Source organism: Candidatus Omnitrophota bacterium (assembly GCA_014728045.1).
Classification (GTDB): Bacteria; Omnitrophota; Gorgyraeia; order Tantalellales; family Tantalellaceae; genus WJMH01.
Map to the genome: position 1 here is coordinate 1 of WJMH01000012.1, position 57,671 is coordinate 57,671.

Annotated in this window: 4 protein-coding genes (1 of these 4 running past the window's edge); all 4 read left to right on the forward strand. The window is 52.3% G+C overall.

Annotated features, from left to right (window positions below; translation table 11 throughout):
* Positions 1–16: 16 nt before the first annotated feature.
* Complete coding sequence (locus GF409_04055; protein ID MBD3426389.1) at positions 17–34,420, forward strand: hypothetical protein; 34,404 nt, start codon at positions 17–19, stop codon at positions 34,418–34,420.
* Positions 34,421–34,432: 12 nt separating this feature from the next.
* Positions 34,433–34,576 carry a hypothetical protein gene (locus GF409_04060; protein MBD3426390.1) on the forward strand — a complete coding sequence of 48 codons (144 nt, stop codon included), beginning with the start codon at positions 34,433–34,435 and terminating at the stop codon, positions 34,574–34,576.
* 179 nt (positions 34,577–34,755) lie between these two features.
* A complete protein-coding gene (locus tag GF409_04065; protein MBD3426391.1) occupies positions 34,756–54,225 on the forward strand; it encodes a hypothetical protein in 19,470 nt (6,489 codons plus the stop codon).
* Positions 54,226–54,420: 195 nt separating this feature from the next.
* Positions 54,421–57,671, forward strand: the beginning of a protein-coding gene (locus tag GF409_04070; GenBank protein MBD3426392.1) for a hypothetical protein. The gene runs 5,359 nt beyond the window's last position; 3,251 of the gene's 8,610 nt are visible here — the first part of the coding sequence; the start codon lies at positions 54,421–54,423; its stop codon lies off the right edge, out of view.

The following is a 57,671-nucleotide window of genomic DNA, read 5'->3' on the forward strand; positions in this document are numbered from 1 at the left end:
GCATTACAGAAGAAGGATGAGCACGAAGGTGAGAATGGACAGGCCGGGTACTCGTATCCTGGACGAGGAGAAAAGGGAGAGTATCAACGAAAGCCTTTCCTCCGATGAACTTGCCAAAGAGATCGCCGATCAGCTGGGTGTGGAACAATACGGTATGAGGGCGGCCACCCCTGACAAGGTAGTGACAAGGCTTAAGGCAAAGGGCGTCAGGATCAGCGACGACTGGAGGGAGTACACGGACCTCAAGCGCATGGTCCTATCATTCGCTTCCAGAGTATTTTCTGAGATGAGGGTGATCTCCCATTACAAGGTAAATACATATATAAGGAACAACCTTCCCGAGGGGCTTTTGGCCGATACTCTCGAAAAAAGGCAGGAGAACCTCAGAAAGCTGTATCCGGACAAGATCGACAGCAAGGATTACGGAGAAGATTACCAGATAAGCGCAAGGGTCATACCCGTAAAAGGGCTTTACGCGGCAACAGGGATAAAGGCGCAGATAGGCCTGGGCAGAAGTTACGGGGAACCCGTGATCTATATTGATGAGGATTACTGCGACGATCGGATCCTGGCTCATGAATTCTATGAAATGGGCATGTGGGAAGCCAAACGCCGGGATCTGGCTCTTGAACCGCAGCAGATGAGAGACTGGATCCGGGAGAACATCGACAAGGCACGTTCTCTTAACAATGAATACCATGATCAGAACCCTTACCCGGTAACGGGGCACGAAGCTCCGTCGGTGAATTTCATTTATGAGGATGCCTCGGACATCCTGATATCGGGTGCCGAAAACAACGCGAAGGTAATAATAGACGAACTGGTCGATCTCAGGGATAAACCCGGCACCATAACGGAAGCCGTTATCGAAGCTGAAATGGCCAGGATAGAAGCGCGCATGAGGGAACTGAACGTTTCCAAAAATACGGTCGATAAGAACACCTGGGACAAGCTGCAATTCAAAAAGCAGGCCACCGTATACCACCTCAGAAAACGCATCGGAGCCTCTGCCAGGACCGCGGACGCCGAAGAGAAACCCGAGAAAAAAGCCGAAGCCCCGGCAAGGAAATCAACGGCTCTCACTCCCCAGGCGAAAATCCAGCAGAAGATCGCCGAAGCTAAAAGCTGCATGGGGCTTTGGAACAGGTTGTGGGGCGCGGCCGATTATGACCGGGCGATAAAGCTCCTTACCGAGGTGCTGGAGATGGATAAACACAACCAGCAGGCGCGCCAGCTTTTGGCTACAGCCAAAAGCGCGAAAAAAGACGCCGAAGACAAAATAATCAAAAAGATAACCGACAGCCTTAACACGGCCGGCACGGCGATCGCCGACGGCAATGTCAAAAAGGGCAGAAAACATCTTAACTCGGCTCTGGACCAGATCTACGCGCTGGGCGGCAAGAACGAGAGAGGTAAAAGCCTCAAAGAATGGGCGGATGACCTGAGAACGGAGCTCAACAACGAGATAGCCAAACAGAGAGGCAAGGCTCCCAAGAAGAAAGCCCCGAAAAAGCCAAAGAAGAAAGAGCAGGGGCCCCCTGAAGATATGCAGCTGGGCAAGAAAGCCATCCGCTCGGTTCCAAGGCCGGTCGTAAGCGAAGGCGTACCGGAAGCTGAAGAAAGTGAAGAAGCATCAGAAGAAGAAACGGGGCCTGAGATAGCAAGACCGGTGCCCCCGGCTCCCAGACCAGAGCCCGAGGTCCAGGCACCGATACCGCAGGTTACTCCTGTTATAGAACCCGGCAAAACAGCTTTTTCGGAAGAGGTCGAGAAGTTTCTGAACCTGATAGGCCTGAAGGAAGACTCCGAGGGCTGGGATATAGTGGGTATTGAAGCCCAGAAAGCGGTCGAATCAGGATGCGTCCTTACGGAAATAATGAATTTTTCGCAATGCAAAAACATAGTTTCAAAGGCCACCAAGGCATACAGTACGTTCACCGCTCTTATAGCCCTTTATGAGCCGATCATAAAGAGCGCCGAGAGCGCTCCGGGAACAGATCTGGCCGGGGTTATCAGCAGTAATCTCGGAATGATAAGCGCCCAGATAGACCAGCTTGAACCGCAGGTCAGGGAACAGGTCCAGAATAGGGCCGAACAGAGGGCCGAGCCCGCCGATGCCGGTACTTTTGTAGCCGAGATAAAGTATATCAGGACTGATGCCTATTCCCTTATCCTGGAGCCGATAATATCTAAGCTGAAAGCCCAGAAAAAGGCGGCATCCATACCGCAGGCACAAATATTGACCGATTATTCGTCGATAATGCAGAGGATCAAGGGGCTGGTCGCTCAGAAAGAACATATGACCGGCGATGTCCTCGAGGCTGAAATAGCGGCGCTTGAGTCGGATATCGACAGGTTCAACCTCAACGAGGAGACCCTTGAGGGAAGCCGCGATCCGGAAACGCAGGAACCTTTGTGGGACCGTTTGCAGGCCGCGCTTAGTGAACTCAAGAGCGCGAAAGAAGAACCGGCCGGACAAGAGCCGGTAATAGAGCCTGTCTTCGAACCAGAAAGCGAGGAAGAGAAAGGCCTGCTTGAAGAGGAGCTGGCGGGCAAGGAGCTTCTGACCCGGGAAGGGTTTCTGGCGCGTTACGGGATTGAAAAGGACATGAAATTGTACGAATTCGTTTATAACGGTATTGATTCGGACTGGGAGGAACGGCAGAAAGAAAGCCCCGCTCAGCTGGCTGATAAACAACTTGAGTTCATAGTGCCGGTTGACTCTGCCGAAGAAGCCGGGTATCGCGAGGCTGTCAGCCAGGCGGTTAGCGAGATCGAGGACGGACGGACCGATCTGGCGATGCAGTCACTTATACCGGTAATGGGTTTCGAACAGGAGGAGGCAACGCGTGTAAGGCTTATTTTGATATTACTCAGTTACATAGAAAGCATGGAGATCGAAGAGGCTGGCCAGGCAGAAGAAAAGCCCGCTGAAGAAGCCGCAGAGATCGAGGAAAAGGGCATACTGGAAAAGGCTTATGAAGAAGCGGATGAAGAACCGGACCAGGAAAAGGCGCCTGAGGAAAAAGCCGGACCTGAGATAGCCGCGCCTTCTAAAGCGGAAGAAGAAGCCGCTGAAAAAGGCGAGCCAGAGGGTGCAGAATTCTCACACAGGACGGAAATGTTCATGGACCTTCTGGGGATAGACAGCCACTTAGCCGTATACAATATCATAGCACGTGAAGTGGAGGATGTTATCGCTTCCGGCAAGAAACCCGCGGACATACTTGACCTGGGACAGGCACGCGAAACTGCCAGGGAAATCAATCTTGAAGCGCAGAAGTTCCAGAGTCAGGTCAGTTCCGTGAACGCCGAGCTTACCATACTGGAAAGAAGCGGGCTTTCTACCCTCAAGAGCAGGATAAAGGAAAGGCTCAAGTTCGCACTGGGGCAGGTGAACCCGAAGACCAGGAAAACAGTTACCGAGAAAATGATGGCGAGGCTGGAAGATGAGTCAGCCAGACCTACCGATACCGGCAGTCTGATAGCGGAACTCTTCCAGATGAGAGATGACTCGATAGAGCGGCTCGCGCAGCCTGTACTTTCGGCTCTGCGTGAGGGGAAGACGGTCGCCGAGAGGAATGCCGCGAAGATCATGGGTCTTCTGCAGACGGCAGAAGAGGATATGACGGCCGGCCACTACACCCGCGCCCGCCAGAAGGCTGACAGGGTGCTTGAACTTGATGCCGGTAACGAGAACGCCCGGAACATTCTCGCGCGCATTAATCGTATCGAATCGGGTGAACCCGAGGAAGCTGGGAAGGAACAGGCCGATCGAGACCAGGCGAGGTCCGAGACGCTTATACAGCATAATGAAATAATGGCCGCCGCGGTCCGCCTTATAGGCAGGCTGAGGCATATTGAAATGTATCCTCCCGTAAGCCAGGAGGATATCATACAGGCCGAGGACGAGATAACCGAATACAGCATGAGCGAAGAGAGCCTCAGGGGCGCTTTGGATTCATTGACCAAGAAGCCTCTCTGGGAGGAGCTTCAGCAGATCCTTGATAAGGTAAAGAAGATATACGAAGCCCAGGAAACCCGCCAGAAGAGCAAGGTGGAAGCGACAGCTGAAAAGGGCATAATCGAGATACGCGTGTGGCTGAAGGACTGGCGCAGGCAGATGGAGCAGATCGATAATGAGAATATCCCCGATGTGGAAAAACTCGAGGATATCATTCGCGTAAAGATGAAGGAGCTCAATTACAGGAAGAAGGAGCTTGAAGCGCAAATATCCGAAACGGAAAAACAGACCGGCCAGCCTCGCAGAACAACCCCGCAGCAGCTTGAAGAGATGCTTTACAGGGATTTCGAGTTCTTTGTCAAAGGTGACGGTGAAGTGGCCGGCATCAGACAGATAATCGCCAAGAAAGGCGCCTTCAAGGTCCTTGAGCACATGGACAACTGGCATTCAAGGGTTATGAAGTCCGAGGAGTTCGAAAACAAGAGCGTCAAGTACATTGAAGATTTCATAAAAGAACAGCGCGAAGAGATGCACCGGATAATGAGAAGGTACGGTATTACCGAAGAGATCGTTCCCGAAGACGTTGAAGAACTAACGCGCATGTTCAATTTCTGCGCTATGCAGGCAACGGTCGAGGCATCCAAGAGAAGGAAACCCCAGCTTACCGAGACCCAGCAGCTCATCGCCCTGGAAGCGCAAAGGGAACACGACACTCGGGAGTTGCACAAAAAATCGCACGTTAATATCAAGGCCGCCAGACCCGATCAGAACGACAGGACAAAGGAACTTATCGAGCGCATTAACAAGGGCCAGAGCATGGAAGATATCGCCGATGATGCGATCTCGGTGATCGAGCAGGTCATAGCCGAGAACATGGAAGAGGAACCCTCCAGGTTAAAGGAGGAGTTCGCTTCAATGACGCAGCGCATGTACGAGGAGGCCCGTGCCCTGGAAATAGTTGGTGCGGTTGAGATAGCTTTCAGCAAGATCATGATGTCCGACCAGACCGAAAGGGAGGCCAGGAAGACCATGGTCGATGGCTTGAAGCAACTGAGCGTGGTTTTTGATTCTTCGCCGGGTCTCACCAGGAGCGAGGAGTCCAGGATCAATGCCAGCAACGTGCAGAATATGGCTGAACGTGTCCTGGAATCCGCTTTCCGTTCCAGGTTCAGGAAATTCACGAATCTTTATGCCAGCCAGAGAAAGGCTGTAAAGGACGTGATCATCAAGGAAACGACCTCCAGTGACGGCAGGATCAGGAGCCGGATAGGCCAGATGCCGACATCTTCCGGTAAGACCATAGCCCTTTATACGGCCGCGTATATCATGGCCATAAGAGCTTTGAGCGAAGAGGGCAGGAGAAACAGAGAGGGTATACTGGTAACTTCCACCGAAGAATCCAAGGCGAAGGAGGACGCCGAAGAAGCGGCCAGAGTGCTGTCCGAACTCGGCATACAGGTGGGTTTCGTGGGCACCAGAACTGACGGACAGGTACAGGGATATCTCTTTGACAGAGCCACCGGCGATCTGGAGAAGGTCGAGAACGACAGCAGGGTATATTCCGAGGCGATGGTCGTTTACGGCACTATTGACAAGTTCGTTCACCGTTCACAGAACGAGAAAATGACACAGGACCCGAATGAGAGACATTTTATCAGCCGGAAATGGCGACTTCGCATGGATGAGGCTGACGTACCTCTTCTATATGACCTTTCAAACCCGTTCATAGTTTCCAGCACGCAGGGCGATCCAAGGCTTCTGAGGAGGATCGACCAGGTGGTAACAGAGCATATCGTGCTGCGTAAGCTGAGGGAAGAACTGGGTGTCGGCGCGGAGAGCTTCAACCTTGCGGCCATGCGCGATAAACTGGCCGAGAGAGATCACCACAGGTCCTACGGTGAGCTTACATCCGAAGAGAAAGCCGAGGTGGACGGCATTATACGCAGTAATACGGATCTTTACAAGACGAATACCGACAAGAAGGCGGTGATCCTGAACGAAGACGGTTCCTACAGGCTCACGGAAAAGCTCGGTGAACTGGGCATACCCAAGGACAAGATCAAGGCGAATTTAGCCTCTTACTGCGAACTGGCACAGACGGCGATCGCCGCGCACCTTTTTGACGAGAAATACACCCATTACATGGAAATGCCCGTTCAGGGAAAACAGGAAATAGTAATGCTGGACGAGGGTACCGGCCGCGTCAAGTTCGGAAGGCTTCCGTACCATCTCCAGGCCGCAATAGAGGCCAAGGAAGAATTCCCCGTCAGGCCGGAAGAGGATACCGACCTCATTTACCAGATAGACGGTATTGTCCGCGAAAAGATCCTTAACCATCCGGGGCTTTACGAAAAGAAGGAGAACGAAAGGTTTGTCATGCTGAACTCCCGCGGTCTCGAGGTACTTCAGCAGGCACTGGTCGATTCGGGCAGGAAGATCGACGAAGTCAAACAGGACATGTCCAAGTTCGAGGAGCTGGCCGAGAGGGCCCTGGCGGCGTCTCTTTTCTACGTGAAGGACAAGGATTACAGCGTAATGAAGGTGAACGGCAAGGACGAGATCATACTGCTGGACGAGGGTACGGGTAAACCCATGTACGGCAGGAGGCTTTCGCATGGCCTTCACGCCGCTATAGAGGCCAAGGAAGGCCTTGAAGTTCGGCCCGAGGGCGTTGTCGTAGCATGGGGCACCTTGACGGGATTCCTCAAGCAACCTTTCATACATTCTTTCGGCGGTGTTACCGCGACAAGCGAGAAGGACGCCATGTGGCAGCTTCACCGCCTCAGGACGGTCGACATCCTGCAGCAACTCAGGGAAGAGCTCTCGATAAGGCAGTTCAATAAACCCTATTTTAACCTCAGCGACGAGGAAAGGTCCCAGATAGACAAGGCCGTGATAGAAAGCCGCAGGGAGGAAAAAGACCCGCAGATATATGCTACCCGCACGAGAAAGGTAAAGGCGGTCCTCAGGGTAGTTATGAGAGAACACAAGAACGAGCAGAAGAGGCCCATCCTGATAAAGGTCGCCAATGACCTCGAAGCCAGGGAGATGGCCGCTCTTATAAGGAACGGCCTCAGTGAGAACACCGGTAAAGATCTCCTCGAGGAAATGGCCCGGAAACAGTTCAATAAACATTACAAAGACCTCAGCGAGGAAGAGAAGAACAAGATCAATAACATAGAGCTTATGACCGCGGCCACCTACGCGGACATCGACCAGATAAAGAAAAGAGCCGGTAAAGAAGGCCAGATCACCATAGTCACCAACCTCGGCGGACGCGGTATAGACATAAAACTTACCGCTGAATCCTCCAGGATAGGCGGACTTTTCGGCATATCCACGTATTTTGACGAGCTGTCAGCTTCGGACATACAGTTCAGGGGCCGTGTCGGAAGGAACGGACGCCCCGGTGTATGGATGGGGTTCTGGTCTCTTGAAGACAGGGCTTTCACCAAATATGCGGAAGCTCATCCGGAAGGGGTCAAGGTGCTCAGGGATCTGCTCGATGCTGTGGAAAAGGACGAATCCAGGCCCAGCAAGCATATAGGGGGTGAACCCATAGTCAAACAGATCGTTGAAGAGATAAGGGAGTCGATCAAGAAAAGACATATCTATGCTAATCGCCAGCACCAGGAACTTTCCGAATACATAGGGAAACTGAAGGTTTCTTTCTTCGAGAAACGCGAAGAAGCGGTGGAAATGTTGCGTCAGGTGGTTGACAGGATGCAGGTGGAGAAGCAGAAACTTGAGGATATCGACCGCAATATAATCGAACACGGGGAAGAGTTCATGGACCTGATCGGGGAACCGGCGCCCTCAAGGGACGCATCAGCTTCCCAGATAATCGAAAAAGTAATGATAGCCTGCGACGAGGATGAGGAAGTGGGCAGGAATATCACGGATCTGGCCGCCAAGGGGATCACATCCGCCGATCACCTGATAAAGATCATGGGTAGAAGGGAGTCCTTGCTCGAGACCATAAGAGAGCTCGAGGTCGAACGCAAGAAGCTCATGTTCCCGATAGTCAAGATGGACGTCTCCTGGAAGAGATTTCTCGGGAAAGCCGGAAACATACAGAAGGACCTGGACAGGTTCCTGAGGCATTACGGATGGCGCCAGGCTCTCCTGCAGATAGACCCGGTCGTTAACCGCGAAGCCATGGTCAAAGAAGCCTATGAATCGGAGTTCGGTGCTCCCCACAAAAGTTTGAGCTTTTTCCGGATCGCCGTTAGGGCGCTTCTGGCTATGGGAGCCCTTTTTACCACCACAATGTTCGCTCCGAATGTCATCGTCAGCTTTTTCGATATACTGGGATTGCCGGCGACTCCCGGGTATATCCTGCTAATAGCTATCGGCGCTCTTATAGCCGTGAACCCGCGGATAGGCCTTTCGGTACTTACGATGACCGCTTTCTGGGCCATATTCAAAAGCCTTTTCAGGGTAATGGACATACAGTATCTGACGGTCAAGCTTACTTCCGACGCGTTCTCGCTATTATCGAATGATGCTTATCTTATTTTCCTGACCGGCCTGGCCGGGGTCGTATTTCTGGCGGTCACGATGATGATGCAGAGGAAATTCCTTAAACAGTTCCAGGAAATGGACAAGAGCCTCAGGAATTTTGCCAGGGCCTTCCATGAAATAGACGGAGTGAGTTTTACGGGTTCAATGATCAAGTTCGTGTTCCAGCAGGTGCTCAACCTTGTCAATTACATCGCTCCCATGCTGGCGGGGCTTTGTCTTATAGTGACCGCGGCGTTTCCGCCTTTCATAGAAGGCGCTTTGGTAGTGGCTCCGGTGACCGTGGGTGTGGGCGCGGCAATTGGCGCTCTGGGCATGTTGACCACGGGCGTGACCATACTCGTGAACTGGAAAAGGATAAAGGAAAGAGGAGTGCACCGCCCCAGTCTGGCAGAAAGGTATTTTACGGTCATAATAGACAGCGTTCTGACGCTTTCCGCAGGTGTTTTCGTTTTCACGATGGCGACGCAGGTCAATCCTTTAACCTATATAGCCGGGCTTGCCGCGGCCGCGCTGCTGATGGTGACCGCGAGGAAGGTCATATCCAAGGCTTTCGGCACGCATGCTCTGCACTGGAAGACAATACGCATGGGGATCTATACCGCAATTCCCGTTACATTGCTGATGCTCGGCGTTACCAAGGCCGTCGGCATGACATCCGCCCCCCTGACAACTGTCATGACGCTTGCTTCGGTTCCGTTCCTTTTGAGTTTGACCGGATACCTCGTAGCTCAATGGTATTCGGCGAAGAGGCTTTCTCAGATAGAGTCCAAGATAACGGGTATTTCAAGGACCAGAAGCCTTGTGGCCACGATCTTCGAACAGAATGTTCTTAACGTAAGGCAGTGGGCTCCGGGGCTGGGAGCTGTGGCCACAGTTACGCTTTCGGTATGGGGTCTGTTCAGCAAAAGCAGTCTTATTTCAGGGGTACCGATAACCGTCGGGGTTGTGCTCGGCCTTTATCTTGTGCTGAGAATAGCAAAGGCGATTTATAAGTACCAGTACGCCAACAGCAATATCTCCGAGAAATCCATCAAGAGCCTGAGGCTCGCAAGGGATGTAATATCCCGCAACGAGATGATCCGGCTCAGAAGCAGTATCATCGCTTTCAAGAAGGAGCGCTTCAACACGGATAACCCGTATCTGCTGGCGATCAACAAATTATGGGATGCCTCGGAAGACAATTCGGTCCTCAGCAGGATAATGAACGAGATCACGATACACGGTCCTCCGAGCGGCGGGAAATGGGATATATCTGATCTTAAACGCAGTATAGAGAATATCATATATTTCCGCAATACCGTGAACCTTCACGGCGAAGTCATGCAGAGGAACGAACATGGTGAACTTGCGGTGAACGCCTACCTGGCGCTTTTCAGCGAATTCAATCTCGTCAGGACATATCTTGATAAAGCTTATGAATCGGCGCGTGATCCGGAGAACTGGATGAAGGCGCTGAGGTATTCGTTCCTTTTTGCCATAGGTTTTCCGATGCTTACCGGCGGCGCGAAGGCCGCCCATGTCAAACGCACAGAAGCGGTCTATAAACATGAGCAGCAGCTCGAGGAGCAGAGGACCATGCAGCAGATGCGCCGTAACAGGCTCACGGAGCTGCAGAACATGGAATCGGAAATAGAGCGCATGCTTAATTTCATGCGCCGCAAGGCCCTGCAGGGTGATGTTGAACAGTTCGAAAAGACCGAGGAAAGATTAAAAGCAACGCTGGAACTGTACCGGTCCGGCAACGCTGAGCTGCTTACCGAACAGGAGAGAGGGGATATTAAGTCCAAATCCACCAATTATGAACTCCAGGCGCAAAGGCACAGAGCGCTTCTTGAAAAGGTGCTGGCCCAGAGAGAGGCATTTAAAAACGCGAGGAAGCAGGCCAGGCTCAAGGAGCTTGCCGACAGGATAGACCAGATACTTGATAAGATGAACGATGCGGCCGAAGGCGCGGACAAGGATGCTTTCGACAGGTGGGCCGCGGAACTGGAGCATATGCTTGAACGCCTTGCGGAAAACCCGGATATAGGGAAGGATCACCGCCTCATTCTTGAGAACAGGAGACTTGCCGGGATATCCAGGTCGATACTGCAGGCAAGGTTAGATGCCAGGGAAAAGGAAGTCAAAAGGCTTGAAGAGTTGCTCAAACAGATAAATGCCGCCATCATAGATGCCCACAAGAACGTTTTCGACGAAAAGGTGAGTGAAATGAAGAAAGCTCTTGCCGAAACGGAACTTCTTGATGAAAGGACCAAGGACAGGTATTCAAGAAGCATAGTTAACGCAGAAGCTGCCATGAAAAGAAGGCTCGACGCTCTTGAGAAGGCCAGGGACGAAAAAGAAAAGGCCCAGGTAACAGAGATAGAGTCGATACTTGCAAAGATGGAAGGATCCGCCAAGGCCGCCGACGTGGCTCTCTTCAACAAACTGAAACAGACGTTGGAGAAAGCCCTAGATTCGGCTGATATGGTCGATGATGTGTCGAAGACCGGTTACAGGGTAAGAGCCCACGAGGCTGGGGTGCTTTTGAAGGAAGTAAGGGACGCCATGGCGGCCTATCATGACAGGGTCATCAAGTTCGCCAGGACCGCACCGCAGTATGCTTTGGCCGAGAACGCAGAGAACACCGAGCAGGCCTGGGAAAAGTTCAGGGCCGACGCGGAGAAGATCAGAAGCGAGGCCCCCGGGGTCTATGACTCCGAACTGGTGGATGCTTATTTCAGGCTCGGGGAGATACTCCTCCGGAGCGCCCTGAGCGACAGGGTGGATACAGCCGATGTCATAAAGGTCAGAGAGCTTCTTTCCCGCGCCAAAAAGAGCACCGAGGAGATCGACAGGATAAAGGAACTCATAGATACAATAGCCGAGGAAAAGACCCTGGATAACAGGCTCTTCATACAGCTTGTATTCGGGTATTCGCTTGGGGACAGGTTGCCGCGGTTCGCGGTGGGGGACGGTTCGGGCAGTACTTCGAGTGACCTGCCGGTAAGTGTGGATTTCAGCGGCTTCCCGCAGGTGCCGCTATCCACTGCAGACCGCATCCGCCTGGTCAATTCCTTCGAGTCCCAGCAGGACGCTTTGGGCAGATGGTGGATAATGATAAGCGACAATGGTACACAGAGCGATACCAGTGACGATATCTGGATAGCCGCCGATACATATAATGACATGATCCAAGATCTCTATCCGCAGATTCAGCAGCTCGCCACCGAAACAGGACATACTATAGATCCCTCATGGCCGGCTACGGTATTTATCGCCAATGCCGGCAATAACAGCGCTCCCGAATGGCAGAGGAACATACGTGAGTTGGTTAACTGGCTGATAATAGCCGAACAGGCCGGGATATATGAACATTCCGCCTCCGACATGATGGATAACATCATGGAGAACATGGACGATGTTAACGATTACCTACGTGAGTACGGGGACGGGGAACTTACCCTCAGTGACGAGGAAGAACTAGGATTGCTCCTCTGGGTCTCTCAGGGGACGGCTGACGGGCATTCGGTTGACGAATTATTGTTCCATCCCAGGGAACTGGCCCGGCTGATGATGAATTTCTCCATATATGACAGTGACCACGGAGCAAGGGCGAAAGCCGTTGCAGCCGCCAAGAGGAAAGCCGAAAGCATGTGGAAGGCCGCAAGAAGCAGGAACCTTCTCATTACGGTAGAACGTCTCGTGGAGCTTAAGACCTCTCTTGCGGACGTGGACAGGATGTCCCATGAGATAGCGGAACTGGACGCCCGTATCAAGAAGGCCGGCCGGGAAGAGAAGATCATCCTCCAGCAGAGGAGGCTCCTTCTCGCCAGGCGCCTTGCGGCGGCCAGGAAGAAGTCGAGAATTGAACAGGTCCGTATCAAATGGGCCCTCGGCATCGATATGAACGCGGACCTTGTAAAACAGATGAACCTGCGCGAAGTGAGTGAGGCAGAACTTGTAAAAGCCCTTGAGCAGGTTTCGGGCGATTATTACTCCACGCGCCTTGAAGCCGCCAGACAATGGGTGGTGGAAGCCGGCCATTACGCCCCGTCTTTAGTAAGGGTGAGGGCCTCCAGCGGACTTATGGTCAACCTTCTGAGCGTTTTCGAGGAAAAACCGATAGATGATATAGTTTCTCTAAGTCTGCTGGACTTTCAGGTCGATTATGATCATCTCCGCAATAAAGAGGATCAGATCGCGCAGAGGGAGGTCGAAACGGCTATAGCCGCTTTCCGTGACGAGGTCAGGGATATGGACAGCGAGATAAACAAACTTGCCGCTCATATAGAAGGTCTTGAGGCCGTTATAGAGAAGGACAGGGAGGTGCTCATAGAAGCCCGCGCGGCATACGATCGCATGATAAAGCTTTCCACTGAACAGCCGGCACTGATCGATCGCACGAGCGCCGTCCACATAGTAAAGAACCTGCAGCAGGCGGAGGACGCGCTAAGGTGGCACCAGCTGCAGCTGAGGATAGCAAGGGCTAAGTTCAGGATGTTCGGAAGGTTCGCCGAAAAGAAGGTGGCCGATCAGAGAAGAAGGGAAGCGGAGATAACTGACCTTGGCCAGCTTTTCTCAATGGCCCTGAGGAACGGCAGGATGAACCGCATATGGGCCAGGATAGCCAAAACCCGCGCTATCAAGGAAAAAGAAGCATCTGACAGCTGGTATATCCCCAAACTCATATTCAGCATGAAGCTTTTCAAGGGTTTCACTGACCTTGAATGGAGACAGGAACATGCCTCGGATAACGATATATTCGAGGATGCGATAGAGGAAGCCGATATCGGGATGAGCATGCGTGCCTGCCTGAGGTGGTATCTGTTTGACCTTGGCGGTGAGAACCGTGAACTTGCCACGGAATACGCCCTTAAATCGGCGATGCTGGAATCAAAGACCAAGGGCTCCGAGCTCATGGTAGAAATAGCCAATGCGGTTTCCCGCATAAAGAGAGCTCAGGAAGCCGTGGATATAAAGACTGAGGATGTCGGGTACAAGAAGCTCAGGATAGAGGCGATGGCCGACTCCGACGACAGACGTCGCCAGGAGTTCTATCTCATACAGCTGGGCAGAGACCTGGAAGGGGCCAGGAACGAGTTGCGTATGGCTTACGAAAACCTCAGGAAGGTCGTGGGTGCTACGCGCACCAGGATAAAAATAGACCGAAAGATGCTCGATGAGATGGACAGGCAGCTTGAGGAGTTCATGTCAAGCCATCCGGATATGTTCATAAGAGGTATTGACGGCAGATGGCAGGTGACTCCTTACGGTAAAAGAAGCATGGGTCAGCTGAAAAGAGAACTGCAGAGATCGCTGGATGAACTGGAAAGGCTTCACAGAAGGGAGAGGCTTTCCGGGCTCGACCAGATCAAGCTAAGGGCCATGATCGCCAATCTGAGGGAAGCGATCTCGGTGATGGACAAGCATTTCCAGACCGGCAAGAGCGTGGAAAAACAGATGCCGGTCATACTCAGGACGCTTCACGGGGCCAGATTGTCATATATAAAGGACCAGACACCCAGGTGCAGCGCGGATATGGAAAGGCTCGAACAGTTCACCGTGGAACTTAAGAGGATCATCTCCGAGACGAAAGATGCGGCTACCGGCAAAGACGCCGAAAAGCTGCTCGGTGAGGTGCAGAAGCACCTGGCCAAGGCATATAAACGCGAGATCAACAAGATCTTCAGCAGGGCGCGCAGGTATAACATCCGGACCGAAGAAGAAAAGATGCATCTAATCATAAAATATTCCCAGACGATACTCGATATCGATAATACCGACAGCCAGGCTGAGGGGTATCTCAAAAAGGCCCAGGACAGGATCGCCGAGATCGAAAAGATCTCCAGCCGGGACAGGGTCAAAAATGCTTTAAGGACAATGGAGGAGAGGCTCAAGGACACCCCTGGTTGGTTGACCTCCTATAGGGAGTATCTCGCTTATGCCGCGGAAGGGCTGAGTTCTTCCATCGAAGCAAGGAAGCTGGCCGAAAAGGCGGGCATGGACCTTGGTAAGACCAATGTGGATACCGTGGAAGCGCATCTTATCGACGCCATATGGAACATGGTCGCCAGAGTAGGTATTCCCGAAGGATATTATGAGGGCTGGGAGCCGGATGCACATTACGGAAAGGGCCATATGCCCACTCTTGAAATGGATAAGCCCTACTGCGCCGAATCCCGTGAACCTTCGAAGATCATCGAGCAGGTCTTCTCCGGTTACGAGCTGGACGAAGTTATAGAATACAGGAGATTCCTGAAGGACCTCCGGGTCAAACTTAAACGTCTGCAAGGCTCCAACAGTGCCAAGGCAGGCGAACTGGTCAGGCATATCGATGCCTATATCTCGCTCTCGGAAGCCAAGATAAACGCGATGAGAGCAGAAGGCGCGCGGACCAGGACCGAATCGGAGATAAACGATATGATCGAGAACCAGATAAGCGGCATGGAAAGCGACCTCTCTAGGAGGTTCGGCCTGTGGATACCACCGTTCCACGAATACCATACAACCCGCGGATGGATCCTGGAGTATCTCAAGGTCTACCACAGGGCACAGAAGATAGAGATGCTCGGCCCGAACAGTAAGCAGCAGGATAAGATCGATGGATACAAGAAAGAGGCGAGAAAGAAAATAGGCCAGAGGCTGGACGATCTCACGGTGGAAGACGATATTGAAGACCTCCTCGAGGATATATCGCTTGTACGCGCTCTTATGCGTTACGATATACAGCCCGGCAAGGCCAGGTTGTTCGAGATGCAGAGCCAGATAGCCCTGATAAAACTTATGAACGCCGAACTGGAGGAGATCCTGGAGGATGCTTCGACCGGAGAATATGAAGAAGCCATAAAGAACGCGGATAAGGTCCTTACCGCTTGCGTGAGACCTGTCCAGGGTGGCAATAACACTTACACGCAGCTGAGAGATAAGCTGGTGGCGAACCAGACGAAGGTGCTTATAGCCTGTATGCAGTATAAGGCCGCCGAGTATAAAAAGATAACAGATGAAATCTCCAAGGCGGACAATGATGACGCGGAGGATTATCTTGATGAACTTGAAGAGGCCGAAGAAACTCTCCGCGGGCTTTACCGGATCGCCGCTTCCTTTGACGAAGCCGAAGGGATCACGCCGATCACCCCCGACGGGAAAAAGGTGATAACCGCGATGACGGCGGCTTTGGCCATGGTCAGAAAAGAGCTTGATGCTGTCAACGGCGTAAGGTCGCTGGCCTTCCTGAAAAGAAGCGTATATCAGCTTAACCGTACGGTGGATTTCGAAAACGACGTGGATAAACTTACCGGTTACACTCGGACAACTGACCCGACCTGCCCGCTGAGCTCTACGCACCTGAGGCAGCTCAGGACCACCGAGAACGACCGCGTGAGCACGAGAATGCTCGATCGCATACTGGAATCGACCAGCCAGGCCCTCAAACATGATAAGGACAATTTCCAGGCCGTTGAACTGCGCCGCAGCGTGCAGGATAAGTACACCATGGTACTCATGGGGCGGCTGAATGATTTGCAGAGAGATATAAAAAGAAGAATCGACAGGGGAAGATCCGCCACACGCGGCCAGATATCGGACGTAGAGGAAGTTGTGAACAGGATCCTCGATGTTAATTCCGACAGGCTTATCGGCCTGCTCAAACCCGGCGAGGAGAGCATTAACATGCTCAGGAAGATATCCGACAGGACCGGTGCGACGGTCCTTAGCTTCGAGCATCTGCCCGAGAGCGTGCAGATGACTGATGACGGGCGCAGGATATTCCAGATGCTTATCGACAGCTGCGAGAAGGCCGGCGGTAAGCATACCCCCCACAGGAAGATGATAATAGAACTTATACAGCGCAGGTACCACCAGGAAACAAGAGAAGCTGTTTTCTGGGGAGGACCCTTGATACATGTCGATATAGGGATCAGTTCCAGCGGTATGGGGCAGTTCTTCGGGAAAACGGCCACCACGCCCTGGAGCAACCTGGTGAATGTCGGGTTCACTAAGAACGGTCTGTTCTGGGTTACGACCCCGATACGCAAGATACCGATACTGGGAGATATTCTTGAACACATGCTGGGTCTGAAAGGATACATAGAGCATAGAAAACGGAGCATGGAAATGCACGGTGCCAAGTCCAAAGAACACCTCCAGCGCGCCGAGATGGAAGCAGTGAACCACTGGGTAGCCCTCTGGGGAGCCGTGAAACAGTACCAGTCAACGGACTCCGCCAGGGAGAAGTTAGCGGCCGAACTGGATGTGCTCGTTGCCGAAAGGGACCAGAAGAAGGAATATTTCTCTTTCAGGAGGAATTACACCGAACTTATGGATCTGGAAGGACGCATAGCCAACAAGAGGCTTGAGCTATCACGCTGTGACGCCGACATGCGAGCTTTAGAGACGCTTCTGTATTCGCTCGGGGTCAATGACCCGAAGGAATTCATCGCCGAGGACAGTGAGTACGCTAAAAAAGGTTTCGTGGACTCCAAGCTTGATGAAGTGTTCGATCTGTTCGGGGCGGGTTCCAAGGAAGCAGCAAGCGAATGGGGAATGAGGATGAAGATAAGGATCGCCCAGGACAAGGTGGCGGCGCGACTTCCCTCGGCAACGGGAGAGACCTCAAGCGTGATGCTCGAAGTCTCTTACGGCGAAGGCTACGCGGGCGAGGTACGCGACCAGTGGAAAACAAGCGTGCGTTTCGCAAGGGAAGAGACAGTTTCGGGAATAGTAGACGCGATAGGCGGGTATACGAGAGATTCCCGCAGGCACGCGCTGAAAGCTAAAGAACACGAACAGCAACTTGAGAGGCAAACGATGCTGCGCGAACTGGCCGAGCTCAATGCGAGGTACTGGAGAGTCGTGGCCGATTACGAGCAGCTCGCGGAGAAATACAGGGTTGCCGAAAAAGCCTGTGAAGACGGCCGGAAAAGAAGGAAAGCCGAAGAGATCAGGCCGATGCAGCTCAGGGACCTGCAGGACCAGCGCGATCAGGCGAGGGCGAGGATGGAAAAGGCTCTGGCCGATATCAGGATGCTGGAAATGGAGTTCAAGACAAGTTTTGGCAAGGAGATACCGGATGCGAGTTTTCTCAGGAACTTCGGGTCTGTTCTCGCGCCGCTGGCCATAGACAGTATAGTGCAGAAAGCGAAAGCTGCCTCCAGCGATGTGGATTTCTCAAGGGATGAAAAGGTACGCGCACTTGAGGAATACATCATAAGCAGCCGCCAGCGACAGTCCAGCGTACTGCATTACCTCTCGAGCATAAAACTGGGTGTATGCTTCCAGGACAGCGATTTCACGGCAAAACCGGTTGACGCGGTAATGCCCACGCTTACTTTCGTGCTTTACGGTTCCAACTGGGAAGCAAGGCGCGATAAACAGCGCAACGAACATATATACAACATTTACCAGCTCCGCAGGAGGCAGTCCGAACTTCCCGTGGAATACCGGGTAAGGCTCATAGAACTACAGGCAGCCGCTGAAATGCTGAAACTGGAGTTTGAGAACCTTTCCGGAGCGAGCAAGACCATACAGGAAGAATACGACCAGGTGCTCAACGATTACAGGAGGCGCCGCATTGATTTGGATACGATGAAGGCGCGCCTGGAGAAGATAGACAGGAACGAATATATAGAAAGCCTCGCCTCATTCCTTTCCGCGTACGAGAAGTTCTCGATGCTGACCAGACAGCTCGGCATGGAGATGCCGCCTCTGACCGAACTGGGGGCCGAGAAGGATGCCGGAAAAGGCGAAGAGGTCAAAGCCGGGGAAAAGACCGAAGAATCAGGAACCGTACCGTCTGAAATAGAACAAACATATACGGCCGTGAACATACCTTCCAGGGAGGAGTTCGGCAAGGGCCTTAAGAGGAGGACCGGCTGGAGATGGGGTGATTACTGGGACAGTTACAGCGCAAGGCACGACAACCAGCAGATAGAGGCCTTTCTCGAGAAATACGGCCTCGAGCCCGCCGAGACCAACAAGGCCGGGTTCTTCGCCTTTCGCGAGGGTCTTATCGAGCTGAGCTCCAGGAGAGGACACCTGTTCGGCAGGGGAGGGACGCTTTACCGGTATCTGGTTGACCAGAAGAAGATGTCCGAGGAAGACGCTCTCAGGAAGCTCGCCTCGCTCAGGGATATATACTGGTCCAGGTTCTGGCAGGTCCAGGACCAGATCGTCAAACCTTTCCTCGAGAAAAAACTCGGGTACGAGCCCGACACGGATAACGATTTCGCCATACTGATGGCATGGACCGATTACGCGATGGGTGCCGGCAGGGATGAAGGCGCCATGATAGAATATCTGGAGACAGAGCTTAGCGATGACAACCTAGTTACCAAGATACTCAAGAACTTCTTCCGCGTTCAGATGATGCAGGCGCTGGAGAACGATTATGACAGGGTCCTTGACAGGGTGAGAGAGGCTTCCTTCCATATGACGGCCGACCAGCTTCAGGGTGAGGTCGAGACGCGCGGCGTGGATATCGATTCTTTCAGGGGACTTATGGCCGGTTTCGAAAAAGAGGTCGGAGAGTTCCTTGGGGAGGAAATAGATTATAACAACGAAGCCGACAGGTGGATACTGCATCGCGTGGCCATACTCGCATTAAGAGCAGGCGGCAGGGACGATTTCCGCGGGGACCTCGCACTTATGAACATGGTCAAGAAGGTATCCGGTGAATTTTTCAATTTCGACAAGATCACCGCCGAGTCAGCCATGAGGATGCCCGGTTCGGACACGCTGAGAAGGATATCCGACAGGATACACGAACTTAAGGCAGCCGGGGAGGATACTACGGCCCTGGAAGTTGTCTTCAACGTGCACATGAAGGCCTTGATCAGGGGCAAGAAGATCAATACCTGCTATGATACTGTCAGATGGATCAGGCGTGAAACGGACAATACCGCCATGTGGCTCCGAGAAAGGGATCTCACTCTGGCCGATGCGATAAAGAAAAAGAAAACGGACCAGGATTTTTATGTTCCGATGCTCGTCGTCTACATAAATCAGGCCACCTCTGATCGCGACCCCATGATAACGAGCGTAGAGGACCTCCTCAAGGAGGAGAACAGACCAGTTCTTGAAAGGGTCATGAGGCTTTATTACGGGGACCTCAATTTCATACTTACCAGATTCAGGACGGACGCCGAGAACGAGAAAAAGGCGATACAGGCCTCGCTGGCCGGGGACCTTTCCGACGCGCAGAGGACTAAGCTCGAAAAAAGGCTCAAAGAGCTCGAGGATTACCTTTCGACCTATGATACCAATAATCCCTTCCTCGTCGAAGCCTCGAAGAAATGGGTCAGGTTCTACCGAGAGAACTTCAAGGATTCGGCCGGGTTCAATAACTTCCTGGACAAACAGTATAAACCGCTGATGGCCCAGGAAAGCGTGAAGAAATTCCTGAGCGACGTCGCCGGGGTCAAAGAGGTCGACCGCTTGATGAGCGAGGATATGATGATATACGGCGGGTACCTGGCGATCATTCTCGAGAAACACAAGATAGATGCCAATGACGAAAAGGCCGTCATAAACTTTTGCGACCTCGCGCTCCATTTCTTTCAAAAGAACAGTTCCCTGAGGGAGTTCAAGATCGGCGAAGGTAAAGAGCAGATCAAGTATTTCATAGGCTTAGGCGAACTTATGGGTACACTGGATTCGGTCGCCCGCAGGTCCAACAGGTCGCTTACCGACATACTCAAGGACGATGACCTTAAGGTGAAAATAACGGAACTGCTCAGCAAATACAGGTTCGAATACGTTGACTTCCCCAGACAGATAGCGCTGACCGAGGGGCTGATCAAGGGCAGTGTCCCGGAAGGCAAGGTCGTAATGGTCACAGCGCCTATCGTGGACGGTAACTTCAAAAAGATAGGCGAATCCATCTCCGTAAAGGACAGGGACAACAAGAACCTGGTCACTTTCGCCAGGGTAAAGGAACATGATAACCTGCCCGATGATTATGCGAAAAGCGTGCAGAGAAGGGAAGTGCTGGTATACCGCAGGGACGCGGTATATCCGCAAGAGATGTTCCGCCTGGTCAAGGATACCGATATTTTCACTCTGGAAAGCCTGGTGGGCGCGGTAAAGATAGGCACCATAAGCACAGAGGCCGTCAGGGATGAGGACGGGACCGTGGTGGATACCCTTCTGGTGAAGAAGTATCTTGCCGGTTATACGGACGGACTGGGCAACAGCGTTGTCAAGATCAACAAGAAGGGATACGGTAGGACGATCTATGAAGAGAAGATAAAAGGGGAAAAGGTCCAGAAGATACACTACCAGTACCACGATAACGGTAGCCTCAAGAGCGTGGAGTATGAGAACGTGCTTAACGCCCCTGACCCGTACAGGGATCCCCAGGGGTATTTTCTCGCTGAACAGCACGGCCTGATCAAGCGCATCGAGTATGCCCCCTCGGATGACATATTCGTGCCGGGCCTTCTTGAGAAGATAATTTATGATGACGGGACAGTGGCTTATTACACTGACGGACATATTAAAAGGATCACTTTCAGTGAGCCCCACCGGCCTGATAAAAAGACGTATCCGCTGGATTATGATTTCGCGGCCCAGCACGGTCTTGTCGCGGAAATGGTCTTTGACGGAACCTCCGAAAACAGGTCCGTCCTGACCCGGTATGCCGACGGTACCGAAAGAAGGTATATTACCGCGGAGAACCTTGATGAGGCCAGGGAAGAGCGTCGGCAGAGCGTACGGGAAGATGATATGGACAACATCAGACCCGGCAACCTCGGCGAGATAAACGTAGGCAAGAATGCGCATATCTTCAAAGGCCCCGGAGATGTAAGAGAGAAGGCTGCTGAGATGCGCAAAGCGGATTTCAAAAAGTATCTGGTCAGAACCATCGGGGACGAAGGCAGATCATACTGGACGGCGATAAACGCGTTGATGGACAAGATAGAATCCGATCTGGACGAGGATTCCTATACTGAAGAAAAGAGGCAAAAGACCGAAGATGCGATCGCCTCACTTGAGGATATTAACCAGGTGCTGGACGATCCGCTTCTTGAGGATTACCTTGACGTTCTGAGGGATTTCCACTTTGCCAAGCTGCACGGCGGAGTAAAACGCGTTGTCTATGAAGCAACACAGGAAAAAGTATCTCGTCCGCTGGTCATTGAATACACCGATGGGACCAGGGCCGCTTTCGTTTACAAGGTCGACGCTGAAGAACTTACGGGTATAGAGAGAAATATATTCTCAAAAGAGAAGAACTGTTACCTTAAGATCCTTACCGAAAAAGGCAAGGCCCCGGTAAGGTATATCTACATCAGCAAGAGCAGGATCGCCCTCAAAGACGATTGTCTCAAGTATGTCGGGTATGAGACGCCCCTCATTGACAGTCGTTTCAGCAGGCTTCACGGCGGCGTGTCCGCGATTATCTATACCGGTGAAAGCAAAAAAGGCGGAAGGATACTCCTCAAACATTATGCCGACGGCAGCTACGAGGAATACAATTACGAGCACAAGATGTTCGGCGCTTATACCAAGACCCTCTATGAAAGGTCAGCGAGCACTATCCGAAAGAAGGTCTTCACTTATGACGCCAAGGACAGGCTTATAGAATTCACCGACCACAATGGGATCACGGACAGGTATTATTACGAGCCAGGTTTTATCTTCGCCAATCGCGGCCAGAGCGGGAACACTCTGGCGATAGAGGTCGATATAGCGGGCGTGCCCGTAAAGAACGGAGCCGTTCTGGTCTTTAAGAACGCTAAGATTACAAGCAGAAAGGAACTTGCCGAAGCAGGTGAGGCTGATTTCGCCTTTTTCTTCAACAAGGAGATAGAAAAGCTCGCCGCCACCGGGCAGCTGAACAGGATACTCAGTGACCCTGATATGGCTTATGACGCAAGCATCTGGAATAAGACCCGTGACGGTTCGGCTCTTCTGGAAAGGACCGTATGGGAAGAGGACGTTATAGGGACTTTCGCCACTCTCATGTCCGAGTCAAGGTTCAACGATACCTTTGAGCGCATGGTAGGCATATGGGAAGCTTCCATGCTGAGGGACGGGGCGAGGACGCTCCAGTACAAGGCTGGTCATCAGAAGATCGATACGCATAAGCTTTACGCCGACAGGATATACGCCGAACTGAAGGAATTGAAGTCGCAGATCGAACAGGTCCGCAGCGGAGAGAAGGAAATGGACCATTTCCAGATGGAAACCTGGCAGAGGCTGATAGCGATGAAGTTCAGGGCCTGGGAAAGACTGGCATACAGGGAACTGGTGGTCGAGGAAAGAAGCCCTGAAAAATGGATGAACAGGCGAACGGGCGCCAGCTGGTTCAGGAACGTCGTTCTCTCTTTCAGCAGGCGCAACGACCTGGATATTCTTTTCAAGGAAGTCACCGGCGTATCCGCGGAGAACATCACACCCGTTGAAAAAGTCTCCGTGAGAGGAAAGCTGCCGGTGGCTGAAGAGATCAATACGAACCGGGAGATCACCCTTGCTCTTACCAGCGAGGAAAAGACCGTTGTCGTGGATACCGGAGCGATGGGAATGAAGGACCTTTCCGATTCGACTTTATCTTTCCTCGTTAATACCAAGGAATCGTTGTGGCCTGCCATAACCATATACGCTGTTGACGGGGAAGGCCGGGAGAAGGTCCTGAGAGTCCCCGCCGAATCGGTCAAATACGAAGAGTACAGGAAATACCAGAGGGTTGAGTTCACTCCCTCCTCGAGGGATCTGAGTAATTATACCGAAGAAGAGGATTTCGACACTTCGGACGTTGTTTCGGTAAGGATCGTTTTCAGGAATACCAGCACAACTCCCGCTAATCTGGGGGTCAGGGACATCATGCTCGAGCGTAGCACTTCTCTGGCCGATACGGTCAAGGTGACCGAAACCGTGACCGTTGCTGAAGATCAGTGGATGTCCGCTTATGACATGGACGGCAGTATGTACATCGATCTCAGCCGGGAAGGCGTGCCGAGTGATCTGGAAGGCAGGTTAATCAGGGTACGCGCAAAACTGCCCGCCACTGTCGCAGGGCCGGGCAGCAGAGTTACCGTTTCTCTGATCGACGAGCAGACCAGGGCAAAGAGCGAAAAAGCGACAGTCGATGATGAAGGTTATGTTACCGTAGAGATAGAAGCCCTTTCCAAAGCCGATTTCGATTCCACTAAAATACTTATGCTCAGGGTGGAATCACCTATAGCCGAACAGGGCATGGAATTCACCGTCTGGCACAAGATAGCCGCAGCGTCGTTCGCGCTGGCCATAGCGTTGGCTTATTATTTGAAAAGGAACCACGCCAAGCTGGTCGAATGGCTGCGTAACCGTAAGATAAAGGGCCTCGGTAAGACCGTCGTAAGTCATGCGGACCTCAATAAATACATCAGCGAGAACATGCCGGAAGAGATCCGGAACGCAAAGAACATCTACGAGAGAAGGGAACAGCTCAAAAAGCTTTGCCCGGAACCATTTACAAGTGAGGATTATCCAGACATGGAGGCCGGTCTTGTGGAGATCCCCGGCCTTTATAACCAGACGGGCGTAAAGGCGCATCTGGGTCTGGGGCGTGTGTTCGGCATGCCGGTCATATACATAGACCCGATCTACAGGGCGGAAGGGGACCTTCTTCTGCATGAAATGTACGAGCTGCGTGAATGGCTGATCAAATCCGTGGAGCTTGGTCTAACGCTCGACCAGATGAGGATATGGATCAGGGAGAACATAGACCAGGCGCGTGAGTTGGCCAGCAAGTTCCATAATGAAAACCCGCACAAAGTAAGCGGTCACATGCTTTCGGGTACCGATGTAATCTACGATACCACAAGTGATGTCATTATAGCCGCCAGCACCGATCAGGAAGGCGCCCCCGAAGAGGAAGGGTCCGTAAGGGAACAGGTGATCAGGGCCACGAGCAAGCAGGAGGTCCTGCTCGCTCTGGGTGTTTCGCAGGAAGACCTTGCCGGAGAGGATATATCCGCGATCCTGCAGGATGAGAAAATGACGCTGGCTCCCTTTAAGGACAAGGTGCTGTATATCGCCGAGGACCTTGGCATAGATATCCTTAACGGTGAAGGGATCGTCCTTTTGGGCGTGCCTCAGCGTGAACTCAGGGAAAAAGCCGATATCATGAGAACCAACGACGGTTTTCCTGAAAACTTCAGGGTGCCCGTGACGGTGAGGAATCTGCTCAGAAGCGCGGAAGAGCTTAAGGAAGAGGTCGAGAACAAATGTGCCGATCACCATAAGCAGCTTGAAGCTTCCGGTGAAGCGGAAGTTATAGACGATGAAGTCGGGGAACTTGATGATTCCGATCGGGGAGAAGACCGCGACACCGGCCGGCCCGAAGGGATACTTGCTTCCAGGTTCGCCGAAGAAATGGAAAAACCCGATGAGCATACGGAACAGCCGGGAAGAAGCATGAGCGAAGGAGAAGCCTCCGAAGAGTTGCCCGAGATAAGACAATCCGTTAACGAGATGATCGGAGCGATGAAGGTGCTCGCAAGAGGCCTGAACTGGAGAGAATCACAGCTCAATAAAGCTTTAAACGAAACCGCCGGAGAACTGAGCGACAGCCAGATAGAGATTCTAAGGTTCACTTGTGATAACGCAGAATATGAGATAAGCGGTACTTTCCACCAGCGCAACAACGTGGACATAGCCGCGGGTCTGGAGAACGCTTATAAGACGATGCTCTCAGTGGAAGCGGCTCTGGGAAAGAAGGACATAAAGGTAATGGACGTTATGGGGCGTTTGGACATTGCCCGCCGTGAGAATAACAGGATACGGGAACATATTGAAAAGATCCTGCAGCTTGTGCGCGATATACGTAAACTTCGCGGTCTTGACGAAGAAGAAAGAAAGAAAGCCGCCGAAGAAGAGGCGCGCAAGGCCGAAGAAGAAAGAAAGAAAGCCGCCGAAGAAGAGGCGCGCAAGGCCGAAGAGGAAAGAAAGAAAGCCGCCGAAGAAGAGGCGCGCAAGGCCGAAGAGGAAAGAAAGAAAGCCGCCGAAGAAGAGGCGCAAAGAGACCTTATAAGGTCCCTTGAGGATGAGGTCGCCCAGAAGGCATCTGAACTGGAGCAGCTTCTCGCCAGCATGAAACGGCTTGAGCAAATAGATTACACGGCCATAATCGATGATTATAACAGGTCCGTGAGAAAAGATGATGACGCGCTTTCGCCGCACTTACCCAAGGACGGAAATGTCGAAATGGTCAAACAGAAACGGCATCACGTGCTTGCCGAGATAATGGAGACAAGAGAGCTGATAACGAAGATAGAAGAAGCTATCGCCAGGATAGCCGAAGTAAAAGGTGATATAGCAGAGGATTCGGTGCGCCCGGTCCTCGAGATGGTGAATAATGTGATGGACCTTGCCGAAGGGGAGAACTTCTGGGGCCGTGTGAACAGCAGAGCTTACTATTATTCCGATCCCGAACAGGAAGGGAAAGATTACAGCGAACAGTACGATAAAGATTACGCGCAGATCATTGCCGCCCATAAAGCGATGATCGAGGAAAAAGAGCAGCAGCTCAGGAAAAAAGCCGAAGAAGAACGGGCAAGAAAAGAGCGGGAAGAGTTCCTTAATGAGATTAATGCTGAGGTTTCGGACATTGATGAGGTTATCGCCAGGATCAGGGAGATAATAGCCGGAGCGGAAAAAGGCAAGGAAGAAGTGGACGCTTTGGTCGCGAGTATACCCCAGGAGGGTATTGAACAGGCACAGATAGATGAGATGACCGCGCAGTTCGACGGGATAGAGGCAACAGCGAATGAGCTGGGCCAGAAGAATTCCGACATCAGTGCCGAACTCGATGGCATAAAAGAAGCGCTTTCAGAATACGAAGATACCCCGTGGGCGGAAGAGGAGATGTTCCGCCTCGGGATCGAGAAACTCGGGGATGCAGGGGACCTTAACGGAGAAGCCTATAAAAGAATACGCGATCTGTTAGAAGCGCTCAACCAGGCTAGGAACAGCCTTTTGCAGGCGCAGCAGGCGGCCGAGTCTGAAAAGATGGAACCTGAAATAATCGCACCGGTAGAAGAGCCGGAAGAAGGCGAACAGGCTGAAGATGTCGAACCTGAGATAGTCATTCCTGGAGGTCCCGCCGGACCCAGTGAACCCGGTGAAGACGAACCGGACGGGGAAGAACCCGAGGACGAGGACCAGAGGTTCAAAAGGCAGCTCGAGGATGCGGAGGATATAATCAGGACACTTCGCAGGCTGGCAAAAACAATAAACGACTGGATGGGTGATCTGGAGGTCGATTTCCAGGATAAACAGGGCGAAGAGGAGATAAAAGAGGACGAAGAGATATTCCTGCCCAGGTTGAGGGCCATGGAGCCATGGACCTTCTTTGACAAGGGCAAGGTAGGCCAGTACAACCTCAGCAATCTTTACAGGTCCGTGGTTATGGCAGGTATTGCGGCTGTAATATGCCACATATTCAGTAACAATAGTCTGGTCGTGAGCTTTCCCTATATTGCTCTATTGGTTATCAAATGGCTTGGGCTGGAAGAGAAAGGCAAGAAATGGCAGTCGGGTCTTTTTGCGGGGGCTTTCTTCGTTACCGCGCAGATGCTGCTTCCGGGGCTATTAGGGATGAGCACCGTTGGAGTAAGTTTCTGGCTTTTCGCCGGCACGCTTTTCGCTTATTCGGTAAAGCCGCTTGTTATGTATCTTTTAAGGCTCTCCAGCGTGGACCTTATCAATAACCGGAGCGCTTATTCGATGGGTAACAGGCAGCCGTTCAATTATCTTTGGAACCAGATGAGAGAGCTTTCAGCGATAAAGAGCAAAATGGAGAAGATAAGCCGGGAGATCGATGGCAAGCCGAACGTCCGTGACTGGATATGGATGGACATGCGTCCTATACGTTCTAGGGGCATCAAGGTCGACGGAAAGGACGGGGAGGATTACGAAGGCGGTGTTGTCGGAAAGACCCTGACATTCCACGAGCAGATACAGCAAAGCATAGCTGAGCTCGGAGGTCTTATTCTGGAAGGGAAAGAACGTCTCAGTATAAGTGGTGATGAGGATGTGCAGGCATGGAGCAGCCAGCAGTGGGAGGAAAATCGCGCCCTTTACAGGTCAAAGAGTCCCAGGATAGGCGTCGTCGGTCGTGTATTCATGCTTTCAGCTGCGCTTTTCGCCAGCATCACGGCAGCCGCGGCATATTACGGGCTGGTTGACCTCACGTCGATCAGGGGTATGGCTGTGGTAGCGTTTGCGGTGGTGGGTACCTTGATATTCGCCGGCCAGGTATCCAGGCTGCTCATGAAGAAGGATCTATTGATAGATATACCTTCGGACATGAAGAACACCACGCGCAGGGGCAACAGGCAGATATTCAATCTTGTGGAGGAACGCACGGGCAGACCTTATTCCGGTAATCCCCTGAGAGTGTGGGATATCTGGAGGCACCTTACACAGAGCGCGGCCGCCAAAAGCATAGAAATACTTACTGAGGATTATCATGGCGTCGAGGATGTCAACAAAGAGTTCGATACGGGTATGCACAGCCTGGCGGACAGCGCGGTGGCGCGCAGCAATAAAGACAGCATGGCACTTTCCGAGGCGGAGGGGCTTGTAGAGAAGATCAAACTTCTTACGAAGACATTGCTCTTTCTGGGAATAGTGCTGGGTATTTCCTACGTGGCGGGGGTTGCCGTTTTCGGTACATCGGCTTGGATCTATCAGCTGGCCTCATCTTCACATCTTGCCGGCTGGACCGAGATATTCAGGCACGGGTTCGCTTTCATGAAGATAGTGACCGACCTTGCCGCAGGTTCGGCATGGAAGAGCATGCTTGTCAAGACCGGACCATATTTGCTCACGGGACTGATGGCCCTTGCAATGAATTACGCAATCAAGAAGCTCATCAGCGAAAAATCCAAGACTTCGGAGGCGTTTTTCGTCAACCTCGCGGGGCTTGCCTTCGCGCTGGGCGTGGTCGCAGGTCTCGTTCAGCTGGCGGCTCTGGTACAGCCCATACTGCTTGTGACCGCGGTCGGACAGCTTCTGGTTGGTAGCGTGGTCCTCGGCAGCCTCTGGATATTCGGTCTTAAGTTCTTCGGTTATAACATCGGACAGTTCGCCAAGCTTTATCCGGATGAAGAGGTCGTGACATGGAAGGATATCGCCAAGAAAGCCTTCTGGGGCGCGCTATCGGCCGGTTTCCTTGTCGGTGTACCCAGACTGACGGGTAGCTCCATAGGAGAGGTCATATTCACGGCGACGGGCAGTGTTGCCGCTGGTATAAGTCTGGGAACGGCCATAAACGTCCTGCTTGCCGGGAGCATGGTGTATTTCACGCTGAGCCTCCTTAGTATGCTCATAGCCAAGGACAGGTTCAAGGCCATAGCTGTCGACGACAAGCTTTACGTCGGGGACGACGAACCTGCACTTGACGCATCCACCGACAACTTTATCAAGACCTTTCTGGGCGGGCACCGTTATACCGAACAGGAACTTAGGATAATCGTAGAAGCCAACGCCGAGGGTAAGAAGGCCCTTAACCAGCAGGAGAAGATGATCTACGAAGGCCTGATGGGTCACGGCGGGGCTCCTTCCGGGGTGAATTATTTCAGCGACCGGATGAACAGGAAATTCGAGGCCCTTAACGCTTCCCAGCTTTTAAAGCTCATGTCCAGGGACGCTTTCAAGAAGCTCGAGCGCGAGGACAGGATACCGGAAGCGATGACAAAGAGCGAACTGGCTGAATTCCTTAACAGGGACGGAAATTACAGGGAACAGCTGGTTGTAAGGGCCCGTCTTATGTACGAGAACCTTGACATTGATCAGATCTTCCAGAGGCTCAGTGGTGCCGGGTTCAACGGCGTGAAAGAAGAGCTCAGGAAGATAAAACGGGAAGAGCTGGACGATGTGCGCGAACGTCTCAAGGAAAACGACGACGAAGCCCTCCGGATAAGGGCCGCCGAACTCGAAAAATGGATAAAGATGAGCGAGCATATTAAACTATGGGATGTTCAGAACGTCATAAAGGGCAAGAACGAGCAGATCGACGAGTGGCTCGAAGGTATAGACGCAGCAAGCCTCAGGCAGGTCATCGACAAGGACCATCTTGAAAAAAGGATGGTTCTTATGTACGATTTCATGCCCAAGACCCAGGCGTGGCTCGTTATTGTCATGGCCAACTGGGAGGATGAGATAAAGCCCCTGGTTGATTCACTGCTGACGCTCAGGTATCCGCTCAAGAAGATGAAGTTCATCTTCGCCGGTGAGACCTGGGACGACAAGACCGAGGAGTCCATAAGGAACGCCAGGCTTAACGCGATGCGCAAGATGCGCGGTCTTACGGCCGAGGCCATCAAGGGCAGCCTTCCCGAGGAATTCGAGTTCAAGGGCGCGCCCGTAAGAGAGGAGAACGCGGTACGACTGAGAGGATACAAATGGATGCCGAGGAGACTTCGCGTATTACTTACCAGGGTCTTCGGGCCTTACGTCGAGCCGTCACAGCCTTACACGAAGCCGGGCGCGAACACCTTCGTCCTGAAGGATTCTGACGGGGCTTACGGCATAATATACGATACCGAGGACAAACCGGAGTCAACCCAGATAGTAAAGTTCGTATTGGGTCTTACCGACGGTATTTCCGAGACGAGGCGCCTTAAGGATAACTTCAAAACCAAGTTCATGAGGGCGGAACCGGTACGCAGCCAGAAACCCGAAACAGATACTTCGATCGGCGCGAAGACCAAATACTACAGAAATTGCATAGCCGACGCGGTCGATCTTTACAACAAGAAGCTTTCCGCCGAAGACAGGATCGTTTCGAACCGGTATAACCTCAAAAGAGGAAAGGTCCTCAAGAGGCACATGAACTGGTTCGCGACGGAGACCCTGCCGACGCTTTTAAATATCATAAAAGACAATAAACTGCACCTTCTTTCCACCGGTCTTCTCTGGAAGGAGATACTCAACAATACCGATCAGGACGAGAGGAAAAAGCTCCTTAACCTGTATATTAGCTTCGCTAACATACCCGGTTACGGGCGGATAGCCACCGAGTATATTAACAGCCCCAGGGAGAAGGAGAACGAGTCGGCTTTCATAGAAGAGCTCATATTCGGTGAATTCGAGCGGATCAATGCTCCCAAGAACGGCCAGGGACGTCTCGCGCAGTCGCGTTCCGCAGGTCTGGCCATGAACTGGGTCAACGGTGCGTATTTCGAGGGTGAGTACGGAGCATGGTATAACATGGGATGGGACGGTTTCCACGCGCTGCCGGACACCTTCAAGCCGCTCGGTGGTACAACAGGCTGGTTCTGCACAGAACCGGTGGAAGAGATCTACTGGCAGGAGATAGATGATAAGGTCCTCGCGGATATAGGCATAGGCGAGAAGGAAAAAGAGATAATGGCCGAGCAGTACGCCACCAAGAAGAAGCTTCACACGATAGGCGCCTGGGACGAGATGCAGGTTGCGGAGGACTACATGCTTGGATTTGTCGGGTGGCTTTACGGCCTTAATATAGCCAGTTTCTATACCCTGACGCCGGAGGACGCTACCTCCACCAGCGGTCTTACGATCAACACAAGGGCCCTTCAGGTTTCAAGGTGGAACAAGGGTTACATCATAGGACTTGTGACAGTGGCATGTAAATACAGCGTGCTCAGAGAGCTCTGGAAGAAGAAAGGCCCTCTTGGGATGATCTCTTTTCTCGTTGCTACGCTTTCCAGCGCCATACATCCGATGCTTTTCAGGCTGGCAAGGGTATTCATGATGGTGTGGTGCCTGTATTTCATACCGGTCAAAGCTATAGTTTCGGCGCTGCTGCAGATACCGGTGGTCTCGGGGCTTTTCATAGCGTTCGAGAACGCCACGAAACTATTCAGCGGTCTGTCAGCCATGCAGAACCTGGTAGCCGAGATATTCCCGCAGCTTATGAACTTCATGGCCCTTGGCTGGGGATGGATCCTGGGGCCGATGATAGTCATTGTGCCCATACTGCTTTTCAAGTATTTCACCGTCAAGGCGATGTTCAAGGGAATAAACAAGAAACTCGGCCTGAGCAGGCAGAAAGAGGAGATAACGGAAGAATATATAGAAAAGAGCAGGGAGCAGAGCGTTGAAGATGTCCTGAAGATGATAAATTCCGACGCGCGCGAAGCGTACATCGAGGAAACGGTACGTGAGAGTGTGAGGGGAGAGGGCGAAAGGAAGTTCATAGCCAAGAAAGCCGGCGCTTTTGTGGGTGATGCGATGCACGAGGCCCAGATGGCCATCGCCCAGCTTGAGAGCGGGGAGAAGATAATGATGGAATTCTGGGAAAGGCTTGAAGGAATGCTGGCGGAAATGCCTTTCTACATGGAAGGGTCGGACATGGAAAAACAGATAATGGACAGGCTTTCACCGCGCGATGAGGAAAGCTTCAGGCTTTTATGGCCCCTTCTGGAAAGACATGAAGATGGCACTTATACGCTGCCCGTGGGAGTGGATATAAGCGATCTGTACCTCAGGGAACTGGCGAGAGTGAGAGTAAAGGCCGGCACGGGTGAAGAGCTTACTCCGGAGGAGGCAGAGAAACTCCGCCTGCTGGATCTGTTTTATAACAGGGATGTGGACATTCTTTACGGCCAGAAAGGTTATTTCGACCTTCTGGGCATGATATCCCCCCGCATGAGACATAATCTTGAAGAAGCGGCCCGGGGCGGCAGGTTCACTCCGGATCACGCCATGCAGATAATAACCGCAGATCCGGTCGAGGACCTCAGGGTAAGGATAGCTCTCAGGATGAACAAGAAAGAGTATTTTACCTTGAACCTTTTCGAGTTCTACCTTAACGATCCTTCCAAGGGCGGTGCCGCAGCGGACAACGCGAGGGAAGTATATTTCAACCAGCAACGTGACAAGATGGTCGCTGACGCGCGAGAATTCATAGCAAAGAGCTATGACTGGCAGCAGGCGTATGAAGTGAAGGATTCTTCCATAGAAGAGTTCAAGCTGATGCGCAGGGCGATCGAAAAAGGCGACCTGACCACCGAGGGGCTTATGCTGAAACCCGTCCAGACATGGGTTACCAAGCTGATAGGCCTCTTATTCCCGGAGATGAAAACGGTGACGCTGAACCTCATAGCTCCGAAGCTCTGGCTGTTCTACGCAGGGGCTTTGGCTTCAGGTATGCTGGCGATGGTATTCCTGCCGTCGATGCCGATATTCGCGCTCATACCGGCTATTATGGCCGTTACCTTCGCAGGAGGCATAGTAACGACCCTGGCGGTTATGGCGCTCGTGCATAAATATATCGGGTCGGCCACAGGGGATGAACGCGCCATGAGGGCGCTAAGCGTGAGGCTGGCCATGCCGAACCTTTTCATAGACTGCTACCAGACCCTTTACCTTTACGGTAACAAGGTCGCCTGGCAGGAGATAATCAGCGGAAGCCGCGTAGGTTACTGGTGGCTCACCGGAAGGGCCGTAGGTGTTATCGAGGCGACTCTCAAAAAGCACGCGGAAGGAAAATTCCATGAAAAAGCCGGTAGCATAAGACAGTCTGAATCGCAGAAAGACGCGAAGCTCAAGTCTTCAAGGCTTAAATTCCAGACCAAATGGAACTGGGGATTCATGATATTGATATTCGTGCTTGTACCGCTCGGATTGAGGTCGGACCTGAGGGACGTTATCTTCGCCAACATAGATCGCGCGATAACCAACAATTCCTATCTTCTTTCCAGTTTTCCCTTAACGCATTATCTGCTCGTTGCGGGTCTCTGCGTGACGGCGGCATTACTGGTCACAGGGTTAGTGCGCAAAGCTTTACACAAGTCGGAACAATGGAGACAGGCAGAATTCGCGGTCACGCTGGGTATGCCGTCCGATGTATATGACGAATTGATGGACTTGGACGTTAACATGAAGAAATTCGGACAGAGGACCGGTGTAACCAATTTCGTGCGCATACAGGCCGGTAAAAAGGAAGATATGATAGAAGAGCTGAAGAACAGGACAAGGGGGGAAAAATCGGTCCTTGCGCTGCTTGACAGCAGTAAGCTTCCGGTTGACCCGCATACGGACGACATAGACTTCCAGGAACTGGAAAACATGGTGAGGTCTTTTGCCAGGGAAGCTCAGACGGACATAATAGAGCTTATGCATCCTGAGCTTACTTCCATAAACCAGGAGACGGTCAAAAAAATAGCCAGTGTCGACCGCCTCAAATACGTTGTCGGCGTCATGGCACGCCTCATACCCGAAGGTGAGTGTTTAGACCTGAACGAAAAGAGCCTGTACGATATAAGGGTAGACAATATATACAATATGCACAACAGAGAGTATACCGAACGCGCCCGCAGGTACCTTGAGGGACTGAGGAGGCAGCCGTTCAAGAAAGACGACCGCAGGTATCTAGTGACAGCTGTGGACAAAGCCATGGACCTGAAACTTCTGGCCAGCTCCATAAGGGAAAGAAGAGAGGCCATGGAGGTCACCGACCAGGCATCTGACCCGGTCAAGGACATAGTGATCGTGAAGAACACGCACATTTCCTATGATCTGGACAAGATGCTGGAGAAGACCGGACTGGGCGAGTATATCACGAAGGAGGACATCATAGTGATAAGCGAGGAAGAGACGCTGACAGCCGAAAACCTCCTGACGAGGATAGAAGAGCAGACCGGTTGGCAGATACAGCCCAAACAGGTGGCCCTGGGTACCAAAAAAGGCGTCATAGAAGTGGATATGCATAAACCGGAAGTACGCGAACTGTTCAGTGAAAAGAGCGAGGACAGCATGCTGCTGGTCCAGCTTGAGGACGGACTGGCGAGCCAGCTGTACAAGATGATGGTGGAGATCGCGGCCAACGGTGACGAGAAAGTACAATGGGCTACGGATACCTTGACGAAGATGAACGGTCTTAAGGTATACACGTACCTACCCAAGATGGAGAAGATAGATCTCGAAGCCGAGATAGAGAACTACGAAAGGTACATCAGCGAGATCTTAGAGAAAGCGTAATGACGAGGCTGCATGCCGCGGGCTCCAGGCAGAGAGCCGGAAGCCCGCGGATGGGCCTTGAACATAAAGGACCTTAACCCAACCAGGAACGCCCTTACTTTCAGGCCTGCCAAGCTGCCTGGGGTAGGGGCGTTCTTCACTAGATTTGATAAATGACTATAATAGAATGACTTATAAAAATATGGACAAAACGGTATAAAATCATTAATGTTAAATTGGAAAAAGTAGGCTATGTGACGTTGACCTGTTGCTTATATATATGATATATTATTAGTAGCCATTTAAAGTAAGACCATAAAAAAGCCAGAAAATTCAGATATACGGGGGGAAATGCGGTGCTTAAACGCACGAAGTTCTTAAAAATAGTATCAATACTAATATTATTGATATTCGTACATGAACAGCTGGGGTGGACCTATGACGGTACGGCTGTATGGACCCAGCTGAACGAAGTTCCCTCCCGGTCCGGGAACAAGCTTACCCGGCAGATCAAGATCCCCAATGATGTAGGTGAAGTCTGCCAGGCATCTACCGGCCAGGCCGGAGAGGTCATAATAAACATACAGGACGCCCACGCCTCACTTTCATCACAGCATTCCATAGTAGATATACTTGATACCCTTGTTGCCAATTACGATGTCAGGTTCATCGCCCTTGAGGGCTCGCAGGGTTACATTGACACAACGCTCTTAAAAACATTTCCCGATGAAAAGATCCGTAAAAACACCGCTGAGTTCCTTATGCGCGAAGGGCGCATGAGCGCGGGTGAGTTCTTCGACGCGACGCGCGACAGGAAGGATCTGGTGCTTTACGGTGTCGAGGACAACGCCCTTTACCGGAGGAACGTGGAGGGCTTCAGGAAGATCATGGATGAAAGGGCGCATTATGCCCGGCAGGTTATCGCGCTCCGGGATCAGCTTGATGAGTTAGCCAAAAAGATATTTTCCCCGGAGCTTTACCTCCTGGCCAGATGTTCACGCCTCCATCGGCAGGGCAGGCTGAGTTTTTCCGATTACTGGAAGGAAATAAAGGGTCTTTCCGGGGATGAGGCGTCCGTTGAGGGTCTGGTGAACGTGGAAAAGCTCCTGGAGTCGATCCGCACGGAAGAAAATATTGATTTTGCGGGAGCCAACCTACAGAGAAGACAGCTGATAGATGTTCTCAGCGGCACCATGGACCAGGGGGATATCGAGAAGCTTGTCTTAAGGTCTCTTCTTTTCAAAAAGAACAAGATTTCACAGTCGGATTTCCACGGGTACCTCATCGATCTTGCGGAGGCTTACGGGGTGGACCTCTCCTGTTACGGTGATCTTGCCAGGTTTACTGAGTATGTCAGGCTGTACGAGAGCATAGACATAATCTCACTTTTCAGAGAGGTCTCCTTGTTTGAAGAGAGGCTCAGAGAATCGCTTTTCCGTAACGGGGACGAACGTGAACTAGCCCGGTGGATAAAGCTGACCCGGCTGACGGGAGATCTGTACAACGTAGAACTTTCCAACGACGATTATGCGGACATCGCCTCACGTATCGGCGAATGTGATGGAATCTCATGCGCGCGCTTTATCCGAAGAGCCTGCACAGAATATGGAGTACCTGTGGGGCCAGGTTATGATGCCGGTAACATTTTCGGGGGCGTCGAAAAGGCCCTTGAGTTCTACAGGGTGGCCGAGGAGCGCAACAGCGCCATTCTTACGAACACCATACGAAGTATGCGGCGTGAGAACAAGCAGGTCGCCGCGCTGATAACAGGAGGTTTCCATACCGGGGGCCTTACGCGGCTCATGCGCGAGAATCGGCTCTCGTACCTTGTGGTAACGCCCAAGTTCGAAAAGGGGAAAGAAAGGCCTTATATAGCCATACTTACCAACAAGAAGAAGCCATACCAAAGACTTCTCGAGTCGGGCAAGTATCAACTTGCCATCAGCGCGTATTTCCAGGACATGGATGAGGATAAGTTCGTAAGCGCTGCTGTCTACGCGCTTTCCAACGTGGTCAAAGAGGGCGGCAACTGGCGTTACGAGGCCGACAGGTGGTACAGGCTCTACAGAGATGAACACGCAAGGCTTAAAGAGGAATCGCAAGAGAAGATAAAGGGAAGTCTCGCTCCGGAGGAATTCGCCAGGATCCTCGGGGTGGGAGAATACGAAGGTCAGGGGCAGCTCAGGATCGAAAACTGGCAGGATACGGTCATGGTCGCAAGGATCAAGGACGACCAGAGCGCTTATTTCCGATTGGACCTTGGCGAGGGCGGCGTACTGGAATCCCCCCGGGTACTGTCGCCTCGTCAGGGCCGAAAGATCCTCGCTGCCCTTGACCGGATAAAGGACTCCGAGGGAGGCAGAGGTCTGGAGGAACGGGTCGGTGAACTCGAGGGCCAGCTGCAGCGTATCACGGAGCTGGTTGAAGGGGATCTCAAGAGCTCCCGGGATGAGGAACTCATCAGCAGGCTCGGAACCGACCGGGAACTTCTTTTTGCCGTGGTTTCCCGGCTCGACGGGCCGGGGGAAGTGACCAGGGATCAGGTGGCCAGCAAACTGAAGGCCGATTCGGGTTTTGCCCTGCCCGGTGGATGGGATAAGAACGCGCGGCTTGCCAATGCCGTGGAAGAATTCACTCTCCTGGTAAAAGATACCAGAAAGGATATTAACAGGATAAAGAGCGACCTGAGCAATAACCAGAAGCTGGTGAAGAGCATTGCCGGTATTTTCTTGGGGAACAGGGAGGACCTTACCGCCGGTAATGTCGCGGATTTTCTTCAACGGGACATGAAAGAGCCTCTTTATGGAAGGTGGGATGAGGTGCCTTCCTTCAGGAAGGCCGTGCAGGAATTCACCGAATGGGTGGGTAAAGTAACTCCTCAGATCATGGACCAGAAGCGAAAGAGCTATCATTGGGATATAGCCGACCAGGGAAGGTTCGATAACACAATGGCGGTATTCAGCATGCTCTTCAGGCGGATAGGCATTTCCGAGGGCAGGGAAGAAGCGCCGGTGATCTCACGGATAAGGGGCACGCCCGAGAGACCGGTCAAGGTGCTTGAGGTGGGTTCCGGCAAGCTTTTGCCGGTCACCGGTTATTTCAGGGGAACACTGGGCAGTTACATGTCACGTCACGGAGGCTCTTTCAAAAGCACTTTTACCCGGGCCTACGAAGAGGGGTTCCCGAACCTGAAGGCGGAAGCGATCGATCCCAGACTTGAAGACAGGCCCGAGAAAGGTTTCCACAGGGGCAACGCCCTCAAGATGGACATGTTCAAAGATGAGGATTTCGATGATATTTTCGCTTTTATGGTTTTCAACCCTGAATGCTACTACGAATACAGCTCATTCAACGAGGAGTTCTGGGAAGAGAATTTCCCCGGCGAACTGATGACCGAAGAAAAATATTACGGGAAAATAGCGGCTGAATTATTGAGGATACTCAAGCCCGGCGGGCGTTTATACATGAGCACCGGCACCAGACACAATGATATTTTCAACCGTATACTCCTGGAATCTGGTTTCCGGTGTGAATACCTTGATAATGAAGTAGGATATCAGGTGTTCGCCAAACCGGCCGGTGATCCGCTTTCCGAGGAGGAGCGCAGAGTGTTAACCAAAAGGTCTCTTTCGCGCGTCTACCAGTACCTTACCCATTGTATATCGATAATAAAGGCCCAGCTTGAACTTGTGCCCGAAGAAGGCGAGCTTAGCGATTCACAGATCGAAGCTCTTAACAAGATCGGGGATACCGCAGAGAACATGCTCGAAGAGCTCAGGGGAGATGACCTTTACGTTCCTTATGTAAAAGCGGTCAAAAATCTTCTGAGCAATGATAGCCCCGGTTCGCTGTATTACATATTGGGTTGTCTGCAGCCTTTTCTCACTTATTCCAGGGTATTACCGCCCAAAAGAAATATTAATAAGAAGTATTATCAGCATATGAAGAAAAGCCTGGAAGAGATGGTAACAATAGCCTCGCGCATCGACGAGGCCGGGATCGAAGATATACGGTTCTTTGATTCTGAGAAGTCCGGGGAAGAATACGTAAGCCTCAGGGACTGGCAGAGAAGAAGGCCCATTAGCAGCAGCGAATGGCTGACGTACCTGTTCGATACGGGGCGGGAAGATCTCGTTGACCGCATCATGCGCAGCACGGGATCCCGCGAGGTCTTTGAAAAGTACATACCGTCGGTGAATGTGTTCATGGAGATGGCCGATTCCGGAAGGGTCGCGCCCGGTCCCGGCGAGGAAGAGTTGTTCAAAGACACCAGGGGTTTTCTCCTTGAGACAGATCCGTCCAGGTTGGAGGAGCTGGGCGGCTTCGCCAGCAGCAAGATAGCTTCATCCTTCTTGGAAGAAGAGAAGAGGCCGTTTTCTTCAGGTGGCGGAGGTTTCCCCTCTATCCTTTCCATCCTGCTGGCAGGCGGGGTATGGACACTTACCCAGGGTGTGGTTTCGGCGGCAGAGCCGGCAGCGGGCCGGGTGACGTTCAGTGCCGCTGGCGCGCTGGGCGTGTTCCTCAGCACGGGAACTGTAGTTGCGCTTCTTGCTTTTAGCGCGGGCGCGATCGTAATCGCGCTGATCTCTTCGAAGGTTTTGAAAAAGTATTTCTCGAGAACATATCTCGGCAGAACGCGCCTTCGTTCGTTCCTGATAGGCGCGGCAGCATTCATGTTGTTCTTTTTCACTTTTAATATGGCAGAGTCAAGAGGCCCTAAGTCACTGAAGGACCTTTTGAGGACACCTGTCAGTAACGCCAAACAGATCATCAACAGTCTCAGGTCCGAGGAGCCCGAGAAAGAAGTGGCTCTGGGCGTGCGCCATTCACTCTCGAGCATTAAGGGCATACCGGCCGAAACCATCCTGACCGGAACAGGCACCAGGATGCGCCTTGTTCCCTATAGCCGCGTCCAGGACCTTATATCTTCGCCCCCGGAGGGATACAGGATCTACGGTGTCTTTAATACCGCACCACAGAGGAACGGCAGGCACACGACCCTGGTGGGATCTCAGGGGCGGGTGCTGCGGGCGCGCAACAGCATCTCGACCCGCGCGGGAGGAGCGTTCTATCTGAAATATCCCGACGGCACCGCCAGAATAGTAAGCAACACAGATGAGAACTATGAAAAATATATAGAGGGCGAGGATTTTGAGGTGGCGATACAGGCGGGTCCCCTTGTAAAGGAAAACGGATCTATAAAGGATTCTCTTCCCACCGAATCCACTTCTAGGATCTACGTGGGGGTCGATTCTCTGACGAACCGCACGAAGTTTATGCATGTGGGCTCGGGTGTAACAGGTTACAGCGACGTCGAGGAGGTACTGGAAAAGCATTTCAAGGGATTTGCGGAGGTGATGCTTTTTGACTGCGGACAGTTCGATATTACGGAGGTCTCAAGGGACGGTGTTGCCGGCAAGGAACTGGAAGGTGAAGAGGTTTATTGTCTTGCTGTTATGGGTAAGGATCTTCCCGGCCGGAAACCTTTCGCGGAACCTGACTGGAAGAAGAGCCCGCTGTATCTTGCCGTTCTAAGCGGGATCGCCGGTATTATAACGCCATTTCTTTTCAGTGACGGGGTGACGTCATCGCTGATGCTCATACTGGCCTCGGTCACGGGTCTTTACGCGGCATCTTTCGGCATCTGGAAACACCTCCTTCTGGGAGGGGTAAGACGAGGCTCTTTCCGGAGCGCCGAATACCGTTCAAGTTCAAGGGAAGTTGCGCGCCAGAGGGTGCAGATCCTTTTCGCGGAAATCTCCAGGTCCCTTACCGGCGGACGGGTTAGCAGAAAAAGCCGCGATCTGGTCGGCGGCAGTATTGATTTCGCCAGGGGGCCGGCGCAGGTAGTGCTTGTTGACGAGGATTCATCTCAAGAGGAAAAGGATATTCTCGGCACGGATCATGCGGCTTTTGACAAGCAGAAGAACCTGTTATATATTACCGGCAATATGGCCAGGGCACCGGACTGGTTACTCTCTGTTATCCTTGCACATGAAACCGCCCATCGTTTTACCCGAAGCGAGTGCCGGGCGAACCTTTTCACCTTGTTCAATATACCCGGGGCGATCAATACCCTGAAGGGGATCTTCTTCACCCCCGTTGATTACCGCATGGCTTCTTTCGCGAAAGATGCCGATATCCGCCAGAGGAACACAAGGAAAGCGCGTCTTGCGCAATTGCTCGCCGGGAGAATGAAAAACGAGGGATATGATATCTCCGCAGAGGATATAAGCACTCTCGGCAGGGTATTCCTGGCCCGGAACGCTTTCAGCGGGGATACAGCAAAGCTATTCGCCTTCCTGGAAAAAGAGGGGATAGAGCTTTCCCGGACAGGAAGGCTGCTCAGTGAATATTATAATTCATATCGGGATTTTTACGATGCCTACCGGAGCGCTTCTTCCGGGGGCAGGCTGGATGCGAGTCTTGTTGACGCTAACAGGCTGCTTCCTATAATACGGCTTGTTGATACCTTCGAAGAGGACCAGGACAGGATAGGTTCTGTAATAACCCGTCTTGATATGGAGAGCTTCAAGCATACTTTTCAGCTTTTGGAAGAGGTTTTTGAACGGGAGGGCATTTCCGACAGGAGAGCGCTCAGTGTCCTGAAGACACTTATGGGCGAAAGGGATAAAGGCCTGATCAACATGATGGCCGAAGCGCGCGGGACAGGGGCTCTCACGGTGAGTGACCGTGTCCTCATGGAGACATCGACGCCTAAAGAAAGGATATACCAATTCAATAACGGTCTATTGAAGGATACAGGCGAACGCGAGTATGCGCTAATGGTTTTCAGGATGGGCCTTCCCGAGAGGATAAAACGCCGCGTGAAGCATTACCTGGAAGCGAACGGGTTCGATGTGGCCAGCATCGAAAGCAGAAAAGCCGGGATGGACCGTGTGCTCAGTTACTGGGGCGAAGGCGGCATGCTCGAAGAGGCGCTGAGCGAGCTGGCCGAGGACGGGGTGGGCATTTTCCGGGCAAAAGTGGCCCTGGCCCGTGGCGACGGCAGGGATTTCGAGAACTGGTTCGCAAGAGTGCAGAGCGAGCATCCGGAGCTTGTTTCCGTTAAGAGGCTGGGGTTTTGGCTGGAGGTGCTCAGGCGGGGGTATGAGACCGTGATAGTCCGTTCCTCTGTTCCGAGAGAGAGGCTCTCCAGGAAATTCGCTGCTCCGGAAGAAGCCGTCGGTATGAAATTCCAGGACTTTTTCAGCGAATATGTAGTAGGGGATGAGAACGCCTTCAGGGCCGAGCCGGAGAGCTTAAGGGGGAAGTTCATCGAACCGGCATTACATCCGAGAGGAGAGCTCCGCCGTATCTTTAAGTCCGCCCAGAAGGTCCTGCCGCTTGAACAGGTGGGCCTTGCCAACTGTATAGACTGCCCGACATACAAAAAATTGAATGATAAACGGCAGATCTATCTCCCGGCGGAAAGAGGCAGCTCCCCCGGAGAGATCCCGGCAGTCGTCCGCAGATTCAAGAAGAGCTTAGCGCCGGTCATGCCGTTAGATAAATACGCCATCCTGGCGGCGCCCTGGGTGGAGGAGACGTTTTTCTTCTTCGCGCCGATGTTCCTGGGCGGCCTGCTTTTCGGGGTCGCCAGTTACTGGACAATCGCGCTTGTCGCCGCTGTAAGAGGGGTTTTCTTCTTTCTGCATGAGAGGCCCCGCGAGCTGATGAGCATGCCCCAGGAAGAGATCTTAAAGCTGTTCAACCCCTCTTACCAAGAGCTCAGAAAGCATGTTTACGCGGACCTTAAATACGTCACCGCTCTTGCCGGGGCATTTGGTATAGAAGAGGGATCCGAGGAGATGTACATGTTGCGTGTTATAGCACTTACGCATGACCTGGGAGGAGTGCTGGGCGTAAAACGCGACGAGCAGATCGAGAAAAAGCTCATGCTGCTGGCTCTGAACAAGAACGTGGCTTACCGTAACCGCGATCCACTGGACGTGGAAGCCGAGCTTGTGAGCAAGGGAGCAGTGCTTACCGATGAGGAAAAAGCTTTCATAAGTACCATGGACCATTCCAACAATTCCCTCAGGATCCTGGACAGCTGCGACATAAAAGTCCCGCCTGTTGTGAGAAAGATAATATCAGGCCATATGGAATCGCCCACCCAGAAGGAACTTGCCGGGTGGACCGAACAGGAGAGACGACTTTTCGCGTGTTTCGCTATAGCGGATGTCTTCGAGACCGGCAACAATTACTACAAGCAGACGGGAAGGGACCCTGAATACTGGAGAAGTTTCGAATCCCCCGATGAGACAATGAAGTTCATAAGAGAGGTCAAGTTCAGGAACAGGCACCTGCTGGTACCTTATCTGGAGAAGGCCGAAGAGTTCATCTCCGCGGGCGGGTTCCAGGAGGCCATCGAGTTCAGCCGTAAACCCATAAGTGAAGCAGAAATGAGCATGGAGATCATACCGCGGGCGCCGCCTCCGCGCAGGACAGTTCCCCTTGCGGTAGCCGTTTCGGGCGCACTTTTCCCGGGATTGCCCCTTGTTCTTCCGCAACTTTCTTTAGCTCCGGGATTATTCATCGTGGGAAGCACGACTTTAATAATTATGCTCCATGCGGCGGCCAATGCCCTCGCGCTCTTCTCGGGGAAATTACCGGCAACTATAGATACCGAGAGGTTCGGAAGGGATAAAAGGCATGTCATACTCCAGACGAACGGTAATGTCTCGGATACAGGGGATGCGCTTTATAACGAAGTCTTTTCGGGGGCTGCGCAGATCATAAAAGAGAGGGAGTTCTTCACGTCCGAGCAGCTCAGTATCCTGGGAGGCAACGTCAAGTTCCGCCTGGTGGAGGGCACCAAGTACCTTATCGATGCGGTGGACCTGACAGGAAAGAGCGACTGGGTCATATCTGTCAACAGGTTCATTTTTGATAATTACCATAGCGACAAGGAAGCCTGCCTGACGAAACTTGCGTACCTGCTGGCTTCGCAGTATGACCATATACTTTTTACCGAGTTCTGCCGCGAGAGGAACTTCGAGCCGGGGGTCGGCGAGAGCGCGGCCATAAATCTTCTGCGGGATACCGCGAGGGTTAACGATAACAGGGACGACGCCGAGAAGCTCGCCAGGTTCCTTGAGATGGCCAAGTTCCCCTTACGGGACGGGGAAGCGTCTGCCGATGAGACGCCATCGGGCGAATTGCCTTATTTCGCGGATTTTGAATACGAATACGGAAAGCTGCTCAGCAAGATCCGGGAAGGTTCCTTCTATGGCCTGGATTTCGTGGGCGACCCCGAATGGCTGGACCTGATAATCAATTTCTTCAACAGTAACCTCGAGTATTTCCACAACAAGCGCCTGAAAAGCGGTAGTGTGCAGACTTACCTGGCCTTTTTCTACAAGATGGAACACCTTGATAAATCCGAGGTCCTGAAACATCTCAGGTGGTATGAGAACTATTCCGATTACGGGTGGCTGAAGGCCAAACTCGGCGATGATTTCCGCACTTCCACCATGATAGAGACCGAAGAAGAGCGAAAGGTCAATATATATTATAATCTGAGCAACGAAGAGTACAGGACTTCGGACCTTGCAAAGCGGCTTTTCCCCGAAGAGGACCCGGATTTCCTGAAAAAGACCGTCGAGGGTCTTTTCCCCGGCATACGTTTTCACGTCCGGGACCTTGAAGAGGTATATGTAAGGTTCCTCGGAGAGGGCGTCAAAAAGGACGCTTTCTACTGCATGCTCGTGACCGAAGAGGGGCCGTATGAGTTCGTCCTTCTTCTCAGGCACAAGGAAGTGGATGATGAAGGATATGAGATCATACAGCCCAACCTGCTGGAGCCGGGAGAAATGGAACAGCTCAAATGGGCGAATATCCAATTCCCCGACCGGGCGCCGCGTATAGGTTCGGTCATCACCAAGCCCGGGACCGACACTGTCATACAGATGGGAGTTTCCTATCTCGGCAAAGACCTGGGTCGCATCGCTTCCAGTTCCAATAACAAGCTCACCGACGAGGCGAAGCTTCATTTTCTGAGGAGCGGGATAGCCTGTTATATAAAAGGCGCCTTCAGAATGGGGGGATTCAGGGTGGTCGACGACCCGAAACCGCAGAACCTGAGTTCTCTGGACATGAAAGTCAGCATTGTTGACTATGGTAAACGTTCACGCGGGGACCGCATCGTGTTCCTTACAAAACTTGTGAAATTTCTGGCCTCGGACAGGGGTTTCTGGGGGATAGGCGGTATAGGTTTCGAAGGCGAGACCAGATATAACACGATATTTGACGCCTTTCTGGAGGCTTTTGAAAGCTACAGAGGACCGAGGAACATAAACCGTGAGTACAGGAAAGCCCTGGGGATCGAACTTTTAAGGACAATATATGAGGATCCCTACAACTTATTGACCGAAAAAGCGACGGGCGAGCCTCTTCCGGTCAAGAAAGCCCTGAAAGAGTACCTTGAGAATGTTTTCAAGCATTACCGCCCCTCGTACGTTCTCGCTTCGGACAGGCTGGTAGAAGAGTTCGACTGGGATCATGTCGCCCGAAGATGCGCCCGGATCGACGCTGGTGAAGAGGTGGTGCATTTCGCAAGTCCCTCTTCCGGACGTAACCCTTACTGGTATATCGCCCGCATGGCCGGAGTGAGCGAAAAGGCCATGGCCGTGGAAGACCTCACTGCCGGGGAAATGGAGGACATGGTCGACCTGATCATGCTGGATTACCTCACAGTTCCCAGTAACGAGTATCTTGTGATGCTCAAGAAGCTTTCCCGCAGGCTCCGGGTGGAACCGGTAATTCCCGGAACAAAGGAAGAATACAGGGCGTGGTTACGCACCCTTAAGGAACAGGCCCGCGCTTTATCCGAGGGCCGGGATATAGAGCAAAGGACGCCGCAGGTCGATGGAAGGCTGGACGGCGACTTTCTGCTTTCTCTCTGCAGGCCCCAGGTCGAGGCTATCCTGGAGGACCTGGCATCCCTGCCCGAAGGATACATGCCGCTTCTTGATAATCCCCATGTTGCCTTCAGGAAAGAAGAGGTCCTTCTTTCAGTGGCAGACAGGTGGGTCAAGGAGAGTTCCGGCGTCGAGGACGCGGCCATGGTGGAGTTGATGGAAAAAGCCAGAGAAAAACTCATAGCGCTGGGCGGATCAGCCGAGGTGGGCGAAAAAACCCCCGATGACTTCGGAAAGAGTTTCTACGGAAGGATCGAAGGTCTTTCCCCGCGTATCAGGGCCGAGGTCATAGTTGACGAGGCCGCAAGGAACGGCATCACCCGCCTTACCATACAGGATAAGGATACCGCCGAGGAAGCGGTATCTTACGCGCGTAAAAAGGGTTATCTCATAGACCTGACCTACTATCGCGGTATCCCGGCGGTGGGATGGAAAAAGGCAAAAAAACCCTCGATGCGCCCGGAAACAGCTCCGGTACGTGAACGCAAAAAGGGTGCGGGTGTTCCGGCCATGCCCGCCGGGGATATGCCCATGGAAAAGAGCGGTTTTTACAGGGCATGGGAAGAGGCGGTATTCACGGGCCATGCTCCGGGAAGGTACTTTCCGACGATTACAAAAGATCCGGCGGAACAGCTCGGCAGTTTCCGGGAGGGCGCCGAATTCCTCTACAATTACAAGAAGATCATCCCCGGCCTCAATTACATCGCCTCGATGGAACCGGATGAACGTGAGATGGCCAGACGCCTCTCCAGGGAGATCTTTACCAAGCTCCGGATAGAGAAGTGGCCTCTTAAGGACACTGAAAGGCTCAACAGTCTGCGAGGTATGGTCAGGAACCTTATGACGGCCGTTTACAATGACAGCCGCACCGGCGAGAAAATGCGGAGGATAATGCGGGGTGTCACCAATATGATAGGGCTTCTGACCCTCTTCAGGGAACACGCCTTATGTATCGAAAGACTGATCCGTTCGGGGAAAGTGCCCGGCGGGGTGGACAGTCTCCGGCCGTATATACCCGAGAAATTCCTGGATGTGCCTGGCGGTGTGTCCGAGCGGGAGTATTTTGATTTCATGGCGGGGCTTGTGCCCTACCAGAGGGTCTTTGAAAAAGGCATACATGCGGAGTTGAGCGGCACGGTGCTCGAACGGGTGGACAGAGGCACCACCAGCATGAAAGCCTATACGAGCGACCAGCTTCATTTCGTTGTGAAATTCCCGGACCCCGAACAGCAGAGGGATGTGCGCAAAGATATTAAATCGGGCCTTGTCATGGCAAGAATGCACTTGGGGGGTCTTGCCGCCAATACTTTACCTATAAGGGACATCAGTATCAGAACCAGCCAGGGGACAGAGCAGCTGTCCGAGGCTTTGATACAGACAAAGGTTACCCCTCTAGGCGAGGCTATCTCTCAAATGGATGAGGCTGGTGACAGTCAGGGCGTCGAGAGCCTCTTGGCAAAATGGTGGAACCTTCAGAAACAGATGTGGCAAAGAGGCGTTCTGGACAGGCGCATGGACCTGCTTAACGGGTACGGTTACGATGAAGTTACCGGAAGGGTGCTGCTGATAGGTTTTCATGAGCTAAGCCGGGAAGTGGGGGATTTCTGGCCGGAGGGCCTTGCGGATAACATCATAGAACTTAACGATAAAAGGAATATCGAAAAGCTTAGCGAGACAGCTCCTCTAGTGAACGCCGCCGAGTCATACGCCTCCATAGGCTCGGAAATAAAGGAGGGCCTGCGCGTTGTAAAAAATGATCAGGGCGAAGTGTACGTGTCTTTGTGGCCGTCCGAAGAAGAGATGTCCTCGGAGGAGCTTTACATACCTCTTAATGACCCGTTCAGGATCGACGACAAGGAATTCGGTAAGATAATAGGGATAATCGAGAGGCTCATGCAGAGCGGATCTTTCTTTGAGGGGGAGTTGGCCGATGAGGTCATATCCGGGATGCTCGCGCACATCAAAGCCGAGGTCTTCGGGGTGTTCGCCGAAAGAGAACAGGCTTTGCCGGGAGAAGCTATTTCACCCGCCGGTCCCTGGGGTGGGCAAGCGCCGTTAGAACCATCGACCCTGAGGTCGTTAAAACGCATGGTCCTTCCGGGAATGGGCTTCTGGCAATACGCGCTCGGCGTCGCGCCGTGGCTTGAAGAAGTCGTTTTCTTCGCGGCCCCGGCGGTGATCTCGCATGTTTTCTTCGGTCTGGACGCGGTGGGGGCTTTCCTGTTCGTCGCTTCTTCCAGGGCGGCCTTTTTCATGCTTCATGAAGGAGCCAGGCCTCACGCGCCTCCTGCCGAATACTTCCTACCACTCGCGGTATCAGCTGCGGGTGCGGCGTTATCCGTTCTGCCGGGAGTGGTGCCAGAGCTGGGCAGCATGCCTGCTGTTTTTATCCCCGTCTCAACCGCCCTTTTGGCGCTCCTGCATCTGACGGCCAACGTTGTCTCTTTTATCACCGGGTATAAGCCAGCTTCCATCGATGGCGGGAAAGAAGGACCTGCCGATCCCTGGCAGGGCCTGGACCGGTATGCCAGGAAGGTCTATACCAATATCGTGCAAAAATCTTTCCTCTTCAAGCAGGCCGAGGAAGGCGAACTTCAGGCCGAACGTTACCTGAACACCTATGAGGAAGAAGATAGTGAGGCTCTGCGCCAAGCCTTGAACGAACTGGTGGATGAACATTACCTGGTCCGCATTGAAAAAGAAGAGGATGAACTTTATTACGGGTTAGGGGAAAAAGGCCGTTCCATGTTCATGGCCGCCACCGAGGACCTGTTGAAAGCGTGGATCAAAGGCATGAAGCAGAACGATCTCAAATGGAGAAGGGACCATATCCGTGACATTAGTTTCGGGTCCATGCTGCGGACGGCACCCGCCTACAAGCAGCCGGATCCGGAAAGGATGGCGCTATTCAAGAAGCATTATGACAAGATATTCGACGTCATAACGGAGCTTATCAAGGACGAGATCAGGCTCTTCGAACAGGGAGAGGGTAACGACAGCGCTCTGGGCGGCCCCTTGAGCATCATCACTGGCCTGATGCAGAAATGCAGCGCCCTTAACGAACGGGTCCTGGTGGAAAATATGGTCGAGCATCTGATGATGCTCCCGTATTCGCCCAACGAAAAGGTCCGGGCGGCTTTCCAGCAGTTCTACATGAAGCTTCTCACCGTCGATCCTGAAAGGGCGAGGACTTTTCTTTTTTATTTGATGACGCATTATTCCGAATATGGCGACGCGATCAAGGAAACCGACAATCCGGTTTTCGGTATTATGGAGTTCCTGCATGAGGCAGGTGACGAGAACTTTTATTATTTCCTCAGGAGGATAACCGCCTACACTTTCCGCGACCATTCCGGCCAGGTCAACGTCGGACCCAACCATCCTCTCAGGTGCCGTACGCGGTGCGGGAGTTACGGTCCAGACCTTGAGGGGGTGATCAGGGACTCCATACATAACCATCTGGGCGTTTACGTTCTGGGGCTTCTGGAAAGATACCTGGAGTTCTGCGGTACGGGCGACTGGCGGATACTCGCTGATGAGGAATACCAGGTGGACGCTTTCAAGAATGACGAGTTCCCCCCGCAGGACGCGGTATTCCCCATGCAGACAGTGGAACTATACAAGGGGCCGGAGGCGGATGATACCTATGCCTTGAGAAGAAGCGAGATCGTAAGGGAGATCTTTCGCCTTCTGGAAGGCGAGTTCGCGGATGAATTAAAAGTCGCAGGAAAGACCAAGTGGGAGAAGCTCAGGAACATGACCGACGAACAGCTGCAGACGCTTTACGACGCTGTCAACGAAAAGCTCGATACCAGTCTCAAAGTCGACTATGCCGGGTACAGCTTCTCCGGGTACATATACGCTTACCGCGAACTCTGTAAAAGATACAAGAGAGTGGCGAGCGTCGAGAAACTTACGGATGAACTGGTCAAACTGGCCAGGAACTACAGGGTAAGCAACAGGGTCATTACCGGTAACAGGTGGGCCAAGGAGGATGACCCGGCATACCTGGCGATAAAGAGCGATGACCCGGCCGAAGCACTTTCGGCAATACTGAGGGCCAAGAGGAACATACGGAATGAAGTCTTCAGCGGTGAGCTTGATTATGATCGCCTGGAGATCATGGAACAGTTCCAGCGGGACTGGGGCAGGGATGATACGGGTAACGCCTACGGGGGAGCATGGGTCAAGGACGACCTTGTCGGTCTTTACATGACCGATAACATGCTCACCATGATAGAGAACCTGCACATAGAGAGAGCCTCAAGGCAGTTCATGGAGATAAATTCACGGAATATCGTAAGCGCGCTTGAGTATCTGAGAGTCCTCGCCGAACTGAGTTATACAGAGGGACTCGTTTCGCGTTCTTTCAGGGACCATGTCGATACGCTTCTTCAGAGGAAGGGCCTGGACTTCTCCGTGGCCAGGGATATAATCCATTTCATGCAGCAGGAATTCGTAGAGATAAAGAACTATATCAACCAGAACTCGGAGAACTACATCCACGCCATGCTGGACGCCGAGGGAATATACGGCGAGCGCAGGACAAAAGAATTTGACAGAAGGCTCAACGAACTTATCAATTATGACAAGGTCTACAATTCGGCCAGAGGTCTGATAAGAAAGATCGGCAAATACGCCGAAAAACGAAGAGGGGTTTTCATAGAAGGCGAAGAGGAGAAACCGGTGGAGGAAGAGCCACTGCTCATCGGAGGGACCGTGCCAGGGGAAGCCCTGGATAAGACCGTTTCGTCGGGCCGGTACGCGCTTTCCTCTAAAGGACTTGAGCTGGCGAGGACCTCCTCGGAAGGATTGCCCATACCCGAGGGCGTAATAATACCCGCCACAGCATCGGATGAAGTAACGGATGAACTTGCCGTAGAAGGCATCAGGATGCTCGAACGCCATCTTAATACCCTTGAGGGTTTCGAGAACATGAAGTTCGGTTCTTCACAGGACCCGCTTATTGTCTCGGTGAGGTCGGGAGCCTATGTCGTGATGCCCGGACAGATGCCGACGATAGCCAATGTCGGTCTTTCAAGGGATACCATTGACGGTTTTACTGATCAGCTTGTTGAACGCGGCGTAGATCTGCGGGACGCACGCTGGACCGCCTGGGACTGTTATTCGAGGTTCCTGCAGAGTTACGGGGTTTCAGTGCTGGGAATAAGCGAACAGCATTTTATTTCCCGGGAGGAAGATCTGCTGAGCGAGACCGGTGCAGCTGATAAAAAGGACCTTTCACTTGAGAAAATGAAGGCCCTGGCCGGACGGTTCGAAGGCGTGATCATTGACGTTGCCGGCAGGGATAAGCTGCCCCTGACCGCGGAAGAACAGTTCAAGTACTGCGTGGCCGCGGTTAAACGGTCCTGGGCCGAATCGGACGATTACCGTGATAATATTGGCCTTAAGGGAAGATGGCCGGGAACCGCGGTGCTTATACAGCGCATGGTCTTCGGAAATATAAACAGGGATTCGGGTGTCGGGGTAGTAAATTCACGGATGGTGAACGTGCGTAAACTGGGGCTTGAAGGCGATTTCCTCTGGTTCGGCCAGGGGGACGACATAGCCCAGCACCGGGCCGAGGGCCTGGTCCAGATACAGGATATCGGCGAGCAGACGCCTTGGAAAAAAGACCTTGAAAGATACGCCGAGATGATCGAGACATCCCTGGGTACCATGGCGGAAATAGAGTTCACTGTGGAACTTGGCAAGGTGTACATATTGCAGGTCAGGGACGCCTATATCGATGTTCGCGCGCAGGATTACCTGTTGATGCCTTCTGAGGGTGACCTCCTGGCCAGAAGGGGCAGGGTCATACCCGCCTCGGGAGGAGCCTATAGAGGCAAGGTATACGTGCTCCACGGGCGCAAGCCCGATCTCGAAGAGATAGACCGGCTGTACGCCGAATCCAGGGCGGCAGGCGGTGACGGCGTATTGATAGTCGCCGATGACCTCAGTCCCGAGCAGCTGGGCAGGCTCATCCTCAGGGATGATAAGGGCCGTCTCAAGATAGGAGGGATCATAACAAAGCGCGGCGGTAAACTGTCTCATGCCGGCGATATAGCCAGGGCGCACCGCATGGCCGCTGTCGCCAACGTGAAAGATATAAGGTTCCAGTCCCCGGAAATTAAAAGAAAAGGCTTTTTCATCAACGACAGGCGTATACTGGAAGGGGAAATGCTGTCCATATCAGGTACTACCGGGATAATTTACCAGGGCCTTCTGCCGCTTTCGGTGGGTGAATTCATCGACGGAGGTATCCAGCCCACTATTTCCTACAGTTATTTCGTTGAACATCTCAAACGGCGCGGTCAGGTGCTCACGGTGATCAATCAGGTGCTGGACGCGATACAGGAGAAGAAGGACGTGAATCTTTTGGCCTATCTGAGGACCCTTGTGGACGTGCACAGTGAGATGCTGCAGAAAAAGGCACCTTACGTGTTCGCCGTTATCAACGGCGTTCTTGAAAGCGGTTCCATACAGATCGACCAGCTCAGGAGCAAGGTCAAGGACGCTCTCGGGCAGAAAGGCGGTGAGACCGCTGCCGGGGCCGTGACCAAACAGATGGAACGGACCATCACTCGTGCTCTTGCCAGCAAGGAGTTCATTGACGAGTTCGGTATTTCTTCGGAAGACATATCCGATATCATCTTTATGGGAGAAAGCGCGGAAAGCCTGCGGGGAAGGATGGTGGTCGATCTTACCCTGCAGGTCAAAGGAGAAGGTGATCGGTCGGATCTGATCCCCCTGCGGGTCGCCCTCTACAAGGTGGGTTATGACCTTGACCCTGATCTATTGGCCACCAACGAAACCTTGGCGACCAGGCTTATAGATTATCTGGAAGAAGGTATTATGACCGGCAAGCAGGAGATACTTTACGAGGCGGGAATACCTCCTAACACGATAAGGGAGGCCTATGAAAACGCCGAAAGGGACAGAGAGAAGGCCGTCATCGCCCTGGCATCCCGCCTTGCGGAACTGGATGTCGCTTACGACCAGATGCAGCGCGCGGTCGCACGGATAGGGACCCTTAACACCGCAGAGATGTACCGTCTGCACAAAGCCATGGACAGGAGCTTCACCAGGAGCAAGATGGTGTTCATGGTGCTACCCGAAAAAGAGGATTACGAGGCGATCAAGATACGTTCAGGAAAGGTCTACCCGACGCTGAACGATGTCCTGATGAGCAAGCATTTCGGGGGAAGACGTCTCACGTCCGAACAGCTCAAAGGTCTAAAGGCCCAGGTCGCCAGATTATTGTTCAGGGCCTATGACAGCAGACTTGATGTGTATGACACCCTCAGCAGTGCTTTCGGCCTTAAGAAGCGGCATGCCCACATGATGTATTCTGAGATGGCCGATGAGATCGCGAAGATAAAGCCCGGTGACCTGACCGAAGAAAAGCGCGAACTTTTACGGGGCCTTTTCGGTATAGAGGACCGTTCCGGGATCGGAGAAAAGCTCAGGTACGAGTATACCAGACTTGGTTTCATGAAAAGGTTCCCCATGACTATAAGGCCCCAGGACCTTATAGTCAGGCCCTGGAAGAGCGATAAGATGAAGGTCGAGGTCGTTAGCTGGGGGTCTTTCGTGCGGCGGGCCGACGAGAACGAGGTGTTAAGATATCTGCATGAACAGATGAAACTGCCCTACCAGACGATATTCAGGGCCATGGCCGGTCTCTACGGTCATAGAAAAGCCCTTGACTTCATAAGGCTCGCCTATTTGCGGGAGCCCGCCGGAACGTACCTTTCGAAAGTGCTTTTGACGAAGATCTCTGAGATAACCGCTGTATCCAGCATAACGGTAGGTATACCTAAAGGTACGTTCAACAAACTTGAAGCCCGTGATATAGCCAGGCTCGACAAGGCGGCGCACATAAGGATTGCGGTGCTGGAAAGCGCCGATAGAGAGGGCATGCTGGATGAGGTCGAACAGGCCAGACGTAGGAATAATTCCGCTTCTTCTGTTCTGGTGGATACGGATGGGAAGATGACGTCCGGGCGCACGGCTTCAGTGATACTATCCTTTGCAAGGGAAGTTAAGAACAAGATCTTTCTGCTGGGGCATCCTGAAGTCACTGATCTGACGCCAGAGAACATATCCAAGATAGACGACCTTCCGAGGCTTTTGAGGGAAATAGGTTCAAAATATCTTGACGTGCTGGAACCCCTGGAACTGTCGTCAGTAAGCATTTACAACATGAGGGTAAAGAATTCCTACAGCTCTGTCAATACCCGGGACAGGGTGAAGTACTCCCCGAGGTCGCTGGACGAACAGAAGAGCTCCAGGCTCGTGCATTACGCCGACGGCCAGGATATCCTGGATGGGGGGAGGACGATAGTGCCTCCCGGGCTTGAAATCGCCAGGAGGCGGAGAAGGATGAACGTTACCGTGGATAATGACCGGCTTCAGGACAGTTTCATGATAATGGCACCTGAGAGTATTCGCACCCTGGAAGAGAAGAATCTTTTCAGGGACAGGATCATCGAGATGTGGATGCTGGAGGGGGTCATTTCAAAGCAGGACGTGATAATACTTGACCGCAAAGAGGAAGGGTACAGTAATAGTGACCTCTTCGAAAGAGTAAGGCAGGTCGAGCCGGAGGCGGATGTGTCCAATGTGGGCATCAGGGTGATAAGCGGTAAACTGGGTTATGAGAACAGGCAGCTTCTGCAGCTCGATCTTGCACCGGAGGCCACTAATAACTTCAACCAGTACGAGGTCTTCGTGAACCTTCTTTTAACGGGAGAGCCGGGCAAGCTCACCGGCCTGGCCGGGGTAAAGGCTCTTGAAGGGAAACTGTATATTTATCTGCCTGAAGCCAGACCCGTCGATTTCGAGAAGGAATTGCGCGTTTATTACGAGAAATACCGGCAGGTGCTTATAAGAGCTTAAGGTGTACTACGGAAAAACATGGAAATACAGTTAAAATATAAAATAGTTAGAAACATATATATTGACTTTTATTGGCATTTACGCTATACTTAGATATAGGCTGTAAAAATAGAAAAAGTCAGATACTTACACTAAGCGTGGAAGTGCGCTCAATATATATATAATATTATATGAAAACATTTAAAGGAGAAGACCATGTATTCAAAAAGCCCTAAAAGATCCCTTTTCTTGAAGGCGGTAAGCGTTTTTCTTGTGCTTACCTTTTCCATGTACAACATAAGCTATGCCGTTACCCAGGACAATCTGGAACCGGCCGGTATCAAGCAGGATATGCCTTTATCCGTGGAGGATATTGGTATAGCCATTGATTGCGGTACGGTCAAGAACCGTTTCAACGGCAATGACGGGAAGGTCATAGTGCACATCCAGGACGCGCACTGTAATTACGAGGCGCAGTCCAATATAAACAAGATGCTTGACCAGCTGACAAGGGAATGCGAGATAGACATGATATCTGTCGAAGGGGCTGAAGGGATCGTCGACACTACATGGTTCAGGGCATTCCCGGACTCAGAGATACGCAAAGAGGTCGCTACTTATTTCATGAAAAAGGGCGAGATAACGGGCGCCGAATTCTTTTCCATAACAAGTGAATACCAGGGCACCATATTCGGTGCCGAGACCAGGGATTATTACGTGAAGAACCTGAGGGCCTTCACGGAAGTATATCCGTACAAGGAAACTATTGAGAAATATTTCACGGACGCCCGTACCGTGTCCAACCGTCTCAAATCCATAGTCTACACGCCGAAGCTCAAGGAACTGGACCTCAAGATAAGGTCTTTTGACGAAAAACAGACCGAGCTCAGCGATTATGCCGCCTACCTTAATAAGACAGCCGAACAACAGAGAATAGATCTCAAGGACCTTGAGGATTTCAAAAAACTCGTCCAGACCCTCGAATACGAGGAAAAGATAGATTTCGATATCGTTGACCAGGAAAGAAGCAAATATATCGATGTTCTCAGCAAAAAGATGGACAAGGAGAAGATGACCGAATTGGTGACCCAGAGCATCAGGTTCAAGAAGGGTCATATCAAGGCGGTGGATTTCTATTCCTATCTCAGGGAACTGGCCAAGGAACACGATATAGATATGGTGCACGAGTACCAGAACCTTTTTTATTACTATATATACACCAAACTTTATGAGGGTATCGATAACGAGAGGCTTTTCAAGGAGATCGACACTATTGAAGCCCGGCTCAAGGAGTCCTTTTTCGAGAACGGAACCCAGAGGAAGCTCGACAAGTACTCGAACATGCTGGATATGTTCATCGATCTCATAAACATAGAGCTTACCAATGACGATTATGATCTATTCAAGGGATATTCCGAAGAGTTCACGCTTGAAGAGGTACTGGATTTCATGACAGGACTTGTGGAGAGGTACAACCTCAATTACACGGTCGACGGTATGCCCCTTGAGATAAAGAACAATATACCCAAGATGGTTGATTTCTACGAGATCGCCATAAAGAGGGATAACGCCCTTATCGAGAACACTCTCAAGCAGATGCAGCAAGAGGGCAAGAACAGGTGCGTTCTCATAGCTGGCGGTTTCCACACCAGAGGTATTAAGCACATTCTTGAGAAAAAAGGTGTTTCTTACGTAGTGGTGACCCCCAAGATCACCAAAAATGTCGAAACGCCTTATATAAAGGTACTTACGAACCAGAGGACGTCGCTTGAGGATATAATCACCGAAAGCGCGGCAGTTCCCGGTATAGGCATAACCGCGACACGGGAAGAGATAGTAAGGCCCAAGGGGGATATGCTGAGTCCGCTTCTCAGGGTAGCCTACACCATACCGATGTATCTTGAAGACCCGGAGGCGCTCAAAAAGCTTTCGGACGCGACAGGTCATATCCCGGAGAGCGAGTCGCTTTTCACCACGGCCGAAGGTTCGTATAAAGAGATGGTGACCCTGCTTGTGAGGGGCTGGCTCGTCAAGGTCAGGGAAAAGGCCGATCCGGAAGTATGGAAGACAGCGGTCGGAGACTGGCATCTTCTTCTCGGCGCTTTCCTCAAAAAATACGAGGAAGAGGCCGCAAAGCAGGGAACTCAGGTGATAGCGGGGCTTAAGATACCGGCCCCGGTACTTACCGAAGAGATGCTCGATGCCATAAGCGGCGAGTTCAGGGCCATATTCAGGGACGAGGTCGTTAAGAGCGTTACACCCGGGACCGAAACCGTTGATACATATGATATATATCCTTCTCTTACTTCAGCCCAGGCTGACGGGTACAATGAGGTGATCAGACCTTACATGGAGGCCACTCCGGACCCGGTAAAGATCTTTACTTTCAAGATAGACGGCCGGAACAGGGAGATAAAGGTGTTCGCCCTTGAGAACCTCAAGGACGCCGTGGAGGAATACAACCTGGACCCCGTACACGGAGAAGAACTTCCCTTGACCGTGGAAGTACATCCCGGACGTGGTCTTGGTCACGACGACCCCAGGCTTTACATATCAGCCGGCGCCTTGAAAGCCCTCAATGACAATCAGTTAAAACGCTTGGCAAAGCATGAGCTTTATCATATACTTTTATTGGAAAAAGGTGAAGCTTATGACGAAGAGAAGGTCATCGAAATGATGGGAGGGGACAACCTTATGGATATAAGGGTCACTCTGGCCAGGGTGGAGGAACAGAGGCAGGCCGTTAAAGCCGAAGAAGCCAAAAGAGTGCACGACAGCCTTATAAAAAGCTCTCTGGACATGGCTGAAGCCACTTCCAAAGGCATAGGCCCGGACGTGGTCATCATCGTAAGCTCTTCGGATGAACAGGCTGATTTCTGGCAGGAGAGGCTCACCGGTGACGATAATAAGACCGGTTCCGGCGAAGCTGTCAAGGAAGGCGCGGTCGTTCTTTCCGTGTCCGAATCGAATTGGAAGGGCGGCGCCGGCAATGGCATGGGCACGCTTAACGGTTTTGTACAGGCCGCGCGTAAAGCGAACAGTCTCGGGCTTATAGACGTTGATTCATATGCTTCGGTTACGGAGTTCATTGACGCTATGCTCACTTACTGCAAGGGCAAGGCCGCTTTCATGTTCCATACCGCGGGTAAAGGTACCCGTACCGCTCCGTTACCCGGTGCGGAGGTCAACTCAAAGCCGAATATCAAGCTTCCGAAGATGGTTGATGTGAAAGGCCAGCAGAGGCCGCTTACCATACTTGAGGCCGTTCTCATGGAAACCAATATTTACGCTCCTTCAAGGACAGACAGACTGGGTGTTTTCTGGGGTGACCAGGTGGTCATCAACGAGAACGATATATCCTTCGGCGGGAAGCACCACGTTGAGATATTCGGGCAGCTTGTTCCGCTGGATCCGGATATCAAGTCCTACGGAGTGCTCATTCCGGGAGAAGAAGGCGACTGTAAGCA

Coding starts and splice junctions, on each gene's coding strand:
- GF409_04055 (MBD3426389.1), top strand. CDS start 17: ATGAGCACGAAGGTGAGAATGGACAGGCCGGGTACTCGTATCCTGGAC.
- GF409_04060 (MBD3426390.1), top strand. CDS start 34,433: ATGCCGCGGGCTCCAGGCAGAGAGCCGGAAGCCCGCGGATGGGCCTTG.